The organism is Pseudomonas sp. PHC1 (assembly GCF_046487845.1).
GTDB lineage: Bacteria > Pseudomonadota > Gammaproteobacteria > Pseudomonadales > Pseudomonadaceae > Aquipseudomonas > Aquipseudomonas sputi.
Window position 1 is genome coordinate 1 of the sequence record NZ_JBJXHJ010000003.1, and the last position, 55,960, is coordinate 55,960.

General features: G+C 60.6%; 51 protein-coding genes, 2 tRNA genes and 3 pseudogenes (1 of these 56 cut by a window edge). 24 read left to right on the forward strand and 32 right to left on the reverse strand.

What is annotated here, in order from left to right:
- Positions 1–292: 292 nt before the first annotated feature.
- Complete coding sequence (locus ACKJSM_RS05040; RefSeq protein ID WP_410236811.1) at positions 293–664, reverse strand: hypothetical protein; 372 nt, start codon at positions 662–664, stop codon at positions 293–295.
- 72 nt (positions 665–736) lie between these two features.
- Between ACKJSM_RS05040 and ACKJSM_RS05045 the strand changes: the two are divergent.
- Positions 737–1,132: pseudogene (locus ACKJSM_RS05045) on the forward strand (tyrosine-type recombinase/integrase); the annotation flags it as partial.
- 4 nt (positions 1,133–1,136) lie between these two features.
- Positions 1,137–1,733, forward strand: coding sequence for a hypothetical protein (locus ACKJSM_RS05050; protein WP_410236812.1), 597 nt, complete (start codon positions 1,137–1,139; stop codon positions 1,731–1,733).
- Between the two features lie 101 nt (positions 1,734–1,834).
- Here ACKJSM_RS05050 and ACKJSM_RS05055 read toward each other — a convergent pair.
- The 7 genes from ACKJSM_RS05055 to ACKJSM_RS05085 form a co-directional block, all read right to left on the reverse strand.
- Positions 1,835–1,910 (reverse strand) — tRNA-Thr (locus ACKJSM_RS05055).
- Between the two features lie 76 nt (positions 1,911–1,986).
- Entirely contained in the window at positions 1,987–2,802 is an 816-nt protein-coding gene (locus ACKJSM_RS05060; protein ID WP_410236813.1) for an FkbM family methyltransferase, read from the reverse strand.
- A 344-nt stretch (positions 2,803–3,146) separates the two neighbouring features.
- Positions 3,147–4,382, reverse strand: coding sequence for a methyltransferase (locus ACKJSM_RS05065; protein ID WP_410236815.1), 1,236 nt, complete (start codon positions 4,380–4,382; stop codon positions 3,147–3,149).
- Complete coding sequence (locus ACKJSM_RS05070; protein ID WP_410236816.1) at positions 4,363–5,061, reverse strand: ABC transporter permease; 699 nt, start codon at positions 5,059–5,061, stop codon at positions 4,363–4,365. The genes ACKJSM_RS05065 and ACKJSM_RS05070 overlap by 20 nt, the downstream gene beginning before the upstream one ends.
- A complete protein-coding gene (locus ACKJSM_RS05075; RefSeq protein WP_007952567.1) occupies positions 5,058–5,753 on the reverse strand; it encodes an ABC transporter permease in 696 nt (231 codons plus the stop codon). Before ACKJSM_RS05075 ends, ACKJSM_RS05070 begins: the two co-directional genes overlap by 4 nt.
- A gap of 78 nt (positions 5,754–5,831) precedes the next feature.
- The gene (locus tag ACKJSM_RS05080; RefSeq protein ID WP_236182868.1) at positions 5,832–6,578 is read right to left on the reverse strand and encodes an ABC transporter substrate-binding protein; all 747 of its coding nucleotides are present in this window, start codon (positions 6,576–6,578) and stop codon (positions 5,832–5,834) included.
- Positions 6,579–6,591: 13 nt separating this feature from the next.
- Positions 6,592–7,365 carry an ABC transporter ATP-binding protein gene (locus ACKJSM_RS05085; protein ID WP_007897462.1) on the reverse strand — a complete coding sequence of 258 codons (774 nt, stop codon included), beginning with the start codon at positions 7,363–7,365 and terminating at the stop codon, positions 6,592–6,594.
- A gap of 552 nt (positions 7,366–7,917) precedes the next feature.
- Here ACKJSM_RS05085 and gabP point away from each other — a divergent pair.
- The gene (gene gabP / locus ACKJSM_RS05090; RefSeq protein ID WP_236182869.1) at positions 7,918–9,309 is read left to right on the forward strand and encodes a GABA permease; all 1,392 of its coding nucleotides are present in this window, start codon (positions 7,918–7,920) and stop codon (positions 9,307–9,309) included.
- Positions 9,310–9,379: 70 nt separating this feature from the next.
- Here the strand turns inward: gabP and ACKJSM_RS05095 are convergent, their stop codons facing one another.
- The 3 genes from ACKJSM_RS05095 to ACKJSM_RS05105 are packed head-to-tail and all read right to left on the reverse strand — an operon-like array spanning position 9,380 to position 11,226.
- Positions 9,380–9,832 (reverse strand): hypothetical protein, encoded by a 453-nt coding sequence (locus ACKJSM_RS05095; protein ID WP_085608645.1) that lies wholly within the window; start codon positions 9,830–9,832, stop codon positions 9,380–9,382.
- Between the two features lie 6 nt (positions 9,833–9,838).
- Complete coding sequence (locus ACKJSM_RS05100) at positions 9,839–10,252, reverse strand: hypothetical protein (RefSeq protein ID WP_410236818.1); 414 nt, start codon at positions 10,250–10,252, stop codon at positions 9,839–9,841.
- Positions 10,253–10,272: 20 nt separating this feature from the next.
- Positions 10,273–11,226, reverse strand: a complete 954-nt coding sequence (locus ACKJSM_RS05105; RefSeq protein WP_410236820.1) for an alpha/beta fold hydrolase — start codon at positions 11,224–11,226, stop codon at positions 10,273–10,275.
- A gap of 196 nt (positions 11,227–11,422) precedes the next feature.
- On the opposite strand from ACKJSM_RS05105, the pseudogene ACKJSM_RS05110 reads away from it, so the two are divergent.
- Positions 11,423–11,545: pseudogene (locus ACKJSM_RS05110) on the forward strand (carboxypeptidase regulatory-like domain-containing protein); the annotation flags it as partial.
- Here ACKJSM_RS05110 and ACKJSM_RS05115 read toward each other — a convergent pair.
- From ACKJSM_RS05115 to ACKJSM_RS05135, 5 genes are all read right to left on the reverse strand, one after another.
- A complete protein-coding gene (locus ACKJSM_RS05115; RefSeq protein ID WP_410236821.1) occupies positions 11,542–11,880 on the reverse strand; it encodes a hypothetical protein in 339 nt (112 codons plus the stop codon). The pseudogene ACKJSM_RS05110 and the gene ACKJSM_RS05115 sit on opposite strands and share 4 nt — an antisense overlap.
- 136 nt (positions 11,881–12,016) lie before the next feature.
- A tRNA-Phe gene (locus ACKJSM_RS05120) sits at positions 12,017–12,092 on the reverse strand.
- A gap of 103 nt (positions 12,093–12,195) precedes the next feature.
- Complete coding sequence (locus ACKJSM_RS05125) at positions 12,196–12,468, reverse strand: oxidative damage protection protein (RefSeq protein ID WP_007952551.1); 273 nt, start codon at positions 12,466–12,468, stop codon at positions 12,196–12,198.
- Complete coding sequence (gene mutY, locus ACKJSM_RS05130) at positions 12,465–13,532, reverse strand: A/G-specific adenine glycosylase (RefSeq protein ID WP_410236822.1); 1,068 nt, start codon at positions 13,530–13,532, stop codon at positions 12,465–12,467. Before mutY ends, ACKJSM_RS05125 begins: the two co-directional genes overlap by 4 nt.
- Entirely contained in the window at positions 13,529–15,751 is a 2,223-nt protein-coding gene (locus ACKJSM_RS05135) for an AsmA family protein (protein WP_410236823.1), read from the reverse strand. The genes mutY and ACKJSM_RS05135 overlap by 4 nt, the downstream gene beginning before the upstream one ends.
- Before the next feature lie 353 nt (positions 15,752–16,104).
- Here ACKJSM_RS05135 and ACKJSM_RS05140 point away from each other — a divergent pair, with 353 nt between their 5' ends.
- The 6 genes from ACKJSM_RS05140 (at position 16,105) to hisF (ending at position 21,093) form a co-directional block, all read left to right on the forward strand.
- On the forward strand, positions 16,105–17,769 hold the full coding sequence (locus tag ACKJSM_RS05140; RefSeq protein ID WP_085611172.1) for an OFA family MFS transporter: 1,665 nt from the start codon (positions 16,105–16,107) through the stop codon (positions 17,767–17,769).
- 271 nt (positions 17,770–18,040) lie between these two features.
- Positions 18,041–18,634: an imidazoleglycerol-phosphate dehydratase HisB gene (hisB, locus tag ACKJSM_RS05145; protein WP_039764670.1), complete on the forward strand. Its 594-nt coding sequence runs from the start codon at positions 18,041–18,043 to the stop codon at positions 18,632–18,634.
- Positions 18,634–19,272, forward strand: coding sequence for an imidazole glycerol phosphate synthase subunit HisH (hisH, locus tag ACKJSM_RS05150; protein ID WP_236182875.1), 639 nt, complete (start codon positions 18,634–18,636; stop codon positions 19,270–19,272). Before hisB ends, hisH begins: the two co-directional genes overlap by 1 nt.
- On the forward strand, positions 19,273–19,533 hold the full coding sequence (locus tag ACKJSM_RS05155; RefSeq protein ID WP_011332018.1) for a DUF2164 domain-containing protein: 261 nt from the start codon (positions 19,273–19,275) through the stop codon (positions 19,531–19,533).
- Positions 19,534–19,575: 42 nt separating this feature from the next.
- Positions 19,576–20,313: a 1-(5-phosphoribosyl)-5-[(5-phosphoribosylamino)methylideneamino]imidazole-4-carboxamide isomerase gene (gene hisA / locus ACKJSM_RS05160; protein ID WP_003220753.1), complete on the forward strand. Its 738-nt coding sequence runs from the start codon at positions 19,576–19,578 to the stop codon at positions 20,311–20,313.
- Positions 20,314–20,322: 9 nt separating this feature from the next.
- On the forward strand, positions 20,323–21,093 hold the full coding sequence (hisF, locus tag ACKJSM_RS05165; RefSeq protein ID WP_007897430.1) for an imidazole glycerol phosphate synthase subunit HisF: 771 nt from the start codon (positions 20,323–20,325) through the stop codon (positions 21,091–21,093).
- A gap of 51 nt (positions 21,094–21,144) precedes the next feature.
- Here the strand turns inward: hisF and ACKJSM_RS05170 are convergent, their stop codons facing one another.
- A complete protein-coding gene (locus tag ACKJSM_RS05170) occupies positions 21,145–22,611 on the reverse strand; it encodes a trypsin-like serine peptidase (RefSeq protein WP_236182876.1) in 1,467 nt (488 codons plus the stop codon).
- 216 nt (positions 22,612–22,827) lie between these two features.
- Here ACKJSM_RS05170 and ACKJSM_RS05175 point away from each other — a divergent pair, with 216 nt between their 5' ends.
- A complete protein-coding gene (locus ACKJSM_RS05175) occupies positions 22,828–23,583 on the forward strand; it encodes a substrate-binding periplasmic protein (RefSeq protein ID WP_236182877.1) in 756 nt (251 codons plus the stop codon).
- On the opposite strand, the gene ACKJSM_RS05180 is transcribed toward ACKJSM_RS05175, so the two are convergent.
- The 5 genes from ACKJSM_RS05180 to gpmI all read right to left on the reverse strand — a co-directional run bounded on the left by ACKJSM_RS05180 (position 23,564) and on the right by gpmI (position 30,267).
- The gene (locus ACKJSM_RS05180; protein WP_410236824.1) at positions 23,564–24,964 is read right to left on the reverse strand and encodes a Vps62-related protein; all 1,401 of its coding nucleotides are present in this window, start codon (positions 24,962–24,964) and stop codon (positions 23,564–23,566) included. The two genes, ACKJSM_RS05175 and ACKJSM_RS05180, sit on opposite strands and share 20 nt — an antisense overlap.
- Positions 24,965–25,070: 106 nt before the next feature.
- Complete coding sequence (locus tag ACKJSM_RS05185; protein ID WP_410236825.1) at positions 25,071–25,847, reverse strand: divergent polysaccharide deacetylase family protein; 777 nt, start codon at positions 25,845–25,847, stop codon at positions 25,071–25,073.
- Between the two features lie 2 nt (positions 25,848–25,849).
- Positions 25,850–27,169 (reverse strand): S41 family peptidase, encoded by a 1,320-nt coding sequence (locus tag ACKJSM_RS05190; RefSeq protein WP_410236826.1) that lies wholly within the window; start codon positions 27,167–27,169, stop codon positions 25,850–25,852.
- A 34-nt stretch (positions 27,170–27,203) separates the two neighbouring features.
- The gene (locus ACKJSM_RS05195) at positions 27,204–28,490 is read right to left on the reverse strand and encodes a murein hydrolase activator EnvC family protein (RefSeq protein ID WP_236182881.1); all 1,287 of its coding nucleotides are present in this window, start codon (positions 28,488–28,490) and stop codon (positions 27,204–27,206) included.
- Positions 28,491–28,740: 250 nt separating this feature from the next.
- Positions 28,741–30,267 carry a 2,3-bisphosphoglycerate-independent phosphoglycerate mutase gene (gene gpmI, locus ACKJSM_RS05200; protein WP_410236827.1) on the reverse strand — a complete coding sequence of 509 codons (1,527 nt, stop codon included), beginning with the start codon at positions 30,265–30,267 and terminating at the stop codon, positions 28,741–28,743.
- A gap of 153 nt (positions 30,268–30,420) precedes the next feature.
- On the opposite strand from gpmI, the gene ACKJSM_RS05205 reads away from it, so the two are divergent.
- From ACKJSM_RS05205 to secB, 3 genes are read left to right on the forward strand one after another with little or no spacing between them, the layout of a single operon-like run.
- Positions 30,421–30,834, forward strand: a complete 414-nt coding sequence (locus tag ACKJSM_RS05205; protein ID WP_007952524.1) for a rhodanese-like domain-containing protein — start codon at positions 30,421–30,423, stop codon at positions 30,832–30,834.
- Position 30,835: 1 nt separating this feature from the next.
- The gene (gene grxC / locus ACKJSM_RS05210; RefSeq protein ID WP_007952522.1) at positions 30,836–31,090 is read left to right on the forward strand and encodes a glutaredoxin 3; all 255 of its coding nucleotides are present in this window, start codon (positions 30,836–30,838) and stop codon (positions 31,088–31,090) included.
- A 52-nt stretch (positions 31,091–31,142) separates the two neighbouring features.
- Positions 31,143–31,628: a protein-export chaperone SecB gene (gene secB / locus ACKJSM_RS05215; protein ID WP_007909233.1), complete on the forward strand. Its 486-nt coding sequence runs from the start codon at positions 31,143–31,145 to the stop codon at positions 31,626–31,628.
- 96 nt (positions 31,629–31,724) lie between these two features.
- Here the strand turns inward: secB and ACKJSM_RS05220 are convergent, their stop codons facing one another.
- The gene (locus ACKJSM_RS05220; protein ID WP_007952520.1) at positions 31,725–32,180 is read right to left on the reverse strand and encodes a tRNA (cytidine(34)-2'-O)-methyltransferase; all 456 of its coding nucleotides are present in this window, start codon (positions 32,178–32,180) and stop codon (positions 31,725–31,727) included.
- Between ACKJSM_RS05220 and ACKJSM_RS05225 the strand changes: the two genes are divergently transcribed.
- Entirely contained in the window at positions 32,179–32,619 is a 441-nt protein-coding gene (locus tag ACKJSM_RS05225) for a hypothetical protein (RefSeq protein ID WP_410236828.1), read from the forward strand. The genes ACKJSM_RS05220 and ACKJSM_RS05225 overlap by 2 nt on opposite strands.
- A 409-nt stretch (positions 32,620–33,028) precedes the next feature.
- Here ACKJSM_RS05225 and ntrC read toward each other — a convergent pair whose 3' ends face one another.
- From ntrC to glnA, 6 genes are all read right to left on the reverse strand, one after another.
- Positions 33,029–34,465, reverse strand: coding sequence for a nitrogen regulation protein NR(I) (ntrC, locus tag ACKJSM_RS05230; protein WP_007952518.1), 1,437 nt, complete (start codon positions 34,463–34,465; stop codon positions 33,029–33,031).
- A complete protein-coding gene (gene glnL / locus ACKJSM_RS05235) occupies positions 34,462–35,547 on the reverse strand; it encodes a nitrogen regulation protein NR(II) (RefSeq protein WP_236182520.1) in 1,086 nt (361 codons plus the stop codon). Before glnL ends, ntrC begins: the two co-directional genes overlap by 4 nt.
- 230 nt (positions 35,548–35,777) lie before the next feature.
- On the reverse strand, positions 35,778–36,398 hold the full coding sequence (locus ACKJSM_RS05240) for a DUF4124 domain-containing protein (protein WP_410236829.1): 621 nt from the start codon (positions 36,396–36,398) through the stop codon (positions 35,778–35,780).
- Complete coding sequence (locus tag ACKJSM_RS05245; protein WP_410236830.1) at positions 36,395–36,904, reverse strand: DUF4124 domain-containing protein; 510 nt, start codon at positions 36,902–36,904, stop codon at positions 36,395–36,397. The genes ACKJSM_RS05240 and ACKJSM_RS05245 overlap by 4 nt, the downstream gene beginning before the upstream one ends.
- A 25-nt stretch (positions 36,905–36,929) precedes the next feature.
- A complete protein-coding gene (locus ACKJSM_RS05250) occupies positions 36,930–37,352 on the reverse strand; it encodes a cupin domain-containing protein (RefSeq protein ID WP_236182517.1) in 423 nt (140 codons plus the stop codon).
- A 181-nt stretch (positions 37,353–37,533) separates the two neighbouring features.
- Positions 37,534–38,940, reverse strand: coding sequence for a glutamate--ammonia ligase (gene glnA / locus ACKJSM_RS05255; protein ID WP_236182516.1), 1,407 nt, complete (start codon positions 38,938–38,940; stop codon positions 37,534–37,536).
- Positions 38,941–39,267: 327 nt separating this feature from the next.
- Between glnA and thiI the strand changes: the two genes are divergently transcribed.
- Both thiI and typA read left to right on the forward strand, forming a co-directional pair.
- Positions 39,268–40,722: a tRNA uracil 4-sulfurtransferase ThiI gene (gene thiI / locus ACKJSM_RS05260; protein ID WP_011332034.1), complete on the forward strand. Its 1,455-nt coding sequence runs from the start codon at positions 39,268–39,270 to the stop codon at positions 40,720–40,722.
- Between the two features lie 139 nt (positions 40,723–40,861).
- On the forward strand, positions 40,862–42,682 hold the full coding sequence (gene typA, locus ACKJSM_RS05265; protein ID WP_236182515.1) for a translational GTPase TypA: 1,821 nt from the start codon (positions 40,862–40,864) through the stop codon (positions 42,680–42,682).
- A gap of 114 nt (positions 42,683–42,796) precedes the next feature.
- Here typA and ACKJSM_RS05270 read toward each other — a convergent pair whose 3' ends face one another.
- The gene (locus ACKJSM_RS05270; protein ID WP_007952500.1) at positions 42,797–43,234 is read right to left on the reverse strand and encodes a YkgJ family cysteine cluster protein; all 438 of its coding nucleotides are present in this window, start codon (positions 43,232–43,234) and stop codon (positions 42,797–42,799) included.
- Positions 43,235–43,492: 258 nt separating this feature from the next.
- On the opposite strand from ACKJSM_RS05270, the gene ACKJSM_RS05275 reads away from it, so the two are divergent.
- The 5 genes from ACKJSM_RS05275 (at position 43,493) to ACKJSM_RS05295 (ending at position 52,809) form a co-directional block, all read left to right on the forward strand.
- Entirely contained in the window at positions 43,493–45,943 is a 2,451-nt protein-coding gene (locus tag ACKJSM_RS05275; protein WP_236182514.1) for a glycogen/starch/alpha-glucan phosphorylase, read from the forward strand.
- Between the two features lie 102 nt (positions 45,944–46,045).
- Entirely contained in the window at positions 46,046–49,636 is a 3,591-nt protein-coding gene (locus ACKJSM_RS05280) for a DUF2339 domain-containing protein (RefSeq protein ID WP_410236831.1), read from the forward strand.
- Positions 49,633–50,997: a DUF3999 domain-containing protein gene (locus ACKJSM_RS05285; RefSeq protein ID WP_410236832.1), complete on the forward strand. Its 1,365-nt coding sequence runs from the start codon at positions 49,633–49,635 to the stop codon at positions 50,995–50,997. The genes ACKJSM_RS05280 and ACKJSM_RS05285 overlap by 4 nt, the downstream gene beginning before the upstream one ends.
- 195 nt (positions 50,998–51,192) lie before the next feature.
- Complete coding sequence (locus ACKJSM_RS05290; RefSeq protein WP_236182511.1) at positions 51,193–52,203, forward strand: class 1 fructose-bisphosphatase; 1,011 nt, start codon at positions 51,193–51,195, stop codon at positions 52,201–52,203.
- A 3-nt stretch (positions 52,204–52,206) separates the two neighbouring features.
- Entirely contained in the window at positions 52,207–52,809 is a 603-nt protein-coding gene (locus tag ACKJSM_RS05295; protein ID WP_410236834.1) for a DUF924 family protein, read from the forward strand.
- Positions 52,810–53,029: 220 nt separating this feature from the next.
- Here the strand turns inward: ACKJSM_RS05295 and ACKJSM_RS05300 are convergent, their stop codons facing one another.
- Positions 53,030–53,794, reverse strand: a complete 765-nt coding sequence (locus ACKJSM_RS05300) for a methyl-accepting chemotaxis protein (protein WP_371857895.1) — start codon at positions 53,792–53,794, stop codon at positions 53,030–53,032.
- Between the two features lie 93 nt (positions 53,795–53,887).
- Positions 53,888–54,922: pseudogene (locus ACKJSM_RS05305) on the reverse strand (cache domain-containing protein); the annotation flags it as partial.
- A 283-nt stretch (positions 54,923–55,205) separates the two neighbouring features.
- Here ACKJSM_RS05305 and ACKJSM_RS05310 point away from each other — a divergent pair.
- Positions 55,206–55,460 (forward strand): hypothetical protein, encoded by a 255-nt coding sequence (locus ACKJSM_RS05310; RefSeq protein ID WP_007952486.1) that lies wholly within the window; start codon positions 55,206–55,208, stop codon positions 55,458–55,460.
- A gap of 31 nt (positions 55,461–55,491) precedes the next feature.
- A protein-coding gene (locus ACKJSM_RS05315) for a lipocalin family protein (RefSeq protein ID WP_236182508.1) crosses the window boundary here: on the forward strand, positions 55,492–55,960 show its 5' portion. The gene runs 101 nt beyond the window's last position; 469 of the gene's 570 nt are visible here — the first part of the coding sequence; its start codon is at positions 55,492–55,494; its stop codon lies off the right edge, out of view.

Consider the following 55,960-nt stretch of genomic DNA (forward strand, 5'->3'; position numbering starts at 1 on the left):
GCTACGTGCCATTTCTTAATCTGCTCCAATCAACGAACGAAAAGTGTACGTTGCGTTGACCGGTTGAGCCCGCCGTCAATATTTATTGCAGGTGGGGGCTGTTGGTTTTAATCGGTAAAACTTCTGTCGTTATTTGAGATATTTCCTACGCATGTTGAAGAATAAATCAATTAATTAATTAATTATGTTTTTATACTCGATGTTTCTACTTTCAATACGTTATCTGACTTGTAGGGGCGCTCGGTACAAAGAATAAGGACGCCGTGGCGCCCTTATTGATGCAATGGCCGTGTCAGACGTAGACGCGAGGGTCAGGCCGGTAGTCGTTTTTTATCTTTTCGAGCTGGCTAATGCGCTCCTCGGCCGAGGACAGCAGGCGTCGTAAGTTGTCGAAGTCGGTCGCGGCTACGACATTCAGGCGTTGACCGAAGATGTGAACGTGATAGTGCTTAACGCGGTACGGGCTAGGGGGTAGTTGTATGACCAAGGTGCCGTCTTGGCTGACGTGGAAGGTGTCGACGGTCAGGGCTATGTTGCAGCCGGTTATGGTGGCCTTGAGTGGCACGTCTTTGCCTTGTTGGCGAGCGAGGATGGCTAAGCGCATCGCCAGCCCATTGGCAGTGATGAGGTAGGGGGCGGTGTGGTCTGTTTGCTGTTCATGCATGGGGGACTGTCAGATATTTTGTGTGCGGGCCGGTAACGGCCTGCCGTCAGGCAGGCCGTGCTTTTACCAGGTTGGTCTGAGGCGGAAGGTTTGCTCGGGCGCCAGGTGCGTAATGGTCGCATCCACTTTTCGAGTACGAAGTCCTCCAAGAACCGATCTATCCCTATCTCCAAAGATCTCCAGACCAAAATCAAGGCAGCTTTGCCATTTGGGGACTGTTACAAGAGGTTCGGTGATTCTGTCGATGCGGTGGGGCTGGATTTGCCTGCGGGACAGTTGACGCATGTTTTGCGACATACGTTTGCCAGTCATTACATGATGAATGGTGGTGACATTCTGACGTTACAGCGGGTGCTTGGACATGCCTCGTTGGCTATGACGATGAAGTATGCGCACTTCAGTCCTGGGCATATGGCTGAGGTGGTGAATTTGAATCCGATTGCGGTGAGAAATAAGGACAAGGAGTGAGATGATGGTCGGGGATATTGATTGGGCGCCGTTGGTGCTGTCGTTTGCGGCGGTGAATTGGACTGCGGTTTTAACGGGGCTGGTTTCGGCTGGTGCGGCTGTTTCCGGACCGCTTTTGCTTTGGAAAAGGCAGACAAAGAGAGAGGCCGCTACGGTGAGAGCTTCTCTGCTGGCTGAAGTTGATGCACTTATGGAGATTATTGAAATACGCGGCTATCTGACTGCGCTTCGAGAGCAGGAGGCGGCATTGATCGCACGCCGAGCGTCTGCAAATAGCGAATCCGAAAATGACGAATCGGATTTAGAGGAGGAGTTTTTCCAAGCAAATATTGACGGTGATTTTAACCGGGTCTATCAAGCGAACGTCACGAAGTTGGGCGTGCTCAGTGCGGAGGAGGCAAGGCAGATTGTGCGCTTTCACCAGTTCGCTGACAGTGTGCGTCTAGATGTCATTCCGGGTGGCGTGCTTGCTGTTGGAAGTGACAACCCTGAGGCGTTCAGAGAAGTGATTCTTCTGCTCGAAACCATTTTGGAGATTGGCAAAGATTTGGTGGGGAAAGAAACGAATCGGTCGGATCAGGAGCGAAGGTCTGGCGGGTAAAGTTTTTGACGGTGGACGTTTTGTGGACGTTTTCACGATTTGGCGTGAGGTCGTTCCGAGACCCAGAAACAACAAAGCCCCGCATTGCGGGGCTTTGAATATGGTGCCGGCACCAGGAATCGAACCCGGGACCTACTGATTACAAGTCAGTTGCTCTACCATCTGAGCTATACCGGCGTGTGGGCGACGATTATAGCGACTCGGGTGCTTCTGTAAACCCCTGAATTCAGACTATTTTTGCGCCCTCTGCGATTCACGCCCGGCGCAGGACGTTGCGCAGTTTTTGTACCGCGCGCCAGGCGCGGCTGTTTTGCAGGGCGCGCAGTTGGGCTTCGGCTTCTTCGGCGCGTTGCAGGGCGGTTTCCAGGGCCGGGTTTACCGGGTGGGCGAGGTTGTGGCCTTTGCACAGCTGGAAGTTGTCGAGGTTGCACGGTGGCAGGTCGAACGCGGGTTTGAGGTTGATGTGTTCGTTGGCCAGGAAGAAGCTGTTGAGGCCGTCGAACAGGACGTTGGTGTAGCCGGCGTCGGTCACCAGGTGCTCCCAGGTGTGGTCGCGCTCCCATGGGGTTTCAATGAGGATGATCCAGGGGCGGAAGCGGCTGAGGTCCATGCCGCGCAGGACGGTTTCTTCGTGGCCCTCGACGTCGATTTTCAAGAAGTGGATCGGCCGCTCGGCGGCGTGTTCTTCGCAGATCGAGGTCAGTGTGCGTGCGTTGACAGTGAAGCTTTGCACGTCCATGCCGAGGTTTTTGCGTTCTTGCGCAACGACCGGGTCAGCGGTGGACAGGCCGGTGTCGGGAATGCCGTAGAAAGTCAGTTCGCCCGGCTGGTCGCTGGCCACGCATTGCAGCGTGGTGTCGCGGGGGCGATGCTGGCGGAGGGCGTCGTAGTAGTTCTGCATCGGTTCGACGTTGATGCCCTGCCAGCCGCGATCATAAAAGGCCTTGGTGACCGAGTCGTGGATCGGGTCATTGGCGCCGACGTCGATATAAAAACCGTTTTCAACATACTGCAGGGCGCGCCAAAGGCGAACGTCCTCGAAATTCTGTGCGTAAGAAATGAACGTCACGGTCGCTTCCTGTCGGTCAGATTTTTCTTGTTCGGGTGCGCGCTACCTGTACGGCGTAGGTCTGTATAGCAAGGGCGGATGGCGGGCGCAATTGGCCGTTGCCGGCGTCCGCGATTCGGCGGTTATGTCCTTTTGGTCTGGGGCTTATGCACAACAGGCTTTGAAGAGGGGGCGCTTAGGCAGGTTTTTGTGGACGGGTTCTCATTTGAGTCTTAAATCCCTGTTTTGCTGGTTTTTTATTCGTGTGAACAAAAAATGACCAGTGCTGTTAACGGCCTGAAACGACCGTAGATATTGGATCCACGATAATTCCATCAACAGAGTTATCCACAGGCTGTGAAAGATTAAACCCGTTCGGCCAGCAGCAGGAAATTGCGCGGTGTGAGTGGCGTCTCGCAGAAGGTACCGAGACGTACGACGTATCCCTGTTCGGTGAGGAAAAGTGCCCGATCCAGATTCAGCCAAAGCTCCAGCGGCCGTCGGAACAGTCCACGCAGCAGTTCCAGGTTGCGAACTTCGGCTAACCGCTGCCAGCCGGCGGCTTCCAGTGCTACCCAATCTGGCGCGCCGATTGTGGATAACTCTTTCAACGCTGCCAGATCGCGGCAGTAATCGGCGAACGGTTTGTCCAGCCAGGCACTGGGCAGAGACGGTGTCGGCAAGTATTCGTCGACGCCACGCACTTGCCGTTGCAAAAGATCAAAGGCCAGTCGGCGGGCCATGGAGGTGTCGCGCTGACGTCGGACGCGGGCGCCGGCGGTGACGGTTTCGTTCATCGGCAGGGACAGATCTTCCAGCGACAACTGTAGGGCGGAGCCCGATGCGGCGAAGGACAACGCCTGATACTCAGTGCGACTGATCCGGTTGTAGCAACACGGTGCAATCGCCAATTGCCGACAGCCAGCGGCGCTTGCCAGTTGCATCAGCCGCACATGCAGATCGCCACAAGCGTGCAGGGCGACAGGCGTGTGGTCGGCGTTCAGCAATAAAGCGGTATTCGCCGCGAGCACATCCTGCTCGACATGCAGCGCATGCAAGTGATGACGCTGACTCAGCGCCTGGCCGATGGCGACCAGCGCCGGATCGAATTCCAGGCAGGTGAGTTGCTGATCGGCACCCAGCAGACGCCGACCCAAATGGCCTTTGCCCGAGCACCAGTCCAGCCAGTGCTTCGGCTGCGCGGCAAACGACAAGCGGCTGGCGAAGGCTTCGATTTGCTGCCATTTGCGGCCCGGCACATCGACATTCAGGCGATGACCGGCGGCTTCCAGCGAATGTGCAGGCAGTTCACCCACCGCACTCAGTTCAAGCGACAACGCCGCCAACGAAGCAAATGGCTCCGGCGCATCCAAGAGTTCGGCAGGTTGGTTGTGGGCGTTTTCCGCCTCTTCCAGCGACCGCCCGCGTAGCCACGAGGCCAGTTCCGGGTAGGACGCTTCCCAGGGCAGGTGCAGATGAGTGAAAGGGCGGGGTTTCCACAATCCTTGATGGGGCGTGAGAAATGCATCCAGTGCCGTGAAGCGGGCGAGTAGGGCCTCGCCCGTCAGCACGTCAGAAGAATCAGCGTCCCTGGCACGCATCGACGCGCAGCCAGCGTTCCAGCAGCTTGAAGCCGCGAACCAGCACGTAAGCCATCACCAGATAGAACACACCGGCGGCGAAGAAGATCTCCACCGGCAAGTAAGTGCGGGCAATGATCGTGCGCGCCATGCCGGTCAGTTCCAGCAAGGTCACGGTGCTGGCCAGGGCGCTGGCCTTGAGCATCAGGATCACTTCGTTGCTGTAGGCCGGCAGGCCGATGCGGGCGGCACGCGGCAGGATGATGTAGAACAGCGCTTTGGGCCGGGACATGCCCAGCGCCCGCGCCGCTTCGATCTCGCCTGGCGGTATCGCCTGGATCGCGCCGCGCAGGATTTCGGCGATGTACGCCGCGGTGTGCAGGGTCATGGTCGCGGTGGCGCACCAGAACGGATCGCGCAGGTACGGCCACATCGAGCTGTTACGCACCGCGTCGAACTGCGCCAGTCCGTAGTAGACCAGGAACAACTGAACCAGCAACGGCGTGCCACGGAAAAAGAAGATGTAGGCGTAGGGTAAAGCGCGCACGTACCACAGCTTCGAAGAGCGGGCGATGCCCAGCGGAATCGCCAGCAGCAAACCGGCGATCACGGCGATGGCCACCAGCTCCAGGGTCAGCGTCGCGCCCTGGGCCAGTTTCGGCAACCACTTGATGATGACTTCCCACTTAAAATCGGTCATTGAGCGCTCCTCGCGAAGCCGCGTGCGGCGCGTTTTTCCAGCAGGTGCATGCCGATCATCGCCAGCACGGTCAGGCACAGGTACATGAGCGCCGCCACCATATAGAAGGTGAAGGGCTGCTTGGACACAGTCACGCCGATCTGCGCGTGGCGCATGATTTCTTCCAGGCCAATGACCGACACCAGCGCGGTGTCTTTCATCAGGATCATGAACAGATTGCCCAGGCCGGGCAGGGCGATGCGCCACATCTGCGGCATGATCAGTCTGGTGAAGATCCGCCATTTCGACAGGCCCAGGGCCACGCCGGCCTCACGGTGGCCTTTGGGAATGGCGAGGATCGCGCCCCGAAACACTTCCGTGGCGTAGGCGCCGAAGCACAGGCCCAGCGCGATGACGCCGGCGGCGAAGGCGCTGAGTTCCAGTTCGGGATTGCCGAGGAACTCACCGAGCGCGCGCATGGCGTTGACCGTACCGAAGTAGATCAACAGCACCCAGAGCAATTCCGGGACGCCGCGCACCAGGGTCGAATAGGTTCCGCCAAGCCATTGCAGCGGCTTGTACGGGGAAGTCTTGGCCAAGGCGCCGAGCAGACCGAGCACCAGCCCCAGGCACAGGGCCGAGAGTGCCAGTTTGACGGTCATCAGCGCGCCGGCGAAGAGCGCCGGGCCGAATCCGTAGAGGTCGATAATCATGGATTTCTTTTCAAATCGCGGCAGGCAAGGCCGGGGATCGGCGCCGTCATGTGGCGGCACCGATCCGGCAGGTCAGGATCAGTAGATGCTGAACGGGAAGTACTTGTCGTTGATCTTCTTGTAGGTGCCGTCGGCAACGATTTCCTTCAGCGCAGCGTTCAGCTTCTCGCGGATCGGGTCGCCTTTACGTACAGCGATACCGATCTTGTCGCTTTCTTCCACCGGGTCGCCCTTGAATTCATAGGCTTTGCCGGCGTCGCTTTTCAGCCACTCGTAGTTGACGTATTTGTCGGCGAGGATGCCGTCCAGACGACCGGAGGTCAGGTCCAGGTAGGCGTTTTCCTGGGTGTCATAGAGTTTCACTTCGACGTCCGGCATGTTGTCTTCCATGAACGTACCGGCGAGGGTCGCGCGCTGGGCGCCGATCACTTTGCCTTTCAGGGAGTCCTTGTCGGTCTTGAACTCTTTATCCTTCGGCGCGATGAATTGCAGCTTGTTGGAGTAGTACGGGTCGGTGAAGTCCACCGCTTGCTTGCGCTCGTCGGTGATCGACATCGAGGAGATCAGGAAATCGAACTTCTTGGCGTTCAGGGCCGGGATGATGCCGTCCCAGTCCGAGGTGACGACGGAGCATTCAACTTTCATCTTGGCGCACAGGGCGTCGCCGATGTCTTTGTCGAAGCCGACGACGTTGCCGCTGGCGTCTTTGTTGTTGAACGGCGGGTAAGCCGCTTCGATGCCCATCTTCAGGGTCTCGGCCATGGCACCGGCGCTGAACGCGAGGGTGACGGCGGCGGCCAGGAAGACCTTTTTGTAGTTCTGCATGCGGGTAGCTCCGTTAGCGGTTGCTGGACATGAATTGTTTGCAGCGCGCCGAAAGCGGGTTTTCGAACACCTGCTGTGGCGATCCTTGCTCTTCTACCAGGCCCTGGTGGAGGAACACCACTTCGCTGGAGACCTGACGGGCAAAGCCCATTTCGTGGGTGACGAGCAGCATGGTCCGGCCTTCTTCGGCCAATGCGCGGATGACATTAAGTACTTCCTGGACCATTTCCGGGTCAAGGGCAGAGGTGGGCTCGTCGAACAGGATCACCTTGGGCTGCATCGCCAGCGTGCGGGCAATCGCCGCGCGCTGTTGCTGGCCGCCGGACAGTTGCGCCGGGTAGGCGTGGCGTTTGTCGGCGATGCCGACCTTGGCCAGCAGCGCTTCGGCGACTTCGATGGCTTCGGCCTTGCTCTGGCCGAGCACGCGGCGCGGGGCTTCGATGATGTTGTCGAGCACGCTCATGTGCGGCCACAGATTAAAGTTTTGAAACACAAAACCAATCTCGGAGCGCAGGCGATTGATCTGCTTGCCGTCGGCGGCAACCAGTTCGCCATTCTTGGCGGCCTTGAGCTTGAGTTCTTCACCGGCCACCAGGATCTGGCCCTGGTGCGGGTTTTCCAACAGATTGATGCAACGCAGGAATGTGGACTTGCCGGAACCGGAGGAACCCAGGATCGAGATCACATCGCCGTCGCGGGCGGTCAGCGAGATGCCTTTGAGCACCTCAAGCTGTCCGTAGCGTTTGTGCAGGTTGCGGATTTCAAGCGCGGGCGTGGCCTCAGCCATGTGCGTTCCTCATATATGTTGCGCTCCTGCTGTTGGTTGGCCTTCCTGGCGAGGCGGCCAAGCTAGCATAGCGTTTCAATGGCAGCCAACAGCGCTACGAGCGGTAAACGGATGGCGTGTGGCAGGTTGTCGCATCGGCGCAGCAGACTGTCGCCCCATCAACAACCGAACGGGCGTTTGAACGTGGATTCCCGTGGGTGTCGCGTAAAAAAAGGCGCGATGTTGCCACCTTTGGCGGGGTGTTGGAAGCGCTATCCGGCCGAACGTTCCTCATTCGCCCTTTTATTGTGCGTCCCGCACTTTTTAAGTGTGTTTCTGGTGCGCCGACTCGTTTGGAAAGTGGGTCGCAGGGTAACGCTTTGGCGAAAGGCCATTATTCTCAAGGACTTGCGATGACTGTCCGGTCGCGCTGAAGGCCGCGGGGCAAAAGAGCTTGAAACATTTTGGCGCAATTATTGCGTGCAGAATAAGGAACGCCCCGTTGGATTCTTTTTACGAGAAGGAACGCCAGACGGGCCGGACGCAATCGCTTTCCTCGCAAAGGTAGTTCCAATGAGCAGTACCCAAAGCTCCAATGGCCTCGAACAGGGGCTCAAACCGCGTCATGTGACCATGCTGTCGATCGCCGGGGTGATCGGTGCAGGTCTGTTCGTCGGCTCCGGCCACGCCATCGCCGCCGCCGGCCCAGCCGTTCTGCTGGCTTACGCCGCTGCCGGCGCGCTGGTTGTGCTGGTGATGCGCATGCTCGGCGAAATGGCGGTTGCCTCGCCTGACACCGGCTCGTTCTCGACTTACGCCGACCGCGCCATCGGCCATTGGGCCGGTTTCACCATCGGCTGGTTGTACTGGTGGTTCTGGGTCTTGGTGATTCCGCTGGAGGCCAACGCCGCCGCGACTATCCTGCACGCCTGGTTCCCGAGTGTGGAGATCTGGGCCTTCGCGCTGATCATTACCCTGCTGCTGACCGTGACCAACCTGTTCAGCGTGAAAAACTACGGTGAGTTCGAATTCTGGTTCGCCCTGCTCAAAGTCGTGGCGATCATCGGTTTCATCATTCTTGGCGTCGCGGCCATTTTCGGCTTCCTGCCGAACAGCCAGGTCAGCGGCGTGTCGCACATCTTCGACACCCAGGGCTTCCTGCCGAACGGCATGGGCGCGGTGCTGGGCGCGATCCTGACCACCATGTTCTCCTTCATGGGCACCGAGATCGTGACCATCGCGGCCGCGGAATCGAAGAACCCGGGCAAGCAGATTTCCAAGGCCACCAATTCGGTGATCTGGCGGATCGGCCTGTTCTACCTCGTGTCGATCTTCATCGTCGTGGCCCTGGTGCCATGGAACGACCCGGTTCTGGCCAGCCTCGGCTCCTACCAGACTGTGCTTGAGCGCATGGGCATTCCGAACGCCAAGATGATCGTCGACATCGTGGTTCTGGTGGCTGTGACCAGTTGCCTGAACTCGGCGCTGTACACCTCTTCGCGCATGCTGTTCTCCCTCGGCAAGCGCGGCGATGCCCCGGCCATGTCGACCCGTACCAACAAGAGCGGCACCCCTTACTGGGCGGTAATGCTGTCCACCGGCGCGGCGTTCCTGTGCACTTTCGCCAACTACGTGGCCCCGGCTGCGGTGTTCGAGTTCCTGCTGGCGAGTTCCGGCGCGATCGCGCTGCTGGTGTACCTGGTGATCGCGATTTCGCAACTGCGCATGCGTAAACAGCGCATGGCTCGCGGCGAGAAAATCGTCTTCAGCATGTGGCTGTTCCCGGGCCTGACCTACGCGGTGATCGTGTTCATCGTGGCGGCCCTGACCATCATGCTGTTCCAGGACGCCCACCGCGTGGAAATCCTCGCGACCGGCCTGCTGAGTCTGGTGGTTGTGGCGACCGGCCTGTTGGTAGCTCGCCGTCGCAAGGCGGAAAACCGTGGTGCGGCAGTTCTGAACTGATCCGCAACGTGTTACGCAAAACGGCCGCTGTCAGTGATGACAAGCGGCCGTTTTTGTTACGGCGAGCGGCTTACTCGCTCTTCTCTTCCTGCGCTTCCACCGACTGACCGTAGGTGTCCAGCGCAATCCCGAAATCGCTGATGAACTCCGGCTCGCTCAGCCAGGCCTGGGCGGTCTCGCGATCCATGCCATCGGCCCACATGCGGTAGTCGATCAGCATGTCGGCGGCCAGGTGAGTGGCGGCCATGCCTTCGTTCTCGGCGTTTTCCATGTCCAGCAGTTCAGGATGGTCGACGATGATGAACGCCAGTTCACGCAGCAGCGTCAGCAGCATTTCATTGCGGCTGACGGCTTCGGCGTCGCGCATCTTGCTGAACATCGCCAAGGTGTATTCCGGGATCGGCTCGGCCAGGTGACCGAGGTCATCGTCCTGCGCCAGAGGTTTGCGACCGACCATGCGGATCTGCTTGGCTTTGGCCTTGGCGCGTTTGGCGCGTTTCTGCTGTTTGTTCAGGGATGCCATGGGAACTCAGTTTTTCTGTTGGGTTTGTGCGGCGATTGCGTCGGACGCGGCCACATAGTCTTTCTGGAAATCCGGCGATTCGATCCACGCCAGGGCGCCAGCCTCGTCGGTCTCGGTGGACCACTGGCGGTACTCGATCAGCGCGGCGAGGATGAAATCCATCGCGCCTTCTTCGCCTTCCTGCTCGTACACCAGCTCAAGCAGCGGGTCTTCGAGGAACGCGGTGCACATGGCCTGCTGGCTGAGCTTCTCGGCGTCGATCATTTTCTTGAACAGTTCGGTGAGGTCCACCGATTCGAAATCGATGCGGTCGTCATTCGGGTCCAGCTCGACCGGCGCTTCCGCACGTTTGGTGCGGTTCTGCTTGGCCTTGGTCTTGGCCCGGGCGGCGCGTTTTTGCTGCTTGTTGGCGGAAGCCATGGTGTGTGTTCCGTGGTGCGTTAAAGGGCTTGGCTGCGTGGGATTTCGCGCCCCGGTGTGTCGCAGGCCAGTTCGCCGGTCTGCAGCCAGGTCAGAGCGATGGGCCATAGTGTGGCTTGGTATGCGCTGCGAAAAAAGGCGAAATGTCCGACTTGCTGTTCGCCGATGTCCTGCGGCTCGATTCGCAGGTGGGTCTTTTGCGCGTTGTGGAAGTAAGCCAGCAGGCGTTCGATGGCGGGAATCGTGCCGTAGGGATCGTCGCTGATGCTGATTGCCAGGGCTTTGGCCCGGACGTTGGCGAAGGGCAGGTTGCGGATCGTTCTACCGCTCGGACGCCGCTCATAACGTGCGGCAGGCGTGCTCCAGTCGCGCACTACGCCGGCGGGCGTGTCTTCCAGCCAGCCAAGTCGCTTGCCCGGAAAGTAGCCACAGAACAACGTGACCAGCGGCATCAGCAGGTGCCATTTACCGAACATCCGCCAGCGGTGCTCGGGCGCGTAATCGCGCCAGTAAGCGAACTGCGCGCCGACCGTCACCAGTCGTCGGATTAGATGTCCGCAAGCCCCCAGGCCTGCTGCGCAGCCACCGAAGCTGTGCCCGACCACATCGATCGGCTGACCGGGAAACTCCCGTTGCGCGCGTTTGAGCATCGCCTCGAAATCCAGCACGCCCCAATCTGTCCACGAAGCCTGCAAATGCCTCATCGACTTCGGCCGCGATTCGCCAATGCCTCGGTAGTCGTAAATGATCACGTCGAAGTCATTGGCGAACAGGTACGTCGCGAAGCGTGAATAGTGGCGGCAGCGCACGGACGTGGCGGCGTTGATGATTACCACTGGGCGCTGTGGATCGGGCGAGGCGTGACGCCAGGTGAAGCCGCCGAGCAGATAGCCATCGGCGGCGGGCGCTTGGAAGGGCTCGCTTTCAATGTCGGATGCTTGGCCAGGTGGAGGTGGCGCACTTTGTAGGTTCATGAGTTCCGAGCCTGGCTAGGACGGGTCGAGAATGAACTTCATGCGGGATGCAGCGCAATGATTGGGTATGCAGTGCGTACCGGATTGGCGGTTCGATTAGGGGGTCGCCAATTCGTGACGCAGTGCGTCATGAATTGGCTGGGAAAAACTTGTGTAGTCTTTTTCGCATTCAAAACAACTCCCAATCGTTCTAAAACCCACCCCGCCAGGCAAGTACACGGTCGTCGCCACCCGCAAGGGTGAAACGCTTCGGGATGTGACGGAAGTGGGCGGCGGTGCTGCGCGCAATCTGGTGTTCCACTGGAACGACAACCGCTAGGGACGTTGCCGATCGCGCCGGGATGGCGCGACCGTTGCCGTGCGGCCCAGCCAGATCAATACCCACGCGGCGGCCGACAGGAAGAGGGCGAGGAGGCCATGCGCGGCAACGGCGAACCAGAAATTCACGGGTTGTGCGGCCAGCGAATACACGGCGAAGCGTTTGCCGCGTGCCATGTTGCCGATGCGTCCTTGAATCAGGCCGACCACGGTTTCATAGGCGATCAGGCCGACACACAGGATCAACATCAGGCCGAGAGCGATCATCAACCAGTTGGTACGTTTCACCGGTGGCTTGGGATGGGGCAGGGGGACGCGGGTTCTTTTCTGGTTCATCGCGGGGATGACCCTCTTCCGTAAGGGCTGGGCAACGTAGCGCGAATTGCGGCCTGCAAGAAGGGCGGACTCGGGCCGTCATCAAATCGCGGGCATAAAAAAACCCTGAATCTTGCGATTCAGGGTTTTCGGTATTTGGTGCCCAGAGACGGAATCGAACCGCCGACACGGGGATTTTCAATCCCCTGCTCTACCGACTGAGCTATCTGGGCAACGGGGCGCATTAAAAGGGTTTTTCGGATTTACGTCAACGACTTTTTTAAAATTTCTTAAATTAATTCCGTCGCTTACGCTCCGACTCCCGATTTTGCAGGTTTACTCAGCAGGTGGAACGTAGCCTTCGGCCTGGGCGTATTCCTCGCCGGAGAAGTACTTGTCCATTTCGCCCTGAAGAAATTTGCGGTCTTCGGCGTTCATCATGTTCAGGCGTTTTTCGTTGATCAGCAGGGTCTGGTGTTTCTGCCAGTCGGCCCAGGCCTTGGCCGAGACGTGTTCGAAAATATCCTGGCCCTTGGCGCCCGGGTAAGGTGGGCGCTCCAGACCTTCGAGTTGTTCTTTGTACTTGCGGCACATTACGGTGCGGGTCATGTCGACTCTCCTGCATTCAAGACGGCGGCCGCGCGTTCGAGCAAGGTCTTGACCGGGGCGGCGAGGCCCAGGCGCGGCGGGGTGGCGAGGTTATACCAGAGCCAGTCGGCCTCGGCCACGTGACCGCCGGCTTCCTGTACCTGAACCAGCCAGGGTTCGATGGACAGCTGGAAGTGGCTGAAGGTGTGGACAAGGCTCGGCAGCGCCTGCTGCTCGCCCAGTTCCAGCGCGTGCTGCGCGGCGAGGTGTTGCAGGTCGTCGAGGTCGTCGAGTTCCGGCAGGCTCCACAAACCGCCCCACAATCCGCTGGACGGGCGGCGATAAAGCAGAATCGCGCCGTCCTCGTTGGCCAGCAGCGGCATCAGCGTGCGTTTCTGCGGGATCGCCTTGCGTGGCTTGGGGATCGGGTAGCGTGTCTCCAGGCCGAGCATGTGCGCTTCGCAGCCCTTTTTCAGCGGACACAGCAGGCAGCTCGGTTTGCTGCGGGTGCAGAGCGTGGCGCCCAGGTCCATCATCGCCTGGGTGTAGGCGTTGACCCGATCCTGCGGCGTGAAGCGCTCGGCGTTGGCCCACAGCTGTTTGGCCACCTTCGGCTCGCCGGGGTAGCCCTCCTGCGCGGTAAAGCGCGCCAGCACCCGTTTGACGTTGCCGTCGAGGATCGGTGCGCGCAGGCCCATGCTGATGCTGGCAATCGCGCCAGCAGTGGACAGGCCGATGCCCGGCAGCTCGGTGAGCTTCTCGACATCTCGGGGAAACTCGCCACCGTACTGGCTGACGACGATCTTCGCGGTCTTCTGCAGATTGCGCGCCCGGGTGTAGTAACCCAGGCCCGTCCACAGGTGCAGCACTTCGTCCTCCGGCGCTGCGGCCAGGGCCTCGACCGTCGGCAGGGCGGCCATGAACCGGTCGAAGTAATTGAGCACGGTGCTGACCTGCGTCTGCTGCAACATGATCTCGGACACCCACACCCGGTACGGGTTGATGTTCTGTTGCCAGGGCAAATCATGGCGGCCGTGGCGGTCGAACCATTCCAGCACCGCCGTGGAAAACTGCTCCGCTCTCATCGCTTGAACAGCCCCTTCAATGCGTTTTTCAGTTCCGGGCTGACTTTGTCGCCCAGTTTTTCGTCGATTTTTTCGCTGATCTTGTCGCCGGCCAGTTTGCTCGCGACCTGGCCCATGCGCTCGTTGTCCAAACGGCAGGCCTTGGCGCCCAGCTCCAGCGGGCCACGGCAGCGCAGCGGCCATTCGATGCCGACGAATTTTTCACCGACCTGGCAGGCCGGATCCGGCATGGCGCTGGTGTCGCCTTCGACGATGATGCCGACGCGATAATCCATCCCCAGCACCTTGAGGTCGATATCGCCGTCACCGTTGACGGTCATGCCGGGGATGCGCACTTTCAGGTCCGGGTTGCTGGCCACGCCGTTACGGAAGGTCAGATTGCCCTTGAGCTCCTGGAATGGCGTGTCCTTGCCCCGCGGCTCACCGCTCAGGGATTTACGGTTGAGGGTGGCGATGCCCTTGCACAGTTGTTGCTCAAGGTTGGCGTTGAGCAGCACGCCGTTGTTGATCACGAAACTGGCGTTGCCGTTGAGGGTTTCGATCAGCGCCTGCTGGCTGTTGCCGCTGCCGGTGACGGTGCTGGTGAGGTTGACCAGACCCTTGACCGGCGGATTCTTGCCCTGGCTTTCGAGGATTTTCTCCACTGGCACCCGGTTGATCCGGGTTTGCAGGTTCAGCACCGGCGCTGTCTGGCGCACATCCAGCGTGCCCTTGGCTTCAAAATCGCCGTTGTACAGTTCGCCGCGCAAGTTCTCCAGGGTCAGCAGGCCGCCCTGGCCGTTGGCCTTGAGAGCGGCGTTCTGGATCGGCAGCTTGTCGAGGGTCAGTTGGCCGAAGGTCAGGTCAGCGTTCACGTCGAGTTTGCTCAGGCGCTCAACAGGGAACAGGCGTTCGGTGCTCCAGGCGCTTTTGCTCGGTTTTTCCGGCAGCGGCGTGCTGCCGGCCCCGGCCATCGCATCGGCCTCGGTGCTGGCGACTTCGGCCTGGCGGACCTGGGTGGCGTTGCTGGCTTTTTCCGATTTCGGCGGCAGGTAGCGGTCGACGTTAAAGGTGTCGGCCTTGAGGATCGCCCGCAGCGATTGCTTGGCGAAATCTTCGACGGCGATGCGGCCGCTGAAGCTGCTGTCGTCGAGTTTCAGGTTGATGTTGTCCAGTGCGAGGCTGGTCGGTGTCGCGGCGACACGGCTGACCAGTTCAACCTTGCTCAGGCTGCCTTCGGCCATGGCTGGCAGGGTCTGGCCGATGCTCTCGACGAATTTCGCCAGGTCGAACTGAGCAATGGAAATCCCGCCGCTGATCTGTGGCGTCTTGTCCAGGTCATTGGCTTTCAGCTCGCCGAGGGCACGCAGCTGATTGACCGAGAGCTTGATGCCGGTCCATTCGGCGACGTTGGCGGCCTTGTCCAGCAACAATTGCCCTTGGGCGGCGAAGGTCACGGTCTTGCCCTGCAACGGATCGCCGGCGACTTCGCCGGAAAGCTTCAGGTCTTCGAACTTGTAGCGTTGCAGGGCGCGCTCGAAGCGCAGCTCGCCATTGAGCTCGGTACGCACCCGCAGCACAGGCTGGTTGGTGCCGAGGAACGCGGTGGCTTTGACCGGGATGTTGGTCGAATCGTGAACCGCGCCGGTGCTCAGCTGGATGCTTTCGGCGCTGAATTGCTTGCCGGTCAGCTCGTCGTTGTATTCCACGCGGGCGTTGTTGACAGTCAGGCTGTCGATGTCGAGGCGGATCGGCTGGGCCGGTTTTTCCACCGGGGCTGGTGTTGCTGGAGAGGCTTCTGCGGCGGTCGCTGGCGGTGTGCTTCCAGCGGGCGCCGGCACCTTGCCGATGTCTTCCCAGTTGCCGTGGCCATTTTTGTCACGGTTCAGACGCAGGTTCAGGCCTTCGACGCGCACGTCGCTCATTTGCACCTCGCGGCGCAGCAGCGGCAGCACACGCACGGACAGGCCGAGCATCTGCAGGTCGGCGAACGGCTCGGCAGGTTTGGCCAGGGTCGCGACGCTGGCCTCGTGCAGTTCCAGACCGAGCCACGGGAACAGGCTCCAGCCGATGTCGCCATTGAGCGTCAGCTCGATGTGGGCCTTGTCGCGGGCAATCTGGCGGATCTCGTCTTTGTAGTCGTTGGGATCAAACAGGTGGGTCAGGGCGAAGCCCGCCGCCACAATGATCAGCAACAGCCCGAGAAGTACCAGACCCAGGATTTTGCCGAACGCTTTCATGGGCGAGTCCTTGTAAGTAGTCGAATTCGTGATTTAGCCGGGGAGTATAGCGCTGCATCAACCCTCGCTGTTGAGGTGTCCCGTCAGCCTGCCGACCCTTGCTGTACAGCGCTTCGACAACGATCGGCATCGGGGTTCCCCGGCGTCATGTGATCAGATGACTCAAAAAAGGTGATATCAGTTTGGTTTTTCTGTCACGTGCAAATGGTAACCTTCGCCCGTTCGTCCGCCCATCTGCGACTTAACGTCGCGCTTTCAAGGAGCTTCACCCGCAAAAAACGGTCATGCCTGCGTGCATAAAGGCCGGGGTGGGCAGTGGCTGGCGAACCATACTAATAATTGGGGGATACACAATGAGCACGACCATTACGGCGGACGGCTTCAAAGCCGATCAGCCCGGGTTCCTGTCCAAGGAACGCATCATCGCCAAGCCCGGTTTCAACCGTTGGCTGGTCCCGCCGGCCGCTCTGGCCATTCACCTGTGCATCGGCATGGCCTACGGCTTCTCGGTGTTCTGGTTGCCGCTGTCCAAGGCGCTGGGCGTGACCGCTCCGGTGGCTTGCGCACCGGACATGAGCTTCATCGCACAAGTCTTCTCGTCGCAATGCGACTGGCCGATCTCCATGCTCGGCTGGATCTACACCTTGTTCTTCATCTTCCTCGGCTGTTCGGCAGCGATCTGGGGTGGCTGGCTCGAACATGCAGGACCACGCAAGGCCGGCGTTGTATCAGCACTGTGCTGGTGTGGCGGTCTGCTGATTTCCGCACTGGGGATCTATACCCACCAGATCTGGCTGATGTGGATCGGTTCCGGCGTGATCGGCGGTATCGGTCTGGGCCTGGGCTACATCTCGCCGGTGTCGACCCTGATCAAGTGGTTCCCGGACAAGCGCGGCATGGCAACCGGCATGGCGATCATGGGCTTCGGCGGTGGTGCGATGGTCGGTGCGCCACTGGCGACCGCGCTGATGAGCCATTTCGCTTCGCCAACCGGTGTCGGCGTGTGGCAGAGCTTCGTGGCCATGGCCGCGATCTACTTCGTGTTCATGATCGGTGGCGCGCTGGCTTACCGCGTACCGCCAACCGGCTGGAAGCCTGAAGGCTGGACCGCGCCGGCGAAGAAAGCGTCGAACGCGATGATCACTCACCGTCACGTCCACGTGAATGTGGCGTGGAAAACTCCGCAATTCCGTCTGGTGTGGCTGGTGCTGTGCCTGAACGTGTCCGCCGGTATCGGCATCCTCGGCATGGCTTCGCCGCTGTTGCAGGAAGTGTTCGGCGGCAAGCTGCTGGGTAATGATCTGCCGTTCGGTCAGCTGGATGCCGGTCAACTGGCTTCCATCGCTGCGATTGCAGCCGGTTTTACCGGTCTGCTGAGCCTGTTCAACATCGGCGGTCGTTTCTTCTGGGCTTCGTTCTCGGACTACCTGGGCCGCAAGAACACTTACTTCGTGTTCTTTGCACTGGGTTTTGCGCTGTACGCGCTGATCCCGAACCTCGGTCACCTGGGCAACGTTGCGCTGTTCGTGGCGGCGTTCTGCATCATCCTGTCGATGTATGGCGGTGGTTTCGCCACCGTTCCGGCGTATCTGGCGGACCTGTTCGGTACGCAGATGGTGGGCGCGATCCACGGTCGTCTGCTGACGGCCTGGGCTGCTGCTGGCGTGCTGGGTCCGGTGCTGGTGAACTACCTGCGTGAGTATCAGCTGAGCATCGGCGTTGAACGCGCCGCCGCTTACGACATCACCTTGTACATCCTTGCCGGCCTGCTGGTGCTGGGTTTCCTGTGCAACCTGCTGGTGCGTCCGGTGGCGGACAAGTACTTCATGACCGACGCCGAACTGGCCGCCGAACAGGCACTGGGCCACGACAAGGGTGCTGACGCCAGCACCGTGCTGGAGTGGAAAGCCGCGCCGGGCAGCAAGCCATTGGCGATCGCTGCGTGGCTGGTGGTGGGGATTCCGTTGGCGTGGGGTGTGTGGGTGACCCTGCAGAAGACGGCGGTTCTGTTCCACTAAGTTCGTTTACACCTGATCGTTCCCACGCTCTGCGTGGGAATGTCTCCCTGTGACGCTGCGCGTCATATTCGAAGTGGACGCTGAGCGTCCGGGGCTGCACTCCCACGCAGAGCGTGGGAGCGATCAGCGCCTTTCAATGCTTGTATGGACATGTCTATCCCCGACAGCATGGGGTTCTATCCGTCAGTCATTCCACCTCTCGTGTTTCTGTTTCGGCCCCGCGCCCCTATAATGGCTGCCTTTTTCGCCCAATGATTTTGCGGAGCTGGTGATGGCCGAACGTAAGGCGTCTGTCGAGCGCGACACTCTGGAAACCCAGATCAAAGCCTCGATCAACCTTGATGGCACCGGAAAGGCCCGATTCGATATCGGTGTTCCTTTTCTTGAGCACATGCTGGATCAGATCGCCCGTCACGGGTTGATCGACCTGGATATCCAATGCAAGGGCGATCTGCATATCGACGACCACCACACGGTGGAAGACGTCGGTATCACCCTCGGCCAGGCCTTCGCGCAAGCCATTGGCGACAAGAAAGGCATCCGTCGCTACGGCCACGCCTACGTGCCGCTCGATGAAGCGCTGTCGCGCGTGGTGATCGATTTCTCCGGCCGTCCGGGCCTGCAGATGCACGTACCTTACACCCGCGCCACTGTTGGCGGCTTCGACGTCGACCTGTTCCAGGAATTCTTCCAGGGCTTCGTCAACCACGCGCTGGTCAGCCTGCACATCGACAACCTGCGTGGCACCAACACCCACCACCAGATCGAAACCGTGTTCAAGGCTTTCGGCCGCGCCCTGCGCATGGCCGTCGAGCTGGACGAGCGCATGGCCGGCCAGATGCCTTCGACCAAAGGCGTCCTGTAATGCAGACGGTTGCAGTTATCGACTACGGCATGGGCAACCTGCACTCGGTGGCCAAGGCTCTCGAGCACGTCGGTGCCGGCAAGGTGCTGATCACCAGCGATGCGGCAGTGATCCGCGAAGCCGACCGCGTGGTTTTCCCCGGCGTCGGTGCGATTCGCGATTGCATGGCGGAGATCCGTCGCCTCGGTTTCGATTCGCTGGTGCGTGAGGTCAGCCAGGACCGTCCGTTCCTCGGCATCTGCGTCGGCATGCAAGCCTTGCTCGACAGCAGCGAAGAGAACGAGGGGGTCGACTGCATCGGCCTGTTCCCGGGCGCGGTGAAGTTTTTCGGCAAAGACCTGCACGAAGACGGCGAGCACCTGAAAGTCCCGCACATGGGCTGGAACGAGGTAAAGCAGAAGGTCAGCCACCCGCTGTGGCATGACATTCCGGACATGGCGCGTTTCTACTTCGTGCACAGCTTCTACATCGCTGCCGCCAATGCGCGGCAGGTGGTCGGCAGCGGTCATTACGGCGTCGATTTCGCCGCGGCGCTGGCCGAAGGTTCGCGGTTCGCCGTGCAGTTCCACCCGGAGAAGAGCCATACCCATGGCCTGCAACTGCTGCAGAACTTCGCGGCGTGGGACGGTCGCTGGTAAATGGCCGTCAAGAAGTCCAAACCGCCGATCCTGACCCTTACTCCCGAGCAGGAGAGCGAGGCCAACCGCAAGATTCAGCGGTTCATGGAGGATCGTTTCGAACTGGATCTGGGTTCGTTCGAAGCGGCGGAAATTCTTGAGCTGTTTACCCGCGAAATTGCTCCGCACTATTACAACAGGGCGATTTTCGATGTGCAGACCCACCTCAAGGAGCGGTTTGAAAGCATCGAAAGCGACCTGTGGGCGCTCGAGAAAAACTGATTTCCGAGCCAAGCTGAACATTCAAATTTGAAGGTTTGCCAGATGCTGATTATTCCCGCTATCGATCTCAAAGACGGTGCCTGCGTACGTCTGCGCCAGGGCCGCATGGAAGATTCCACAGTGTTCTCCGATGACCCGGTGAGCATGGCTGCCAAGTGGGTGGAGGGCGGTTGCCGTCGTCTGCATCTGGTCGACCTGAACGGCGCTTTCGAAGGCCAGCCGGTCAATGGTGAGGTGGTCACCGCGATTGCCAAGCGCTACCCGACCCTGCCGATCCAGATCGGCGGCGGCATTCGTTCGCTGGAAACCATCGAGCACTACGTCAAGGCGGGCGTCAGCTACGTGATCATCGGCACCAAAGCGGTGAAGGATCCGGCATTCGTCGCTGAGGCCTGCCGCGCGTTCCCGGGCAAGATCATTGTCGGCCTCGATGCAAAAGACGGTTTTGTCGCCACCGATGGCTGGGCTGAAATCAGCACCGTGCAGGTCATCGATCTGGCCAAACAGTTCGAAGCCGACGGTGTGTCCTCGATCGTTTATACCGACATCGCCAAAGACGGCATGATGCAGGGCTGCAACGTGCCGTTCACCGCCGCGCTGGCGGCTGCCACGAAGATCCCGGTAATCGCTTCCGGCGGCATTCACAATCTGGGTGACATCAAGTCGCTGCTCGACGCCAAGGCGCCGGGCATCATCGGCGCCATCACCGGCCGGGCGATTTACGAAGGCACTCTCGACGTCGCCGAAGCGCAAGCTTTCTGCGATTCGTACCAAGGCTGAGGACTGACCATGGCGCTGGCCAAACGCATCATCCCTTGCCTGGACGTGGACAACGGCCGGGTCGTCAAAGGTGTGAAGTTCGAAAACATCCGTGACGCCGGCGACCCGGTGGAAATCGCCCGTCGTTACGACGAACAGGGTGCCGACGAGATTACCTTTCTCGACATCACCGCCAGCGTCGATGGCCGTGACACCACGCTGCACACCGTCGAGCGCATGGCCAGCCAGGTGTTCATCCCGCTGACCGTCGGCGGTGGCGTGCGTACCGTGCAGGACATCCGCAACCTGCTCAACGCCGGTGCGGACAAGGTGTCGATCAACACCGCTGCCGTGTTCAACCCGGAATTCGTCGGCGAAGCGGCTCAGCATTTCGGTTCGCAGTGCATCGTCGTTGCCATCGACGCGAAGAAAGTGTCCGGCCCGGGCGAGACCCCGCGCTGGGAAATCTTCACCCACGGTGGCCGCAAGCCGACCGGCCTCGACGCGGTCGAGTGGGCGAAAAAAATGGAAGGCCTGGGTGCCGGTGAAATCCTCCTGACCAGCATGGATCAGGACGGCATGAAAAACGGCTTCGACCTCGGCGTGACCCGTGCCATCAGCGATGCGCTGGGCATTCCGGTGATCGCTTCCGGTGGCGTCGGCAACCTGCAGCATCTGGCTGACGGCATTCTTGAAGGCCATGCCAGTGCCGTGCTGGCGGCGAGTATTTTCCATTTCGGCGAATACACCGTGCAGGAAGCCAAGGCCTACATGGCACACCGCGGCATCGTGATGCGCTAGCAAGCGTCCCCTTTGGAGTTGTAGCTTCAAAGGGGCTGCAGGTCTGGTGAGTTAAAGCGTGTTGAACTGGTCAACCCTGATCTCTGACCTGTCATCTGATCGGTCATACGCAACACTGCATAGCGTGGCAGGCAAATCCTTTTTGAGACGATAGACTTCCATATACTCCGACGTTGGGCTGAATCCATCGGGGGCTTGACAGTCAGTGCTGCCGGATGGAGCGACTTTATAGGCGTACATTGTGCTTGCCCCTTCAGAAGCCTCCCCAATATAGGCGGGTCTTTTTTTCAGGCTGAGATCAGGACGCTGAACGATTTCGTCCTCAATCAGAACGATAGGCAGCGACAAGGCATTTCGTAATAGTCCTGGCGGCAACTCTGCCCTGGAAGAGTTTGTGCCAATGATGCAAAGGAAATAGCGCCCGGTTCTGGAACCTATCTTGGTATTGATGATGGCGTTTTCGGAACTGATCGCGGCGGAATAGTGCAAGGGGTTTTCGCATTGTTTTGCCACGCGTACTGTCTTGTGACGATAGAACGCTGTGTCGATCGAGAACCGGTAATCCCAAGTCGGTGCTATGGCATGGCCGCTTTCCGATATCTTGATTTTCTTGTATTTGGCGGAGGTTAGCCTATCTGTTTCTACATTGAATGTCGGATAGAGTTCGCAGTGATTTTCAAATAGAAAGCCAGACCGGAAGCAGCTTCTCAGGTGCGGTACGAGACTTCCGTAAAGATCCCCTTCGATTGCAGAGTAACCTTTTCTCGTTGGTATACAGGGTTCGTTCAGGTCGCAAGGAACTGCGGGCGGATGCTCGTTACCAGTGCCCACGACACCGATGATTTCATTGGTGTAGCGATCAAGCAGCGGTGCCCCTGAGACACCTCCTTTAATACTCTTGCAGCGAGTCTTGAAGTTGTTACGCCACACCCAGTCCCCTTCAATGATGTCCGGAGCGGATTTAAGTGTGCAGGCTGTCATTTCCAGCGTTCGATACTGTGGCGCTCCCACAACCAGAACCTCCGAATTGAGGGCTGGTGTGCCTGTGGCCAGTTTCAGAGGTTTTATCCCGTCCTCCATAAGTGTTTTCAGGCTGACATCAAGTTGGACGATGGCGATGTCGACACCTTGCATGCTGCGCCATTTCACGTTTTTCAGGTTGTAGGTTTTATGTTTTTCGGCATCGCCAAAGTAATTAAATGTCATGGTTCCTTGTATGGGTTGGTTTTGCATGATCTGGCCGTTGGACAAGTTGATGCAATGGCCAGCAGTCAGAACATAAGCCGGAGGGCGCTGGACGCCTGTTGTTTCCAGCGTATCAAGCAAGGTAGCGGTGCAAGTGTGGCCGGTCGTCAGGCGACCGATACCCTGCCAGTGATCGCGCGAGCCATCGCGGTTATCCAGGGGGATTGCAGGTAACAGACCCTTAACGCCTTCGCCGTAGTCGTGATTGGCCGCGATGCAGGAGGAAAAGAAGAGTCCTAATGTGCTGAACAACAGTAATTGGATTGAATACATCGTTAACGCTCTTGGGGTTATTGGTCAAAGCACAGCGGTGGTGCTGGATAACGCCAATAAGCCAGAGGTCAAGAGCGGCGCGGTGGTAGTTATGTACTACCCAAGGCTTGGTTTTCCAGGAATGGAAGACCTGATCGGTATGAAGTCATAACGCCAGTGGACAGCATGGCGTACCCAAGGCACTCTTGGGCACGCCATGGATTTCGGTAGCCCGACATGATCAAACGCCTGCTTCTCGCCCTCGCCAGTGCCTCCGTGTTGTTGATCAACACCGGCCACGCCGAAGAAAGTCCCGACACCGATCTGGTGCTCCTCACTGAAAACTTCCCGCCGTACAACATGGCGAAGAACGGCAAGAATTTCGCCCAGGACGAAAACATCAACGGCATCGCCACGGACATCGTGCGCGAGATGTTCAAGCGTGCCGGCATCACCTACAGCCTGACCCTGCGTTTCCCCTGGGAGCGGGTCTACAAGCTGGCGCTGGAAAACCCCGGATACGGTGCATTCGTCATGGCGCGCCTGCCGGATCGCGAAAAACTCTTCAGGTGGGTCGGCCCGATCGGCCCGGACGACTGGGTCATGCTGGCCAGGGCCGACAGCAAGATCACTCTGGAAACCCTCAATGATGCGCGCAAGTACAAGATTGGCGCCTACAAGGGCGATGCGATTGCCGAAACGTTGACCAAGCAGGGTCTGAAGCCGGTGGTGGTGCTGCGCGATCAGGACAACGCCAAAAAACTCGTCAGCGGCCAGATCGACCTGTGGGCCACAGGCGATCCTGCCGGGCGCTATCTGGCGCGGCAGGACGGTGTGACCGGGTTGAAAACCGTGCTTCGTTTCAACAGCGCCGAGCTGTATCTGGCCCTGAACAAGGACGTATCGGATGAAACCGTTGCCAGGCTTCAGGCTGCACTCGATCAGATGCGCAAGGACGGTGTGGTCGATGAGATCATGGGGCGGTATCTGTAATCACCGGTGATTCTGCCGGTGCTTGCAACTCTGTACGAGGCGCCGGAACCGGTTGTTTTTCAGGCTCGTTGTCTGGTTCAGGTGGGGTCTGTTTCTCGGGTTCTGTCTGCGCTTCCTTCGCCGGTTCCGGTTCGATCGGGTAGTCACTCAGATGCAGGCTATCCATATCGGTATAACTGAGATGGCCTTCCACAACCGAGCCATCTGCACGCAGCAGCCGGTAGTCGCTTTGCATCAGATAAACCGCCGCAAACCGTTTTCTCGCAACCAGGGCGATAACTTCAGACTCGGCGGAGTTCACCCATTCATAGGGTGCGGATTCGGTATTGCAGAAGCTGTCACCCAGCCTGGCGGAGCAGGTGATGGCTGACCGCGAAGCGGACATTGCCGACGACCATTGGCTGCCGATGTCGATACCCGTGTTGCGTGTGAACTTGCGCAACATTTCGTAGGACTGAGTACGGTTTGCCTTCCACTTGAACGCTTGGTGCGTGTCCGTGCTGTTTTGTCCCTGGCCGAGGAGCAAATAACGATCTGCTCTTTCCAGGTGGTAAAACGGTGAGGCCTGAAGTTGCGCAAGACTCGTCATTTCCGGGTCGCTGACCGCGAACCACGGCAGCCTGACCACCTGTGTGACCCTGGATGGCGTCAGGGCGGCGGAGGCATCCTGTCCGCTGAGGACCGGGGCGGTGGGGGGTGTCTCGACCTGAAGCGGGATCGGCATCCGCAGGGCGTACGCGGTGTTCGACGCCATGGGTCGGCTGTAACCGTTGGCGCCGATAAAGGTCCCGGGGGCAAAGTAGATCTCGCCGGCAGGTGCGGTCGGTGGCTTGATGCTCCAGGTGCTGAAATCGTGCTTGGCTCCGCTGCCCAGGTCACTCCAGATCAGGGCGCTGGCGCTGCTGGCGACCACCAGATCGGCCCTTACACAACGAACGGCGTTGAAGGAGGGTTTGCTGTTGTCGTTCGAGCACACCAGTCCCAGGGCTACGTAGCCTTCGGGCGGAATCGGCCGCCAGACGGAGCAGTCACCGTTAGCCCGCGAGCCTGTATCACTCCAGACCCGTTGATAGTCGTCGGGCCGGCTGAGTGCCTGGCCCTTACCGGTTCCTGCATTTTGCGGATCGCCCTCGCGAACGACGGCCACCACCCGTTTTTCGTTGACGCTGTCTCGTCCGGAAACGACGAGATCGCCCAGAGGAAAATAGCCGGGAAGCAGGTCAGGCGCCGGTGTCGGGCGCCAGAAGCTGCCAGGTTTTGACTTTGAGCCAGCGTTGTCCCAGATCCTGTGAAACTCCGTGGTGAAGTTGATCAGCAGGTTTTCAACCGTGATGGGTTCCATTTGCCGAGTGGGCAATTTGAGATTGTCTAGGGTGTTCATGATTGATCCCGATAGAAAAGCGGCTCAATGTCGCCGCGACGGGTCTCAATATCCGGGTTGGAGGAAGGGGGCTTGCAGTATCTATCTATAGTTTCGTGACAGGTTGTTACCGATAGATTCCGTCTTTGCCATGAGCGGCCGTGGCACGATTGCTGCGCACGCTGATCATCTGTCTGATGTCGATCCACTCGATGCCCTGGGCTTTCAGTTTGGGCAACTCACGCTCCAGCACCGCCAGCGTTTGTGGATACGGATGGCCGATCATCACCGCCGAACCCTGCTTGCGGGCCAGGCTGATCGCCGTCTGCAACTGAGTGAAGATCGCCTCTTCGGTCCGCTCGTCATCGAGAAATACATCCCGCGAAACACTTGCCAGATCGATCTTCTGCGCTTGCTGCGCGGCGACGGTCCGGGCGCTGGTGCGGCTGTCGACGAAGAACTTGTGGTGGCGCTGCAGCTCTCCCATCAACCACGCCATCGCCAAAGGTTGTGCGGTCATGCGGCTGCCCATGTGGTTGTTGATGCCGGCGGTGTAAGGGACCATTTTGAACGCGGCATTCAGCCGTTTTTCGAGTTCTTCGACGGGCAGTTCGGGGTGCCAGGCGAACGGGCCGGTGGCCGGGTCCATCGGCATGTGCAGGATGACGATCTTGCCGGCACGATGGGCTTCGCGGGCGAACTCGGTGGCGTGCGGGGTGTCGGGCATGATCGCGGTGGTGACCGGCCCGGGGAGGGCCAGCACGCGACGGTCCCGGGGCAGGTTCTGCCCCAGGTCGTCGATGATCAGTGTCAGATAGGCTTTTTGAGGTGTTGGTCTGGCAGGTTCTGCGTGAGCAGCACCCGCCAGACAGCACAGCAGGGCGAAGAGGAAGCGCAACGACATCCTCAACGGCCGGAGGTGATGCTCAGGCCTTTGAGCAGGCTCAGGGCCTGTGCCAACTGGTAGTCGTCGTCCTGCGGCATGGCTTTCGGTTTGCCGCCAGAGCCGGTCGGTCTGTCCGCGCCGCCGTTGCCGTTGCCCAGGTGACCCTGCAGGTCGGCTTCCTTGAAGTAGTCGCTGTCCGCCTCGTTGGTGATCTTGGCCCGACGTACTTCGATGTCCGGGACGATGCCCTGGGCCTGGATCGAGCGGCCGTTCGGCGTGAAGTACAGCGCCGTGGTGATCTTCAGCGCGCGATCGTTGTTCAGCGGCAGCACGGTCTGCACCGAGCCCTTGCCGAAACTGGTGGTGCCCATGACCACGGCGCGTTTCTGATCCTGCAGGGCGCCGGCGACGATTTCCGAGGCCGAGGCGCTGCCACCATTGATCAGCACAACCATCGGCACGGCTTCGCTTTCGTCCTTGCCGGTGGCGGAGAAGCGCAGTTCGGAGTTGGCGATCCGGCCCTTGGTGTAGACGATCAGGCCTTTGGTGATGAAGTGGTCGACCACTTCGACCGCTGCCTGCAATACGCCGCCCGGGTTGTTGCGCAGGTCGAGGATGATGCCTTTGAGCTTCTTGCCATTGTCCTTGCGCAGCTTGGCCAGGGCCCTGGAGACCTCTTCGCCGGTCTTGACCTGGAACTGGGTGATGCGGATCAGGCCGTAGCCCGATTCAAGCAGTTGCGCCTTGACGCTCTTCACCTGAATCACGGCGCGGGCCAGGGTCACGTCGAACGGCGTGCCGCCATCGCGCACCAGGGTCAGGGTGATTTTCTGGCCGATCTTGCCGCGCATCTTGTCCACGGCTTCGGTCATGGTCTGGCCGCGGGTTGGCGCGCCGTTGATCTTGACGATGAAGTCGCCGGCCTGGATGCCGGCCTTCGATGCTGGTGTATCGTCGATTGGCGAAACGACCTTGATGAAGCCGTCTTCGGCGCCGACTTCGATGCCCAGGCCGCCGAACTCACCGCTGGTGCTTTCCTGCAACTCGGCGAAGTCTTCAGGGCCGAGGTAGGCGGAGTGCGGATCGAGGTTGCTGAGCATGCCCTTGATCGCATTCTCCAGCAGGGTCTTGTCGTCCACCGGCTCGACATAGGCGGCCTTGATCCGGTCCATGACCTCGGCAAAGGTGCGCAGCTCCTCCAGCGGCAACGGCGCCTTGGAAGTCGCGGCAGTACCTGCCGGAGCGACGGCCGGGGCCGGTTGAGCGGCGAACGCCAGAGGCGCGCCGATCACCAGGGCGATCGTCAGGGCCAGCGAGGTAAGGCGGGACAAATGCAGCATGTCGAACGAACTCCTAAAGTTGGTGACTCAACGCCTATCCTTGCGCGCGGCACCATTGCGCCGGATCACTCGGGTGACCCTGCTGACGAATTGCGAAATACAGCGCTGGTGTGTTCTGGCCGCCACTGTTACCCACAGTGGAGATGGACTCACCGGCTTTTACCACGTCACCGGCCGACTTCAGCAGCGTCTGGTTGTGACCGTACAGACTCAGAAAACCGTTGCCGTGGTCAAGGATCACCAGCAGCCCGGCACCGCGCAGCCAATCGGCGAACACCACGCGCCCGCCGTGTACAGCATGTACCTGACTGCCGGCGGAGGCGCTGATCATCACGCCGTCCCACTTGGTGCGGGCATCGTCGCCACGGGTTTCGCCGAAGCGTGCCAGCAGTCGACCATCAACCGGCCATGGAAGTTTTCCCCGACTTGATGCAAAAGGGCCGCCGAAGGTCTCACCGCCGCTGGACACCAGGGCGCCGGACGTCGATCTGACCGGTTTGCGTGGGGCGTCGGAGTTTTGCGCCTCGGCCTCACGCAAGCGCTTTTTTTCGGCTTCCTGCTGGGCGATGAGCGCTTTCTGTCGCGCTTCTTCGGCCTCACGAGCCTGGCGGGCCAGGGTTTCTTCAATGGTTTTAAGGACTTTAGACAGGTCTGCCTGATCCTGCTCGCGGGCGGCCAGTTTCTGGTCCCGGGCTTTCACGTCGTCATTGAGTTTGGCAAGGGCCTGCTGGCGCTCCTTGCGGACCTTGTCGAGCGCTTCGCGCTGAGTGTCGAGATCGCTTTGCTGCGCCAGCAACTGCGCCTGCTGCAAGCCGATGTCCTTTTCGACACTGGCCAGCTGGCGCAGGGTTTCGTTGAAGCTTTTCAACTGCTCCAGGCGAGCCTGGCTCAGGTAATCGTAATAGGTGAGGGTGCGGGCGAATTTCTCGGGATTCTGCTGGTTGAGCAGCAGCTTGAGGTATTCCTGGCGACCGTTCTGGTAGGCGGCGCGGGCCTGGATGGCAATCAGTCTTTGCTGTTCAGTGCGCGCGCTCTGAAGTTTTTTTTTCTCCGCATCGAGCCGCTGCAGCTCGGATTCGCTCTTCTTGAGCTCTTTCTGCAGGGCTTCGACCTGCTTCTCGAGCTTGCCCATCTCGGTTTCGGTGCCCTTGAGCTCCTTTTGCACCCCGGACCTTTCTTCCTGGAGCTTGCCCAGCAGTTTTTTCAGCTCGGCAATGTCCTGGCGCGTGGCGTCCAGTTGCTGTTGGGTTTGCGCGCGCTCATCCGCGAAGGCCGGTTGGAGCAGGCATGTCAGAGCGAGGGCGATCAGGACGCGAAGCATAGAGGCGGGCGGCACCAGGGTAAGGGACGGCCTAGTATGCCCGCCCGACGCGGCAAAAAAAACGCCCAATTGGGACTGTGTGATAACTGGGGCAAGCGACAGGCCGAATTCCATTTCGAAAACTCCATAAACCACTGTGGGAGCTGGCTTGCCAGCGATGGCGTCTGAACATTCAACATCGTTGTTGGCTGTCAGATTGCTATCGCTGGCAAGCCGCTCCCACAGGGTTTGCGGTGTTTTTGACGGGCGATTACACCAGAATCGAAGTGCCCGTCATTTCCGCCGGTTTTTCCAGGCCCAGCAGTTTCAGCATGGTCGGCGCCACGTCCGCCAGCACGCCGCCTTCGCGGACTTTCAGGTCGCGCTTGCCGACATAGATGAACGGCACCGGCTCGGTGGTGTGCGCGGTATGCGCCTGTCCGGTGGATTCGTCGGCCATCTGCTCGACGTTGCCGTGGTCGGCGGTGATCAGTGCTTCGCCGCCGACTTTTTCCAGGGCATCGACGATACGTCCCACGCAGGTATCCAGGCACTCCACGGCTTTCACGGCGGCTTCGAACACGCCGCTATGGCCGACCATGTCGCCGTTGGCGTAGTTGACCACGATCACGTCGTAGCGCTGGTTCTCGATGGCCTCGACGATGCGATCGGTGACTTCCGGCGCGCTCATTTCCGGCTGCAAGTCGTAGGTAGCGACTTTCGGCGACGGGATCAGGATGCGCTCTTCGCCCGGGAACGGTTCTTCGCGACCGCCGGAGAAGAAGAAGGTCACGTGGGCGTATTTCTCGGTTTCAGCGATACGCAGCTGGGTCTTGCCGTTTTTCGCCAGGTAGTCGCCGAGCACGTTTTCCAGGCTGCCCGGGGCAAAGGCTGCGGGAGCCGGAATGCTGGCGGCATATTGAGTCAGGCCCACGTACTGCACGTTTGGCTGGCGTGCGCGTTCGAACTCCTTGAAACCGTCTTCGACAAACACACGGCTCAGCTCGCGGGCGCGGTCGGCGCGGAAGTTCATGAACACCACGGCGTCGCCGTCTTCGACTGTCACCGGCTCACCGATGCTGGTGGCCTTGACGAATTCGTCGCTCTCGCCACGGGCGTAAGCGGCTTCCAGACCTTCCTGGGCGGTGGCGGCGTTGAATTCGCCCTTGCCGTCGACGATCAGGTTATAGGCCTGAGCCACGCGATCCCAACGGTTGTCGCGATCCATGGCGTAGTAGCGGCCGATCAGGCTGGCGATGCGGCCCTTGCCGAGGGCCTGGAAGGTCGCGTCGAGCAGTTCGATCGACGAGGCAGCGCTTTTCGGCGGCGTGTCACGGCCGTCGAGGAAGGCGTGCAGGTAGATTTTTTCGGCGCCGCGCTTGAACGCCAGTTCGGCCATGGCGATCAAGTGATCCTGGTGGCTGTGAACCCCGCCGTCCGACAGCAGGCCCATGAAATGCACGGCCTTGCCGGCGGCCACAGCCTTGTCCACGGCAGCGCAGATGGTCGGGTTCTCGAAGAACTCGCCGTCGCGGATCGCTTTGGTCACACGGGTGAAGTCCTGATACACCACGCGCCCGGCGCCGAGGTTCATGTGGCCGACTTCAGAGTTGCCCATCTGGCCGTCCGGCAGGCCGACGTCCATGCCGCTGCCCGAGATCAAGCCGTTCGGCACGGTGGCCCACAGGCGATCCAGCACAGGCTTTTTGGCCGCATAGACGGCGTTGGATTCGGGGCTGTCGCTGTGACCGAAGCCGTCGAGAATCATCAGGACCAAAGGTTTAGGCGTGGTAGTCATGGAATCCACTCGTGGCTGATTAAGAAGGGGGCGATGGAAAAGGGAGTTGGAGTTTAAAGCGAAGTTCCGGCGGCGTCACCGCCGGACGGGGTTTGGCCGACCATAGTGGCTGTGTATACTGGCCGACATTTTAACGCCCTGGAACCTCCTTCGATGGTTGCTCACCTGATTGAATTTGCCACTAACCACTACATTCTTGTCGGTATCTTCGTCGTACTGCTGGCTTTGCTGCTGGCGCATACGGTGCAGGGCGGCGGTAAAAGCCTGAGCACGGGCGAGCTGACCGCACTGGTCAACAAGGAAGCCGGCGTGGTGGTGGACATCCGTCCGAGCAAGGACTACGCCGCCGGTCACATCGTTGGCGCGGTGAACATTCCCCAGGACAAACTGGCCGCCCGTATCGGCGAGCTGGAAAAGCACAAGGCCAAGACCATCATTCTGGTCGACGCCCTGGGCCAGACCGCCGGTACCCACGCCCGCGAGCTGATGAAGGCCGGCTTCACCGCCGCCAAGCTGTCCGGCGGGATTTCCAGCTGGAAAGGCGACAACCTGCCGTTGGTGAAGTGACATGAGCGACGTCATCGTCTACTCCAGCGATTACTGCCCTTACTGCTCGCGCGCCAAGTACCTGCTCGCGAACAAAGGCGTGGCCTTCGAAGAGATCAAGGTCGATGGCAAGCCGCAGGTGCGCGCCGCCATGGCCCAGAAGGCCGGACGCACGTCCGTGCCGCAGATCTGGATCGGCGACACCCATGTCGGCGGATGTGATGATTTGTATGCCCTGGAGCGCGCCGGCAAGCTCGACGCGCTGCTCAAGGCCTGACCTGCTGACACGTAAAGCCCCCTAAAAGACCCAAGATCAGAAAGGATCTGAGATGACTGACCAACAGAACACTGCAGCCAGCGAAGAAGAAACCGCACCGCAATTCTCCTTGCAGCGCATCTACGTACGCGACCTGTCCTTCGAAGCCCCGAAAAGCCCGGCGATCTTCCGCCAGCAGTGGGACCCGGCGGTCGCTCTGGATCTGAACACCCGCCAGAAAGCCCTGGAAGGTGATTTCTACGAAGTCGTGCTGACCCTGTCCGTCACCGTGAAAAACGGTGAAGAAGTGGCCTTCATCGCTGAAGTGCAACAGGCCGGTATCTTCCTGATCAAGAACCTGGACGCGGCTTCGATGAGCCACACCCTGGGTGCGTTCTGCCCGAACATCCTGTTCCCGTACGCGCGCGAAACCCTGGACAGCCTGGTGACCCGTGGTTCGTTCCCGGCCCTGATGCTGGCCCCGGTGAACTTCGACGCCCTGTACGCGCAAGAGCTGCAGCGCATGCAGGAATCCGGCGAGACCCCGACCGTTCAGTAAGCGGTCGATGCCACAACGAAAAAAGCGCCGTTACAGGCGCTTTTTTCTTGGGCGGTGATCGTTCCCACGCAGTGGGAACGATCAGAGAATGGAGTGTCATTTGAAGTCGTTCTGCCGCCACGCTTCGTAAACGGCCACTGCCACGGTGTTGGACAGGTTCAGGCTGCGGCAGCCTTCGCGCATCGGCAGGCGCAGGCGCTGTTCGCCGGGCAGGGCATCGAGCACTTCCGGCGGCAGGCCACGGCTTTCCGGGCCGAAAATGAACGCATCGCCGGGGACGAACGCGGCATCGTGAAACGGCCGCGAACCCTTGGTGGTGAAGGCGAACAACCGTGGATGGCCGAGGCTTTCCAGGCAACTGGCGAGGTCGGCATGGCGCTGCAAGGTGGCATACTCGTGGTAGTCGAGACCGGCGCGGCGCAGGCGCTTGTCGTCCATCTCGAAGCCCAGCGGTTCGATCAAATGCAGGTGGCAGCCGCTGTTGGCGCACAGCCTGATAACGTTTCCGGTGTTCGGCGGAATTTCCGGTTGAAAAAGGATGACGTGAAACATGCACGGCTCCGAAGGTAAAGATGACGCGCATTCTACGCCGCAAGCGGATCCGCGTTCGAAACTATTCCTGCGGGTGATGGCTTCACTGGCGATCGTCGGTGTGATGGTCGGGATGATGATCGGCCGTTTGACCACGCCTGACCCAAGCGTCTTGCAACAGGTCGAGGTGATCGATGGCGGTCTGGCGGTCTGGTTCAACAACGAGCCCAAGCTGCACGGCGAGATCGTCGATGGCAGCATTGCATTGCTGTTCGAGGCCGAAGGCCAGGCGCAGAAAGGCCAGCTCAAGTTCAACGGCAAGGACGTGAACTGGCGGACGCGGTTGAGTGACGGGGGATTGTTGCTGACGCTGGTGGCGGCGCGGCCGCTGCAGGGCGAATGGGCCGGCCAGGCGGTCGATGACCGCTGGCGGCTGGAGATCCATCTCCGGGAGCAATAAAAGAGGGAATCCCCGGCCTGCCTGTACCAAGGTTCCCGAAACGGGCGGGCTCATCGCAGTGCGTTCTGAGCCGGTGTAAAGAAGGAACCCATGACCTGCCTGTATCAAGGGCCCCAAAAGGGTGGACTCGATGAGTCCGGTGTAAAGAGGGGAATCCCCGGCCTGCCTGTACCAAGGCCCCCGAAAGGGTGGGTGAATCGAATCACCTGATGGAGTTATTGCAGGGCGCGTGCCAGTTTTTATCGTTTTGAAACAAAAAGCCCGACACAATGCCGAAGGCCCCGTAATACGGGGCCTTCGTCTTTTTACAGGATGGAATTTTCAGGGTGTTTTAGAGCAGGCCTTAACCAGCTCCCGTGCCCGATTAAGGGTCACGGTGCCTTGCGGCGGTGCAGGCTGGCGCTGAATCTCAGCCTTCATCGCCCTCATCGTCATCCCCGCCATCGACCTTCATGCCGAGTTCCTTGATCTTGCGGGTCAAGGTATTCCGGCCCCAGCCCAGCAGCACGGCCGCGTCGCGACGACGCCCGGCGGTGTGCTTCAGAGCCGTCTCGATCATGATCCGCTCGAACGCCGGCACCGCGCTGTCGAGCAGGCTCGACTGACCGCGCGCCAGGGCCTGATCGGCCCACTGGCGCAGCGCCTGTTCCCAGTTGGTCACCGGCGCCGAGTCCTGTGGCAGGCTCAGCAATTCCGGCGGCAGGTCGCTGATGTGCACCTCGCGCCCGGACGCCATCACGGTGATCCAGCGGCAGGTGTTTTCCAGCTGCCGCACGTTGCCCGGCCACGGCAGGTTTTTCAGGTATTCCTCGGTCTCGCTTTTCAGCAGCTTCGGCTCCACCGCCAGTTCCTGCGCGGCGCGGCTGAGGAAGTGCTTGGCCAGGGTCGGGATGTCTTCACGACGGTCCGACAGGCGCGGGATGTGGATGCGGATCACGTTGAGGCGGTGGAACAAGTCCTCACGGAATTTCCCGGCGTGAACCAGGGTTTCCAGATTCTGGTGAGTCGCGGCGATGATCCGCACATCGACCTTGACCGGCACGTGCCCGCCAACGCGATAGAACTCGCCATCGGCCAGCACCCGCAGCAGGCGAGTCTGGGTGTCCGCCGGCATGTCGCCGATTTCATCGAGGAACAGCGTGCCGCCGTCGGCCTGCTCGAAGCGGCCGCGACGCAGGTTGGCCGCACCGGTGAACGCGCCTTTTTCGTGGCCGAACAGTTCGGATTCCATCAGGTCTTTAGGGATCGCCGCCATGTTCAGCGCGATGAACGGCGAGGCCGCACGCGGGCTGTGGCGGTGCAGGGCGTGGGCCACCAGTTCTTTACCGGTGCCGGATTCGCCGTTGATCAGCACGGTGATGTTGGAGTGGCTCAAGCGCCCGATGGCGCGAAACACTTCCTGCATCGCCGGCGCTTCGCCGATGATTTCCGGGGTGCGGGTCAGAGTCGGAGCGACTTCCAGGCCTTGTTGTTCCTGGGCGTGCTGATTGGCGCGCTTGACCAGCGACACCGCTTCATCGACGTCGAACGGCTTGGGCAGGTACTCGAACGCGCCACCCTGATAGGAGGCGACAGCGCTGTCCAGATCGGAATGAGCGGTCATGATGATCACCGGCAGCCGCGGGTGCTGCTCGCGGATCCGTGCCAGCAGGTCCAGGCCACTGGCGCCGGGCATGCGGATGTCGGAGATGATCACGTCCGGCTGCTGGCGCGCGAGGCGGCTCATCACGCCATCGGCGCTGTCGAAGCTCTGGGTGGTCATGCCTTCCTGTTGCAGGGCTTTTTCCAGAACCCAACGGATAGAACGGTCGTCATCGACGATCCACACGGTTTCACTACGGCTCATGTCGATGTGGCTCCTTGTTCCAGTGGCAGAAAGATCGAAAACGTGGTGTGGCCGGGGTGGCTGTCACACTCGATCAGGCCCTGGTGCTGGCTGATGATGTTCTGGGTGATGGCCAGGCCGAGCCCGGTACCGTCCGGACGGCCGCTGACCATGGGAAAAAAGATGGTTTCCTGGAGTTCCGCCGGAATGCCCGGGCCGTTGTCGATGATCTCGATCTTGGTCACCAGGCGATGGCGGATGTGGCCGATGGTGAACTGGCGCATGGCGCGGGTACGCAGGCTGATGCGGCCCAGGCGCAGCTCGTTCTGGCTGCTGATGGCCTGCATCGCGTTGCGCACGATGTTCAGCACCGCCTGAATCATTTGTTCGCGGTCGATCAGGACGTCGGGAATGCTCGGGTCGTAATCGCGCACCAGCGTGATGCAGCCCTGGCTTTCGGCCTCGACCAATTGGCAGACGCGCTCCAGCACTTCGTGGACGTTGCACAGGGCCAGCGACGGCAGTTTGTTCGAGCCGAGCATGCGGTCGACCAGATTGCGCAGGCGATCGGCCTCTTCGATGATCACGTTGGTGTAGTCGCGCAGGCTGTCTTCCGGCAGTTCCCGGGCCAGCAGTTGCGCGGCACCGCGGATGCCGCCCAGCGGATTCTTGATCTCGTGGGCCAGGCCGCGCACCAGCATCTTGCTGGTTTCCTGCTTCGACAGCTGTGCTTCTTCCTTGGTGATCCGCAACAGGCGGTCACGGGGATGGACCTCCAGCAGGAGCAGGGTCGCGCCGTTGCTGAGAATCGGCGTCACCGCGTAATCCACCGTCAGGGTCTGGCCGGTGAGGGCGGTGAGCATCGCTTCGCGCTTGGTGAACGGGTGCGCCTGTTCCACCGCCTGGCGCAACGAGTTGAGCGCCTCGGTGGACTCGGTGAACAGCTCGCTGATGAACTGCCCATGGCTGCGCTGACCGCTGATGGCCAGCAGCATCTCCGCCGCCGGGTTCATGTACTCGAGGCGCAATTCGCTGTCGAGCAGGATGGTGGCGGTGGTCAGGTTGTCGAGTAGCAAGCGATGCAGTGCGTCACTGATGGTCATGAGGACCTCTTTTGGAGCATGGCGCGCGCAGGGATACAGCGCTGATGCGAGGAAAATGCAAAAACCAAACCAAGGCTCCGAAAAGAAGCGTTCAACCCCTGAAACGGGCGTTTGACGCTCGTTTGCGTGGCAATCAAACCGCTCTGGCGGGTACTTTCGAACCAAAATGGGTTGGAATGTGAGTACGGTGCAGGGCCGAGCACCAATATAGTGCGCAAAACTGAGCGGCGTCAGAAGAAACGCAGGAAAGGATTTTTCGGTTCGGCGGGTTTGTCTTTCAGCGGGCATTCCGGGCGCACGCCGTAGTCGGCGCTGACGCACGGTTTGACCTGACGCTTCTGTGCCAGGGAAATACGCTGCATGTGGAACGGCTGGTTGGCGGTTTTTTCCACGGTTCGGCCTTGGGCATCAAGGATTTCCACCGACAGGTTGTGGCTGCCACGATCAATGTTGCTCAGCGGGAACACCGGGCTCAGACCGGGTTCGCCGACGGCCTGGCCGTCCAGCAGCAGGCGATACCGATGACCTTTTCGCAGGCCCGGCTCGCTGGTGACGCTGACGATCAGCTCGCCGGCGCTGCTGCGAATGGTTGCGTCCGGCTCGGGGATCAGCACACGTAGCATGTCGTAGCGGAGCGGCGGCTCTGCTGGTTGCTTCGACGGTGTGACGGGTGCGGCACCGGCCGGGTTCGAGGCCATGCGATTGCTGGTGGTCAGCGGCACACGCTTCGCATTCCCGCGTGGCTGATCGGTATAGACCCGATTGCCCTGTGCGTCGATGTAAGTGAACACCTCGGCCGATGCGCCAAACGCGCTCAGCCACAGGCACAAGGCAATCAATCCTCGCGTCATGGCTTGTGCACCCGTTGCACGGTGAACACCACCGCCGGGCTCTGCTGAATGATCGCCCCGCCATCGATCACCTGCACTGCCAGCCGATGCTCGCCGCGATCAATATTGACCAGTTGCAGGATCGGTACATTGCTCGCCTGGCCATAAGGCGCGTCGTCCAGCAGCAGGCGCAATTGATGCGGAGGTTGCAGGCGCGGCTTGATCAGCACGCTGACGGTGAAGGTGCCGTTGTTGGCACGCAGGGCCTCTTCGGTGGGCAGGCCGGTCAGCGCCAGCACGTCATAGGCATTGCGCGCTGGCGCACGGCTGGGGGTGACTGAAGAGGGCGCGCTCGGTGCCTGAGGCTGGACGCTGTTGAGCGGCGGCAACTCCACCGGCTGCGCCTGCACCCCATCCGGCGCGTGATCGCTGTACACCGTGTTGCCGCTGGCATCGGTGTACTTGTAGATCTGCGCTGATGCGGTGCACGCGCAAGTCAGCAACAGAATGAACAGCAATGGCCGCATTCGGACGTCCTGTGAGCAGCGGATATCACTCCGACAATGGAATACCCTCGCCGCCAGCATAGAACACAACCAGTTCTACGGGTTCATCACCAGTGACGCCGCGATGGTCGCGGTTGACCATTTCGGCAACGGCCTCTCCCTGCTTGAAACTCTGGCTGCGGCCATCGTCCCGGCTTTCGATCGTCAGTTCGCCGGAAAGAATGTAGGCGGCGTTGGGGATCGGGTGGGTGTGCCACTGGAGCTGGGTATTGGCGGGGATTCTGAGTTTGAGCACTGACAGTTCGGGGGCGGCGTCGGGATAGCGCAGGTAAGGGGTTCCGTCCCACGAGGTGCTGCTTTCAAGCAAGAGCTTGCGTTGTGTCTGCTCGGGTTCGTCGGCGGAGGTGCAACCCAGCAGGGTCAGAACTGGCAATGTGGCCAGCAGTGTCTTGAAGAGGCAGTGTTTCATCGTGTTATTCCTCGAATGGTCGTAAGAGGAAAAGGCTACGGGGTGGTCACGAGGATTGATGCCGGACGATGCGCAATCTGCTCGCGTATTTGGGGATTGAGGCTGTCGGAATCTGCCTCAAAAAAAAGGCCTCCCGAAGGAGGCCTCTTTTTGTCACGCCGCGTAGCGCGGCGCTACCGGATCAGCAGCTGTAGTACAGCTCATATTCCAGTGGGTGTACGAAGGTGCGGACCTTGATTTCTTCTTCGGATTTCAGCGCGATGTAAGCGTCGATGAAGTCGTCGGAGAACACGCCACCCTTGGTCAGGAACGCGCGGCCCTTGTCCAGCTCTTCCAGGGCTTCTTTCAGGCTGCCGCAAACTTGCGGGATCTCTTTCGCCTCTTCAGGTGGCAGGTCGTACAGGTTCTTGTCGGCAGCATCGCCTGGGTGGATCTTGTTCTGGATGCCGTCCAGACCGGCCATCAGCAGCGCTGCGAAAGCCAGGTACGGGTTGGCGGCCGGATCCGGGAAGCGGGCTTCGATACGACGGCCTTTAGGGCTGTTGACGTAAGGGATACGGATCGAGGCAGAACGGTTGCGAGCCGAGTAGGCCAGCATCACCGGCGCTTCGAAACCTGGTACCAGGCGCTTGTAGGAGTTGGTAGACGGGTTGGTGAAGCCGTTCAGGGCCTTGCCGTGCTTGATGATACCGCCGATGAAGTACAGGGCGGTTTCGGACAGGCCGGCATAGCCTTCGCCAGCGAAGGTGTTCTTGCCGTCTTTGGCGATGGACATGTGCACGTGCATGCCCGAACCGTTGTCGCCGTACAGAGGCTTCGGCATGAAGGTCGCGGTGCGGCCGTAAGCGTCGGCTACGTTGTGTACAACGTATTTCAGCGTCTGAACTTCGTCAGCTTTCTTCACCAGGGTGTTGAACTTGACACCGATTTCGTTCTGACCGGCAGTTGCCACTTCGTGGTGGTGAACTTCAACGGTCTGGCCCATCTCTTCCAGTGCGTTGCACATGGCGGTACGGATTTCGTGGTCGTGGTCGAACGGCGGAACCGGGAAGTAGCCGCCTTTCACGCCTGGACGGTGGCCCTTGTTGCCGCCTTCCACGTCCTGGTCGGACATCCACGAACCTTGTTCGGAGAAGATCTTGAACATCGAACCGGAGATGTCGGACTTGAACTTCACTTCGTCGAAAATGAAGAATTCCGGCTCTGGACCGGCGAAGACGGTGTCACCGATACCGGTGGTCTTCAGGTATTCTTCGGCGCGGTGGGCGATGGCGCGCGGGTCGCGATCGTAGCCTTGCATGGTCGAAGGTTCGATGATGTCGCAGACCAGGATCAGGGTCGGCTCTTCGGTGAACGGGTCCAGAACGGCGGTTTCGTCGTCCGGCAGCAGGATCATGTCGGAGGCTTCGATGCCTTTCCAGCCAGCGATGGAGGAACCGTCGAACATCTTGCCAACTTCGAAGAAGTCGTCTTCCAGCGCATCGCGAGCCGGCATGGTCACGTGGTGCTGAGTGCCTTTTGTGTCCGTGAAGCGCAGATCAATCCACTTGACGTCATGATCTTTGATGAGTTGAACCGACTTCGACATAGTGTCCTCCGGGTGAATTAGGGCGGGTAGTGGATGCCCTTAATAGTGGTGATGCCGGCGCGAATACTCTGCCAAGGCAACCTGCCTCACAAGGGAGCAAATTGCATGCCAGTGCCCCAGCATGGGTTTTTTGCCCCAAATTCACGCTTCTAAAGGTTGAAAGAGCCTTGGCGGCGAAAATCTCGCCCTTTAATGTAGCGCTCAAATTGAAAAATGACCCGTTTTGGTGCGCGCAAAACCTTCTGCACATTAACTGGTTAAACCTTGAGCAATTTCCGCTATAATCCGCGCCCCCCTTTTTCGGCTGGCCCTGCGCGCGCTGTTTTCATGAAACTAATCGTAAAAGTCTTCCCCGAGATCACCATCAAAAGCCGACCTGTCCGGACGAAATTCATCCGCCAGCTGGCCAAGAACATCCGCACCGTGCTCCGCGACCTGGACCCGGCCGTGGTGGTGAACGGTGTGTGGGACAATCTCGAGCTGGAAACCCGCGTCACCGACCCCAAGGCCCTGAAAGAAATGGGCGAACGGCTGACGTGCATGCCGGGCATTGCGCACTTTCTGCAGATCGACGAGTACCCGCTGGGCGACTTCGACGACATCACCGAGAAGTGCAAGCAGCACTACGGTGACGCACTGGCCGGGAAGATCTTCTCGGTACGCTGCAAGCGTGCAGGCAAGCATGCGTTCAGCTCGATGGACGTCGAAAAATACGTCGGCAGCAAGCTGCGCCGTGAGTGCGGTGCCGCCGGTATCGATCTGAAACAGCCGGAAATCGAAGTCCGCATCGAAGTTCGCGACAAACGGTTGTTCGTGATCCACAGCCAGCACAATGGCATCGGCGGCTACCCGCTCGGTGCGCTGGAACAGACGCTGGTGCTGATGTCCGGTGGCTTTGACTCGACGGTTGCCGCGTACCAGATCCTGCGTCGCGGCCTGATGACGCACTTCTGCTTCTTCAATCTGGGCGGTCGTGCCCATGAATTGGGCGTGATGGAAGTCGCGCATTTCATCTGGAAGAAGTACGGCAGCTCGCAACGCGTGCTATTTGTCAGTGTCCCGTTCGAAGAAGTGCTGGGCGAAATTCTCGGCAAGGTCGACGACAGTCATATGGGCGTCGTATTGAAGCGTATGATGTTGCGCGCAGCGTCGAGCATTGCCGAACGCCTGCACATCGATGCGCTGGTCACCGGTGAAGCGATTTCCCAGGTGTCGAGCCAGACGTTGCCGAACCTGTCGGTCATCGATTGCGTCACCGACAAACTGGTTCTGCGGCCGCTGATCGTCGCCCACAAGCAGGACATCATCGACACGGCCGACCAGATCGGTACCGGTGATTTTGCCCGGCACATGCCGGAATACTGCGGCGTCATCTCGGTCAACCCCAAGACCGCCGCCAAGCGTGGCCGGGTCGAGCACGAAGAGCAGGAATTCGACATGGCGGTGCTCGAGCGTGCGCTCGCAAACGCCAGACTGGTGCCGATCGATCGGGTGATCGACGAATTGGGCCAGGATTTGCAGATCGAAGAAGTCAGCGAAGCGCTGGCCGGTCAGATCGTCATCGACATCCGTCACCCGGATGCCGCCGAGGATGACCCGCTGGAACTCGCCGGCATAGAGGTACAGACGATGCCGTTCTACGCAGTGAACGCTCGTTTCAAGGAACTGGACCCTACTCGCCAGTACCTGCTGTATTGCGACAAAGGCGTGATGAGTCGCCTGCATGCCCACCATTTGCTCAGTGAGGGGCATGCCAATGTGCGCGTTTATCGACCGAGCTAAGTGCCCGGGGCTGTTTGCCTGTGGCCTGCGTCACCGGCCCCCCGACACCGCCGTCAAGCTGTAACGGCCATGCCGGACACTACTGTCAATCGCTGCCAAGACTTGTCAGCAAACCGAATCCTCTGATCGAGATACACAAGTGATCGAAAATCTACGCAACATCGCCATCATTGCCCACGTTGACCATGGTAAGACCACCCTGGTAGACAAACTCCTGCGTCAATCCGGCACCCTGGAGCGCAACGAGCTCAACGACGAGCGCGTGATGGACTCCAACGACCAGGAAAAAGAGCGCGGCATTACCATTCTGGCGAAAAACACCGCCATCAACTGGAACGGCTACCACATCAACATCGTGGACACCCCGGGCCACGCCGACTTCGGCGGCGAAGTTGAGCGCGTTATGTCCATGGTTGACTCCGTGCTGCTGCTGGTCGACGCCCAGGACGGCCCTATGCCGCAAACCCGTTTCGTGACCAAGAAGGCTTTCGAAGCCGGCCTGCGTCCAATCGTGGTCATCAACAAGGTTGACCGTCCGGGCGCGCGTCCTGACTGGGTTCTGGACCAGATCTTCGATCTGTTCGACAACCTGGGCGCCACCGAAGAACAACTGGACTTCCAGGTTGTTTACGCTTCGGCCCTGAACGGCATCGCCGGTCTGGACCACACCGCCATGGGCGAAGACATGACCGCGCTGTACCAGGCGGTAGTCGACCACGTTCCGCCTCCGGCTGTTGACCGTGACGGCCCGTTCCAGATGCAGATCTCCGCTCTGGACTACAACAGCTTCCTGGGTGTTATCGGTGTTGGCCGTATCGCTCGTGGTCGGGTCAAGCCGAACACCCCGGTTGTCGCTATCAGCGCCGACGGCAAGCGCCGCAACGGTCGTATCCTGAAGCTGATGGGTCACCACGGTCTGCACCGCATTGACGTTGAAGAAGCTGCAGCCGGCGACATCGTCTGCATCAGCGGTTTCGACGAGCTGTTCATCTCCGACACCCTGTGCGACATCAACAACGTCGAGGCGATGAAGCCGCTGACCGTTGACGAGCCAACCGTTTCCATGACCTTCCAGGTAAACGACTCGCCATTCTGCGGTAAAGAAGGCAAGTTCGTGACCTCCCGTAACATCAAGGATCGTCTGGACAAAGAGCTGCTGTACAACGTTGCACTGCGCGTTGAAGAAGGCGACTCGGCTGACAAGTTCAAGGTTTCCGGCCGTGGTGAGCTGCACCTCTCGGTACTGATCGAAACCATGCGTCGCGAAGGCTTCGAGCTGGCCCTTGGCCGTCCTGAAGTGATCATCCGTGAAGTTGACGGCGTGAAGCAGGAACCGTTCGAAAACGTAACCATCGACATCCCTGAAGAGTCCCAGGGCAAGGTCATGGAAGAAATGGGTCTGCGTAAAGGCGACCTGAGCAACATGGTGCCGGATGGCAAGGGCCGTGTTCGTCTGGAATACAACATCCCTGCTCGCGGTCTGATCGGTTTCCGTAACCAGTTCCTGACCCTGACCAACGGTGCTGGCATCCTGACCTCGATCTTCGACCGTTACGCTCCAGTGAAGTCGGGCCACATGTCCGGCCGTCAGAACGGCGTTCTGGTTTCGGTTGAAACCGGCAAGGCGCTGACCTACTCCCTGGAAACCCTGCAGGCTCGTGGCAAGCTGTTCGTAGAACACGGCCAGGAGATCTACAACGGTCAGATCGTTGGTCAGAACTCCCGTGACAACGACCTGGGTGTGAACCCGACCAAAGGCAAGAAGCTCGACAACATGCGTGCTTCGGGTAAAGACGAAACCATCGCTCTGGTCCCACCTGTTCGCTTCACCCTGGAACAGGCTCTGGAATACATCCAGGAAGACGAGCTGTGCGAAGTCACTCCTAAGTCCATCCGTCTTCGCAAGAAGATCCTGGACGAAAGCGAGCGTACCCGCGCTGCCAAGAAAGCCAAGGCGTAATTTAGCCCAGGCTTGAAAAAACGCCCCCGGTCGAGAGACCGGGGGCGTTTTTGTTTGTCTGGCTTTCGACAGTCTCGTTCCCACGCTCTGCGTGGGAACGATCAGGCGTCGGGATCAGAAGCGCTCGATCGAACGGGAGTTCTGCACCCGCTCCACTTCCTTCGGCTTGTACGCGCAATAGCCAGGGCGCGGGCCGATCTTCGGGTGGTTGCGGCAGGTGTCCGGGCGCTTGTCATAAATGGTGCACAGGCGGCTCTTGCGATCCAGGTAGTAGCAATCGTTGTTGCTCATGCGCTGCAGGGTGAAGATCCCCGACTTCTGGTTGAAGCGCTCGACCAGACCTTCCTTTTGCAGGCGCTTGGCGATGTTCTTCGGCGGGTCGCCCAGTTCGAACTCATCGACCACACCAATACGCACCAGATCCTTGATCTTGACCTCGACTGGCAGCGTGCAGCAGCTGGAAACGCACGAGCCGCACATCGGGGCCGAATATTTGGCCCAGGTATCGAGACGGTCGATCTCGGCTGCGGCGATCAGGTTGGGCTTCATCATGGGTGTTTACCAGGCGTGTGCATCAGGGCGCGCGATCATACCGGGAGTGGTGGATTTTTGAACAACCTTTCGCCAGATTTTTTCTTCGTACGGTTGCAGGGGGCGACAATTCGGCACGGCCCCTGCATTCATTGAGGCATTCGCCAGAGTATTGCCGGTCGATCTCACACTCTCGGTAAAAACTGCCGAACCAGAGCCCTTACCGTCGGTCAGACCGTCTAGGCTCTGACAACTCCCCGCTCGCTCGAGGTCCTATCGATGACTCAAGAACCACTAGTTCGCGAAGCAGAGGTGGCCGCATTCCGCGACGCCGTCCTGACCAAACTCACCTACGCGGTGGGCAAAGACCCGGATCACGCCTTCGACCATGACTGGTTCGAAGCCATCGCCCTGGCGGCGCGCGATCACATGGTCGAGCACTGGATGGACCACACCCGGCAGATCTACCGCAAAGGCCAGAAGCGGGTGTATTACCTCTCGCTGGAATTTCTCATCGGTCGTTTGCTGTACGACAGCCTGAGCAACCTCGGTCTGCTGGACGTTGCCCGTGAGGCGCTGACCGAACTGGGCGTCGATCTGGAGCGCATCCGCATCCTGGAGCCGGATGCGGCGCTGGGCAACGGTGGCCTCGGGCGATTGGCGGCGTGCTTCATGGAAAGCATGTCGACCCTCGGTATCGCCGGCCACGGCTACGGCATTCGTTATGAGCACGGGCTGTTCCGTCAGGCCATCGTCGACGGCTGGCAGCAGGAACAGACCGAGCACTGGCTGGATTTCGGCAATCCCTGGGAGTTCGAGCGGCCGGAGGTGGCCTATCCGATCGGCTTTGGCGGCAGCGTCGAGACGGTGATCGACAGCGAAGGCAAATCGAAACAGGTCTGGCAACCGGCGGAAACCGTCCGGGCGATTGCCTATGACACCCCGGTGGTCGGCTGGCGCGGGGCGAGCGTCAACACCTTGCGCCTGTGGCGGGCGCGGGCCATGGAAGATCTGCACCTGGAGCGCTTCAACGCCGGTGACCACCTGGGCGCGGTCGCCGAAGTGGCCCGGGCCGAAAGTATCTCCCGCGTCCTCTACCCGGCGGACAGCACCGAAGCCGGGCAGGAATTGCGCCTGCGCCAGGAATACTTCTTCGTCGCCGCCTCGCTCCAGGATCTGCTGCGCCGTCATCGCAACATGCACACCTCGGTGCTGACCCTCGGCGATCACGCGGCGATCCAGCTCAACGACACCCACCCCTCGATCGCCGTCGCCGAACTGATGCGCCAATTGGTCGATGTCTACGACGTGGCCTGGGACGCGGCGTGGCAAGTCACCGTCGATACGCTGTCGTACACCAACCACACGCTGTTGCCTGAAGCGCTGGAGACCTGGCCGGTGGGGCTGATGGAGCGCATGCTGCCGCGGCACATGCAGATCATTTACCTGATCAACGCCCAGCACATCGATTCGCTGCGGGCCAAGGGCATTCACGATTTCGACGTGCTGCGCGCGGTGTCGCTGATCGAGGAAGACAACGGCCGCCGGGTGCGCATGGGCAACCTCGCGTTCCTCGGTTCCCACAGTGTCAACGGCGTGTCCGGGTTGCACACGCAGCTGATGCGCAAAACCGTGTTCGCCGAACTGCATAAGCTGTATCCGGAGCGGATCAACAACAAGACCAACGGCATCACCTTCCGCCGCTGGCTCTATCAGGCCAACCCGGAGCTGACGTCGATGCTGATCGACTCTCTCGGTCCAGACGTGCTCGACAACCCTGAAGAGCGCCTGCTCGATCTCGAACCGTTCGCTGAAAAGCCCGCCTTTCGCAAAGCCTTTGCCGAGCAGCGGTTGCACAGCAAAAAAGCCCTCGCTTACCTGATCCATGAGCGGCTGGGGATCGCGGTCAATCCGGCGGCGATGTTCGACGTGCAGGTCAAACGGATCCACGAATACAAACGCCAGTTGCTCAACCTGATGCACACCGTCGCGTTGTATCAGGCGATCCGTGCCGAGCCGGAAATCGACTGGGTGCCGCGCGTGAAAATTTTCGCCGGCAAAGCGGCGGCGAGTTATCACCAGGCCAAGCTGATCATCAAGCTGACCAACGACATCGCCCGGGTGGTGAACAACGACCCGACCGTGCGCGGCCTGCTCAAAGTGGTGTTCCTGCCCAATTACAACGTCAGCCTGGCAGAAAGCATCATTCCGGCGGCGGACCTGTCGGAGCAGATCTCCACCGCCGGTTTCGAGGCCTCGGGCACCAGCAACATGAAGTTCGGCCTGAACGGCGCGCTGACCATCGGCACCCTCGACGGCGCCAACGTGGAAATGTGCGAGAGCATCGGCGCCGAGCACATGTTCATCTTTGGCCTCAGTGCCCAGCAGGTCGAAGCGCGCAAGCAGAACCACGAGTTCAGCGCGGTGCCGGATATTGCCGCGTCCCATCGCCTCAACGATGTGTTGCAGGCGATCCGCAGCGGGGTGTTCTCGCCGGACGACACGTCGCGCTACACCGGGCTGATCGATTCGCTGGTGGATTACGACCGGTTCTTCGTCTGTGCCGATTTCGACTCGTACTGGGAGGCGCAGATGCGCGTCGATGCGCTCTGGCACGACGCCAATAACTGGTGGCGCTCGGCGGTGCTGAATACTTCGCGCATGGGCTGGTTCTCATCCGACCGGACCATCCGCGAGTACGCCACGGATATCTGGAAGGCACTGGAGTAACTTTTAGCGACAAATGTGCGCCCGGCCCCACGATTGTTGGGCCGGGCCGATATACTGAGCCTTGGTTCCGCCCCGCCACGGGGTTGCTCAGGGATATCGACCATGCAATGGATGTTCATGTTGATCGGGCTGCTGCTCGGCTGGCTGCTCGACGAGTCGTTCAGCGATGCGCTGTTGGGTGCCTTGCTCGGGCTCGCCACCGGCCAGGCGATGCGCATTGCCCGGCTCGGTTCACAGGCCGCCGAGCAACAGCGTCAGCTGGATCACGTGAAGATCGCGTTGCAGGGTGTCGAGCAGCGCCTGTTCCTGCTGGAAGGCGCTCCGGCGCATTCACCAGCGCCGCCGAGCGTCGCGCCGGCCAGCGTAACGGTCGTTGAACCCGCCATGGTAGTTGAACAACCCTCTTCCGCAGAACCCGAGCTGGTCTGGGAACTGCCGCCCGAACTCGAACCTGTTGCCGTCGCCGCCAGCGAATCCAGCCAGCCGCTGCCGGTCGATGCCTGGCGTCTGGACGCCGTTACGCCTGAACCCCGACAACCCGCCGAACCCCGTGGCCCGAACTTCATCGAGCGCGGCATCAGCGCTGCGCGCAACTGGCTGTTCGGTGGCAACACCGTGCTGCGGGTCGGCGTGGTGCTGTTGTTTTTCGGTCTGGCGTTCCTGCTGCGCTACGCCACCGAAGGCATGGTGGTGCCGATCGAGTTGCGTTACGCCGGGGTCGCGGCGGCAGCGCTGGGCTTGCTGGCGCTGGGCTGGTGGTTGCGCCATCGCAACAACAGCTACGCCTTGATGCTCCAAGGCACCGGGATCGCGGTGCTGTACCTGACGGTGTTTGCGGCGATGCGTCTGCATCCGCTACTCGATCCGTCTGCCGCGCTGGGCTTGCTGGTGGCGGTGACGGTGTTTTCGGCCATTCTGGCCATTACCCAGGATTCCCTCGCCCTGGCCTGCGTCGCCGCGCTGGGCGGGTTCGCCGCGCCGATCCTGACCTCGACCGGCGCCGGTAACCATGTCGCGCTGTTCAGTTATTTCGCTTTGCTCAACGCCGGCATTCTGGCCATCGCCTGGTTCAAGGCCTGGCGCCTGCTCAACCTGATCGGTTTCGTCGGCACCTTCGGTATCGGTTTTGCCTGGGGCCTGCGTTCGTACACGCCGGAACTGCTGTGGAGCACCGAACCGTTCCTGATTCTGTTCTTCCTGATGTACCTGGCCATCGGCCTGCTGTTCGCCCGGCGCAAATTGCTGGACATGCCGGACGCCCCAGAGGAGAGCGATCGCGAGGCGCTGCTGCACTGGTCGGCGCGCAAGGGTGACTACGTCGATGGGACGATGCTGTTCGGTCCGCCGCTGGTGGGTTTCGGCCTGCAATTCGCGTTGGTGCAGCATCTGGAATTCGCGGCTGCGTTCAGTGCGCTGGCGCTGGGCATGATTTATATGGCCCTGGCCAAAGTGTTGATGGGTGGCCGGGCGATGTTACTGGGCGAGACTTGCCTGGCGCTCGGGGTGATTTTCGCCAGCCTGGCGATTCCGCTGGGGCTGGATGCGCGCTGGACGTCCGCCGCGTGGGCGGTGGAGGGCGCGGGAATTTTCTGGCTCGGCTTGCGTCAGCACCGGCCGTTGGCCCGGGCCTTCGCGTTGCTGCTGCAACTGGGTTCGGCGCTGGCGTTTTTCAGTCAGTTGCGTGTTGGCGAAAGCAGCCTGCTCGACGCTGCGCCGCTGGGCGCGCTGATGCTGGGCGCGGCGTTGCTGTTCAGCTTCTATCAATTGCGCAAGGCGTTGCCGGAGCAGGTTTCGCCGTGGGAGCGTCAGGGGCTGCCGGCGCTGGCGTGTCTGGGGCTGACCTTCCTGTATCTGCTGGCGCCGCTGTTCTTCTTCACCCAGGGCACGGCGATCAGTTGGGCATTGGCCGGGCTGGCGACGTTGTTTGTTGGCTTGCGCCTGCAATCGCGCACGTTCCTGTTCACCGCGTTTGCCGTGCAGTTGCTCGGCGGGGCGTTGTTCCTGTTGCGCCTGCAAGGGGCGGGTGAGGGCTCGGCGGCCGTGTTCAGCGCGGGCTGGAGCGGTTTGCTCAGCGCTTCGCTGATCGGTCTGGCGCTGATCGCCGGCATGTTGCTGGCGGCGCGTGACGAGATGGTGCGCAGCGATGTGCGGCTGCTGCGCGGTTTGTCGGTGGTGCTGCTGGCGGGGCTGGTGCTGATCAATCTGGCGGTGCTGTTCGTGCTGCCGTGGCAGACCGCAAGCGCAGTGTGGGCGGCCAGTGGCTTGCTGATCATCTGGCTCAGTCTGTACCTCAAGCAGCGCGTGAGTTTTGTGTTCGGATTGTTGTTGCAGTTGATCGGCGGCGCGGCGTTTCTGCTGGCCGGCCCCGAGTTGCTCGGGCCGTTGTCCAGCGAGGGGCTGCGACCGCTGGCCCATGGCGGATTCTGGACGCCGCTGGTGCTGGGCCTGGCGGCAATGATCGGGGCGTGGCGCCTGCAATTGGGTAATCACGCCTCGGCGTTCGAGGTGCTGAGTCTGCAGCGACTGTCGGAAGTATTGCTGGTGTGGGGCGCCGGTTGGTGGGCGCTGGCGTGGGTCAGCGAAGTGCTGCGGTTTGCGCCGTTGAATCTGCAGGCGCCACTGTTGCTGCTGGTCGCTGCGCTGAGCGTCGCGTTGTGGACGCTGTTGGCCTTGCGTCTGAAATGGCTGTCGCTCGGTCTGCTTTGCACCTTGCTGATTCCGGCGGCCGGGCTGGTGTTGCTGGCCGCGTGGCATTCGCGTTTTCACCCGGCGGCGGACTTCGGCTGGCTGGCGTGGGCGGCGGTGTTCGTCGTGCATTTCATCAGCCTGCGACGTCTGGCACCGATGCTGCCGGCGCGGGCCCTGAGTACGGCGCATGTGCTCGGTTGCTGGCTGCTGATCGGCGTGCTGGCGCTGGAGTTGCGCTACGGCCTGCTGCTGTTGTCCGAGCAATACAATGCCTGGCGCTGGCTGGGTTGGGCGATTCTGCCGAGCGTGTATCTGTTGCTGATGGCTGCACCGCATCAGTGGCCATGGCCGGTGGCGGCGTTCCCTCGCGAATATCGCCTGTACGCGGCGGCGCCGCTGGCGGTGCTGATGCTGGTCTGGTTCTGGCTGGCCAATGGCATCAGCGATGGCAACGCCGAGCCGCTGCCTTACGTGCCGCTGCTCAACCCGCTGGAATTGGGTCTGCTGTTTGCGCTGTTCGGGGTTTACGTCTGGTCGCGCAGTGCCGTTGCCGAGCTGTCGATCCGCCAGGATTACGCGGCATACGCGACGCAACTGATTGCCGGCGTTTCGCTGTTCGCGTTCTGCACTGCGCTGGTCACTCGCGCCGCGCACCATTGGGCCGGCATTCCGTTCGAGCTGGATCTGCTGCTCGACTCGATGCTGGTGCAGGCCGGTTTGTCCATCGTCTGGACGCTGATGGCGCTCGCGCTGATGATCGGCGGGCACCTGCGCCATCGCCGCGAAGTGTGGCTGATCGGTGCGGCGCTGATTGCGCTGGTGGTGGCCAAACTGATTTTTGTCGAATTGAGCAACCGTGGCGGACTGGCCCGGATCGTCTCGTTCATCGGCGTCGGCGTGTTGCTGCTGGTGGTGGGCTACTTTGCGCCGCTGCCGCCCAAACGCGCCGAAGTTGCACCGGCGGCGGACAAACCGACCCCGGAAACCGAAGGAGTGTCGTCTTGAGTCGCAAGCTTAATCTCGGGTGGTTGTTGCTGGGGGTAGCCATGATGGCCGGCGCCCAGGAAAAACCGGCGGACTTCGCCGCGCAAGTGCCGTTGTCGGTCAGCGGTTCTGGCCCGTGGTATCGCCTCGAACTGCCGCTGAGCGTGCAGTTGCAGGCGCGTCAGACTGATCTGAGCGACCTGCGGGTGTTCAACGCCGCCGGAGAGCCGCAGGCCTATGCGCTGGCCCGGGAGTCGGCGCAGACCCGCGACGATGGCCAGTTGCATGAGGTGAAGTGGTTCCCGCTGTACAACTCGGCGGATGCCACCGAACGCGCGCCAAGCGTGCGCGTGCAATCCACCACTACGGGCACGCTGGTGGAGGTGCAGCCGTCCAGTCAGCTTGAAGCGGGCGAGGAAGTGCTGCGTGGCTGGCTGCTCGACGCCAGTGCGATCAAGGCGCCGTTGCAGCAACTGATCCTCGACTGGACCAGCGAGCGCGACGGCTTCCAGCGTTTCAGCATCGAGGCCAGCGACGACCTGCAGCACTGGCAAACCTGGGGCGAAGGCCAGGTCGCGCGCCTGACCTTTGCCGACGAACGGGTCGAGCAGCATGAAGTGGCGCTGCCGGGGCAGTCGGCGCGGTATTTGCGTCTACTGTGGGATTCGCCGGCCTCGGCGCCGGTCCTGACGTCGGCGCAATTGAAAAGCAGCGACCCGCGCAACCTGCCGCTGCCACTGGTCTGGTCGCCGGCACTGGGCGGCAGCAGCGGCAAGGCCGGGGAGTACACCTGGCAGTTGCCGATGGGGCTGAACATCGAGCGCGTGCAGGTCGAACTGAAGCAGGCCAACAGCCTGGCACCGGTGACACTGTCGGGGCGTCGCGACAGCAGCCTGCCGTGGCAACCGCTGAGCAGCGGCTTGCTCTATCGCCTGACCCAGAATGGCCAGGACGTGGTGCAGAACGAATTGCAGCTCTACGGCCAGACCGTGCAGCAGTTGAAACTCACGGTCGACGAACGCGGCGGCGGTCTCGGCGAGCAGGCGCCGAGCGTGAAATACGCGGTGCGCGCCACTCAGGTGATCTTCCTTGCACGCGGCGACGGGCCTTACAGCCTGGCGCTGGGCAATCCGACCGTGAAGACGGCGAACCTGCCGCTGACCACGCTGATCCCCGATTTCAAACCGGAGAAACTGGCGACGCTGGGCAAGGCCACGGTGCAGGGTGAAGCGCTGGTGACTCAGACCTCGACGGCCACCACGGCTGCGACCACCGACACCCACTGGAAGACGTTCGGCCTGTGGGCGGTGTTGCTGCTCAGTGTGCTGTTTCTGGCGGTGATGGCCATCAGTCTGCTGCGCAAGCCGTCGGCCAAATCCTGAATATGACGGGTGTAACCTCCACACCCGTCGGGTTTCCAACTACGCTGGATCCGGTGCCTGAACTCTCTCGGTTCGATCACGTCTGATAGCAGGAATTGCCCCCGACGCACGTTACCGGGCGTCATTGCTCGCTACGGTTTCAGACTCCCTGTAAACTGCGCGGGTTTTTAGCCCCCCATTCCACCGGAGCCGTCCATGTCCCGCGTTACCCTGAGTCGCTATTTGATTGAGCAGACCCGCAGCAACAACACTCCTGCCGATCTGCGTTTCCTGATCGAAGTGGTGGCGCGTGCCTGCAAGGAGATCAGCCACGCCGTGTCCAAAGGCGCCCTGGGTGGCGTTCTGGGCAGCATGGGCACGGAAAACGTACAGGGCGAAGTGCAGAAGAAGCTCGACGTGCTGTCGAACGAAATCCTGCTCGAAGCCAACGAGTGGGGCGGTCACCTGGCCGGCATGGCGTCCGAAGAAATGGACAACGCCTACCAGATTCCGGGCAAATACCCGAAAGGCGCCTACCTGCTGGTATTCGACCCGCTGGACGGTTCGTCGAACATCGACATCAATGCCCCGGTCGGCACCATCTTCTCCGTGCTGCGTTGCCCGAACGAATACCTGAGCCAGAACGAAGCCCTGGATGAAAAGGCCTTCCTGCAGCCGGGTACCCAGCAGGTGGCTGCCGGTTACGCCATCTACGGCCCGCAGACCATGCTGGTGCTGACCCTGGGCCACGGCGTCAAAGGCTTCACCCTGGACCGCGAAATGGGCAGCTTCGTGCTGACCCACGAAGACATCACCATTCCTGAAACCACCCAGGAATTCGCCATCAACATGTCCAACCAGCGTCACTGGGAAGCTCCGGTACAGCGCTACGTTTCGGAATTGCTGGCCGGTGAAGAAGGTCCGCTGAAAAAGAACTACAACATGCGCTGGGTCGCGGCGATGGTTGCCGACGTGCACCGCATCCTGACCCGCGGTGGTCTGTTCATGTACCCGCGTGACAGCCGCGAGCCGTCCAAGCCAGGCAAACTGCGCCTGATGTACGAAGCCAACCCGATGTCGTTCCTGGTGGAACAGGCAGGCGGCGCTTCCACCGACGGCCACCAGCGCATCCTCGACATCAAGCCTGAAGGCCTGCACCAGCGCGTCGCGGTGTTCCTCGGCTCGAAAGAAGAAGTCGCCCGCGCCACGGCTTACCACAAGGAATAACCCATGACCGCGCCCTGGCAGCCGTTGCTCGATTGGTGGTTCGGTCATGCCGAATCAGCCACTGAAGTTTCGGCGCAACAGGGCAAGTTGTGGTTTGGCAAGAAAGACAGCCAGGACCTCGAAGCGCGTGAGCGTTTCGGGGTCTTGTTCGATCAGGCCCTCGCTGGCGAATTGACCGAGTGGACGCAATGTCCCGAAGGTTGGCTGGCGGTCGTGCTGTTGCTCGACCAACTTCCGCGAATGATCTTTCGCGACACACCCAAGGCTTTTTCCGGCGATCTACGGGCGCAGAAACTGGTTGCTCAGGGAATTGCTGCAGACTTCGATCGGCAGTTGAAACCGATCCAGCGACTCTTCATCTACCTCGTCTTCGAACATTGCGAAAACCTCGCAGTGCAGAATGAAGCCGTCTCGCGATTCATTGATCTGGTGGCTGAGCAGCCGGAGGCGGAGCGCGGGGTGTTTGCCGACAACCTGGATTATGCCGAGCGGCATCAGAAGGTGATTGCGCGGTTTGGACGGTTTCCGCATCGCAATGCGGTGTTGGGGCGGGAGTCTACGGTTGAGGAGCTGGAGTTTTTGAAAGAGCCGGGGTCGCGGTTTTAGGGCGATTTTCGGCAGCCTCTAAAACCGGCCCTCACCCTAACCCTCTCCCGGAGGGAGAGGGGACTGACCGCGTTGTTCTTTCGATATACATCGACCTGAACTATCCAGTCGAACTCAGGTTTGAAAAGCTTGAAGATCTGCTCCCTTTCCCCCTCGCCCCCCTGGGGGAGAGGGATGGGCGGGCGGCGTTCCGATGAGGGGGTAGCTCTTGATCTTGATCTTAGATCCTGAAGCTGCCCACCAACTGCTTCAACCGCGCCGCCTGCTGCTCCAGATCCGCACAAGCGCGCAACGTCGCCTGCAAGTTTTCCACACCTTCCTGATTCAGCGTGTTGATCTCGTTGATATCAACGTTGATCGACTCGACCACCGCCGTCTGCTCTTCCGTTGCCGTCGCCACCGACTGGTTCATGCCGTCGATCTCGCCGATGCGCTGGGTCACGCTGCCCAGGCGTTCGCCGGCCAGGTTGGCGATGCCGACGCTGCTTTCGCTCTCACGCTGGCTTTCGGTCATGATGCCGACCGCCTGACGCGCGCCGACCTGCAGCTCTTCAATCATCTTCTGCACTTGCTGCGCCGAATCCTGGGTGCGGTGCGCCAGGTTGCGGACTTCGTCGGCGACCACGGCGAAACCGCGACCGGCCTCACCGGCACGAGCCGCTTCAATGGCCGCGTTGAGCGCCAGCAGGTTGGTCTGTTGGGAGATGCTGGTGATCACTTCCAGAATCTGCCCGATGTTCACGGTGTTGCTGTTCAGGGTTTCGATATTGCCGCAGGAGTCGCTGATCTTTGCCGACAGTTGCTGCATCGCATGGATGGTTTTATCCACCACCTGCTGGCCGTCTTCGGCCAGGCTGCGCGCATCGCTGGAATGTTGCGAGGCGAGGGCGGCGTTCTGGGCAATTTCCTGGGCGGCGGCGCCGAGCTGGTTGATCGCGGCGGCCACGCTGTTGGTGCGCGAGGCCTGCTGGTCGGAGTTGAACATCGACGAGTTCGATGCAGCGACCACGCGCAGCGCGACTTCATTGACTTGCCCGGTGGCCGACGACACTTCGCGGATCGAGGTGTGGATACGCTCGACGAAACGGTTGAACGACAGCCCCAGCGCACCGAATTCATCGTGGCCGTGGATGGTCAGGCGTTTGGTCAGGTCACCTTCGCCTTCGGCGATGTCATGCATGGCGCGGCCCATGGTCAGCAGCGGCTGCATCAGCACGCGGATCAGCATGCCGAGCAGGGCGATGATGATCACCACGGCAATGACCATGGCGATCAGCGCCGAGGTACGGAATTCGCTGAGCATCGAGAACGCGGTGTCCTTGTCCAGCACCAGCGCCACGTACCAGTCGGCCGACGGCACGCCGTTGACGCGGGTGAAGGAGATTAGCTGGGTCTTGCCGTCGAACTCGACCTCTTTCAGGCCCGGGCTGACTTTCGGTGCACCGTTGGGATAGGCCTCGGCCAGGGTCTTGAGCACCAGTTTGCTGTCCGGGTGGATCAGGATCTTGCCGTCGGCGCCGACGATGAACGCATGGCCGTGGCCGCCGAAGTTCAGCGAGTTGATGATCGCGCTGATACTGGACAGGTCGATGTCGGCACCGGCCACACCGATCATCTGGCCCTGGCGCTGCACCGGGGTGGCGACCGTGATCACCAGTTTGCCCGAGGAAGCTGCGATGTACGGTTCGGTGACGATGGTCTGTTGTGCTGTGTTGGCTGCCTTGTACCAGCCTCGGGCGCGCGGGTCGTAATCCGGCGCACGGTTGCCGGCCGGGACCGAGAACATCACGCCGTCGGCGCCGCCAAAGTAGCTGAGCTGGAAGTTGCCGGTGTAGGCGGGCAGGTCGATGATGCGTTTCAGGCTGGCCGGGGCGTTGCCGTCGGCGACAACTTGCTGCGCCATCGATTGCAGCAACTGGATGCGGCTTTCCAGCCAGGTCTGGATGTTGCTGGTGGTCAGGCTGCCCAGTTCCTGCATCGACGCTTCGGTGCTGCTCTGCAGGGCTTCGCGCTGGCGATAGTCGTTGAACAAAATGAAACAGGCGAACGCAACGGCCACCACAAGGGCGGCAGCCAACAAGATCTTGTGGCTGAATTTCATGTTTCTGGTCATTAAGGGAGCTACCGCGAAGGGGCTGGTCAAGAAAGGGCGGCAATTTGCCACAGTCCGGGGCTTTGCGCTGCTGTTATTTCGACCACGGCGCGCCAAAGATTAGGCGGTTTTGGCGAAAGGCGACGAAATGCGCAACAGCCCGATGAACTGTCTGATTTTGCCGACAAAAGCCGGACGAGCGGGCGAATAAATAGCCAGTGTCGCAGGGAACCAGACAGGGGTTTTCTCTTCTAAGCTTCTGGTTGGCACCATGCCACCCCCCTTCCGTTCCAGGAGTTACCCCATGTCGCTGCGATCTATCGCCCTTCTGTCGTTTTGCGTGCTGTTGGCCGCATGCAGCAAGGTCAATCAGGAAAACTATTCGAAGCTCTCGGCCGGCATGGCCAAGGCCGAGGTCGAGACGCTGCTCGGCAAGCCCACCGATTGCTCGGGCGCGCTCGGCATGTCCAGTTGCACCTGGGGCGACAAGAACAGCTTTATCAGCGTGCAGTACGCCGGTGACAAAGTGCTGATGTTTTCCGGCCAAGGCCTGAAGTAAACCGGGGCCACGCGCCCACGGGAGAAAAACAATGAAGCGGTTATTGCTTGTCCTTTTGGCCGGCCTGGTATTGGCCGGCTGCGCCACGTCCGGTGAAGATCCGCTGGCGCCGAAGACGGTCAACAGTGTCAATCTCAAGCGTTACCAGGGCACCTGGTACGAACTGGCGCGTCTGCCGATGTATTTCCAGCGCAATTGCGCGCAATCCGAAGCCCGTTACTCGCTCAAACCCGACGGCAATATCGCGGTGTACAACCGCTGCCTGACGGCAGACTGGCAGTGGGAAGAGGCCAAAGGCACGGCCTATCCCCAAGTGCCGGGCAAGACTGACAAGCTGTGGGTCGAGTTCGATACCTGGTTCTCGCGCCTGATTCCGGGTGTGGCGAAGGGGCAGTACTGGGTGCTGTATGTCAGCGATGACTACAAGACTGCCCTCGTGGGTGACCCGAGTCGTCGCTACCTGTGGCTGTTGTCCCGCACGCCGACCGTCAACGGTGTGG

Excerpts from the sequence above, each read along its gene's own strand:
- ACKJSM_RS05280 (WP_410236831.1), top strand. The coding sequence starts at position 46,046 with ATGCAATGGATGTTCATGTTGATCGGGCTGCTGCTCGGCTGGCTGCTC.
- ACKJSM_RS05290 (WP_236182511.1), top strand. The coding sequence starts at position 51,193 with ATGTCCCGCGTTACCCTGAGTCGCTATTTGATTGAGCAGACCCGCAGC.
- ACKJSM_RS05190 (WP_410236826.1), bottom strand. The coding sequence starts at position 27,169 with ATGCTGCATTTGTCCCGCCTTACCTCGCTGGCCCTGACGATCGCCCTG.
- ACKJSM_RS05125 (WP_007952551.1), bottom strand. The coding sequence starts at position 12,468 with ATGACCCGCACCGTAATGTGCCGCAAGTACAAAGAACAACTCGAAGGT.
- ACKJSM_RS05170 (WP_236182876.1), bottom strand. The coding sequence starts at position 22,611 with ATGTATTCAATCCAATTACTGTTGTTCAGCACATTAGGACTCTTCTTT.
- ACKJSM_RS05175 (WP_236182877.1), top strand. The coding sequence starts at position 22,828 with ATGATCAAACGCCTGCTTCTCGCCCTCGCCAGTGCCTCCGTGTTGTTG.
- ACKJSM_RS05195 (WP_236182881.1), bottom strand. The coding sequence starts at position 28,490 with ATGCTTCGCGTCCTGATCGCCCTCGCTCTGACATGCCTGCTCCAACCG.
- hisH (WP_236182875.1), top strand. The coding sequence starts at position 18,634 with ATGCAGACGGTTGCAGTTATCGACTACGGCATGGGCAACCTGCACTCG.
- ACKJSM_RS05070 (WP_410236816.1), bottom strand. The coding sequence starts at position 5,061 with ATGACCGATTTTAAGTGGGAAGTCATCATCAAGTGGTTGCCGAAACTG.
- ACKJSM_RS05105 (WP_410236820.1), bottom strand. The coding sequence starts at position 11,226 with ATGAACCTACAAAGTGCGCCACCTCCACCTGGCCAAGCATCCGACATT.
- glnA (WP_236182516.1), bottom strand. The coding sequence starts at position 38,940 with ATGTCGAAGTCGGTTCAACTCATCAAAGATCATGACGTCAAGTGGATT.
- ACKJSM_RS05225 (WP_410236828.1), top strand. The coding sequence starts at position 32,179 with ATGCACGGCTCCGAAGGTAAAGATGACGCGCATTCTACGCCGCAAGCG.
- mutY (WP_410236822.1), bottom strand. The coding sequence starts at position 13,532 with ATGAGAGCGGAGCAGTTTTCCACGGCGGTGCTGGAATGGTTCGACCGC.
- ACKJSM_RS05095 (WP_085608645.1), bottom strand. The coding sequence starts at position 9,832 with ATGGCATCCCTGAACAAACAGCAGAAACGCGCCAAACGCGCCAAGGCC.
- glnL (WP_236182520.1), bottom strand. The coding sequence starts at position 35,547 with ATGACCATCAGTGACGCACTGCATCGCTTGCTACTCGACAACCTGACC.
- ACKJSM_RS05240 (WP_410236829.1), bottom strand. The coding sequence starts at position 36,398 with ATGACGCGAGGATTGATTGCCTTGTGCCTGTGGCTGAGCGCGTTTGGC.
- hisB (WP_039764670.1), top strand. The coding sequence starts at position 18,041 with ATGGCCGAACGTAAGGCGTCTGTCGAGCGCGACACTCTGGAAACCCAG.
- ACKJSM_RS05180 (WP_410236824.1), bottom strand. The coding sequence starts at position 24,964 with ATGAACACCCTAGACAATCTCAAATTGCCCACTCGGCAAATGGAACCC.
- hisA (WP_003220753.1), top strand. The coding sequence starts at position 19,576 with ATGCTGATTATTCCCGCTATCGATCTCAAAGACGGTGCCTGCGTACGT.
- ACKJSM_RS05275 (WP_236182514.1), top strand. The coding sequence starts at position 43,493 with ATGACTCAAGAACCACTAGTTCGCGAAGCAGAGGTGGCCGCATTCCGC.
- gpmI (WP_410236827.1), bottom strand. The coding sequence starts at position 30,267 with ATGACTACCACGCCTAAACCTTTGGTCCTGATGATTCTCGACGGCTTC.
- hisF (WP_007897430.1), top strand. The coding sequence starts at position 20,323 with ATGGCGCTGGCCAAACGCATCATCCCTTGCCTGGACGTGGACAACGGC.
- ACKJSM_RS05040 (WP_410236811.1), bottom strand. The coding sequence starts at position 664 with ATGCATGAACAGCAAACAGACCACACCGCCCCCTACCTCATCACTGCC.
- secB (WP_007909233.1), top strand. The coding sequence starts at position 31,143 with ATGACTGACCAACAGAACACTGCAGCCAGCGAAGAAGAAACCGCACCG.
- ACKJSM_RS05220 (WP_007952520.1), bottom strand. The coding sequence starts at position 32,180 with ATGTTTCACGTCATCCTTTTTCAACCGGAAATTCCGCCGAACACCGGA.
- ACKJSM_RS05140 (WP_085611172.1), top strand. The coding sequence starts at position 16,105 with ATGAGCACGACCATTACGGCGGACGGCTTCAAAGCCGATCAGCCCGGG.
- ACKJSM_RS05100 (WP_410236818.1), bottom strand. The coding sequence starts at position 10,252 with ATGGCTTCCGCCAACAAGCAGCAAAAACGCGCCGCCCGGGCCAAGACC.
- thiI (WP_011332034.1), top strand. The coding sequence starts at position 39,268 with ATGAAACTAATCGTAAAAGTCTTCCCCGAGATCACCATCAAAAGCCGA.
- ACKJSM_RS05155 (WP_011332018.1), top strand. The coding sequence starts at position 19,273 with ATGGCCGTCAAGAAGTCCAAACCGCCGATCCTGACCCTTACTCCCGAG.
- ACKJSM_RS05135 (WP_410236823.1), bottom strand. The coding sequence starts at position 15,751 with ATGAAAGCGTTCGGCAAAATCCTGGGTCTGGTACTTCTCGGGCTGTTG.
- ACKJSM_RS05250 (WP_236182517.1), bottom strand. The coding sequence starts at position 37,352 with ATGAAACACTGCCTCTTCAAGACACTGCTGGCCACATTGCCAGTTCTG.
- ACKJSM_RS05205 (WP_007952524.1), top strand. The coding sequence starts at position 30,421 with ATGGTTGCTCACCTGATTGAATTTGCCACTAACCACTACATTCTTGTC.
- ACKJSM_RS05115 (WP_410236821.1), bottom strand. The coding sequence starts at position 11,880 with ATGAACCAGAAAAGAACCCGCGTCCCCCTGCCCCATCCCAAGCCACCG.
- ACKJSM_RS05300 (WP_371857895.1), bottom strand. The coding sequence starts at position 53,794 with ATGTTCAACTCCGACCAGCAGGCCTCGCGCACCAACAGCGTGGCCGCC.
- grxC (WP_007952522.1), top strand. The coding sequence starts at position 30,836 with ATGAGCGACGTCATCGTCTACTCCAGCGATTACTGCCCTTACTGCTCG.
- gabP (WP_236182869.1), top strand. The coding sequence starts at position 7,918 with ATGAGCAGTACCCAAAGCTCCAATGGCCTCGAACAGGGGCTCAAACCG.
- ACKJSM_RS05245 (WP_410236830.1), bottom strand. The coding sequence starts at position 36,904 with ATGCGGCCATTGCTGTTCATTCTGTTGCTGACTTGCGCGTGCACCGCA.
- ACKJSM_RS05270 (WP_007952500.1), bottom strand. The coding sequence starts at position 43,234 with ATGATGAAGCCCAACCTGATCGCCGCAGCCGAGATCGACCGTCTCGAT.
- ACKJSM_RS05295 (WP_410236834.1), top strand. The coding sequence starts at position 52,207 with ATGACCGCGCCCTGGCAGCCGTTGCTCGATTGGTGGTTCGGTCATGCC.
- ACKJSM_RS05065 (WP_410236815.1), bottom strand. The coding sequence starts at position 4,382 with ATGCGTGCCAGGGACGCTGATTCTTCTGACGTGCTGACGGGCGAGGCC.
- ACKJSM_RS05050 (WP_410236812.1), top strand. The coding sequence starts at position 1,137 with ATGGTCGGGGATATTGATTGGGCGCCGTTGGTGCTGTCGTTTGCGGCG.
- ntrC (WP_007952518.1), bottom strand. The coding sequence starts at position 34,465 with ATGAGCCGTAGTGAAACCGTGTGGATCGTCGATGACGACCGTTCTATC.
- ACKJSM_RS05185 (WP_410236825.1), bottom strand. The coding sequence starts at position 25,847 with ATGTCGTTGCGCTTCCTCTTCGCCCTGCTGTGCTGTCTGGCGGGTGCT.
- ACKJSM_RS05080 (WP_236182868.1), bottom strand. The coding sequence starts at position 6,578 with ATGCAGAACTACAAAAAGGTCTTCCTGGCCGCCGCCGTCACCCTCGCG.
- ACKJSM_RS05075 (WP_007952567.1), bottom strand. The coding sequence starts at position 5,753 with ATGATTATCGACCTCTACGGATTCGGCCCGGCGCTCTTCGCCGGCGCG.
- ACKJSM_RS05085 (WP_007897462.1), bottom strand. The coding sequence starts at position 7,365 with ATGGCTGAGGCCACGCCCGCGCTTGAAATCCGCAACCTGCACAAACGC.
- ACKJSM_RS05310 (WP_007952486.1), top strand. The coding sequence starts at position 55,206 with ATGTCGCTGCGATCTATCGCCCTTCTGTCGTTTTGCGTGCTGTTGGCC.